The organism is Streptomyces sp. NPDC001339 (genome assembly GCF_042895955.1).
Taxonomy (GTDB): domain Bacteria; phylum Actinomycetota; class Actinomycetes; order Streptomycetales; family Streptomycetaceae; genus Streptomyces.
Map to the genome: position 1 here is coordinate 226,675 of NZ_JBIAWT010000005.1, position 57,671 is coordinate 284,345.

Below are 57,671 nucleotides of genomic sequence, written 5' to 3' on the forward strand. Positions count from 1 at the left end.
CGAGATCGAAGCGGTGCGCCTGTTAGGGCGGTTGTCGCACCGGCAGGCCGGCATGGTGATCCTCGTCGACCTCGACGGCTACACCATCGACCAGGCCGCCAAGATCATGAAGGTGCACCGGGGCACCGCCGCCCGGCATCGCGCCCGCGCGCTGGACAGGTTGCGCGCGTACCTCATTGAATCGGAGTACGGGCAGGCCGGGAGGTGAGCGGCACGGTGGGTGTGGGTTCACGGTACGGCGGCGGGGCCGCGGGCAGCGGTGGCCGGGGCTTCGGTGGTGGCCGGGATTTCGGTGGTGGCCGGGATTTCGGTGGTGGCCGGGGCGGTGGCGGCGAAGACGATGCCGAGGCGCTGCTGCGCGCCCGGCTGCGGCTCGCGGACGAACAGATCGAGACACCGCCGGGCCTCTGGGAACGCATCAAGGAGACCGGCGGTGAGGCTGCGCCGGCGAGGGCGGCGGTCGCACCGGCGCGCAGACGGCCGTTCGCGGTCGCGCTCGTGGTCGCCGCCGCGGTCGTCGCGGTGGGGCTGGGGGGGTGGTGGCTGGTGCGCCCCGGATCGGTCGGTCTGGAGCCCGCCGGACCGACGCCGACGGTGAAGATCACGGTCTACAACAGCGAGCAGGCCTGCCGTAGCGGCCGCTCCCTGGAGTGCGCGCTACGACTGGCGAAGGACCCGCACGCCGAGTACGCCGCGGACAGTAACTCCGCCGGACGGGTCTGGCACGGCGACGAGCTGGCCGCGCGCTGCGTCGTCACCGACGGGCAGATGGTCCGCGACGAGGCGGGGATCACCTCCACCCGCTGGTATCTGGTCACCAGCGGGCAGGGTGTGCAGGGGTGGCTGCCCGGGGTGCGGACCCGCAATACGCGTGAGGTGCCGGTGTGCCCCGGTGACGTGCAGTAGGTGCGCACGGATGCGCTGGATGCGCTGGATGCGGTGAATGCGCTGGATGTGGTGAATGTGGTGGATGCGGTGGAGGTGGCGGAGGTGGCGTGGCTCTGTCAGTGGTGATGTGGCGTCATCGGCCCCGGTACGTCGGTCTGCGTCGTTCCACGAAGGAGGCGATGCCTTCCCTCGCGTCCTCGGTCGTCATGATGATCTCCTGAGCCGTGGCCTCGGCGGCGAAGGCCGTACCGCGGTCGGACTCCAGCGAGACGTTGACCAGCTGCTTCGTCAAGGCCAGGGCGCGGGTTGGGGCAGTCGCCAGCCGGTTGGCCCACTCCTGGGCCGTACGCCCCAACTCGCCATCTGGAACGACCCTGTTGACCAGTCCTAGCCGCTCGGCCTCGGTGGCCGGTACGGCGTCGCCGAAGAACATCAGCTCCTTCGCGCGTTGCGGGCCGATCAGCCGGGGCAGGAGGTAGGCGCCGCCGCCGTCGGGAACCAGTCCACGACGGACGAACACCTCGATGAAACGGGCCGATTCGGCGGCCAGCACCAGATCGCAGGCGAAGGCGAGATGGGCGCCGAGCCCGGCCGCGGTGCCGTTGACGGCGGCGATGACCGGTTTCTCGCAGTCCAGCACCGCGGCTATGAACCGCTGGGCGCCGCGCCGGATCATCCGCGCGACATCGCCGGCGACCCGTTCGCCCGCCTTTGGCGCATCACGTAGATCGGCACCGGAACAGAAGGCTTTGCCGGTCGCGGTGATGACAACCACCCGTACGTCCGGGTCGGCGGAGGCGTCCGCGAGCCGGGCGATGAGGCGTTCTCGCTGGTCCCAGGTGAGGGCGTTGAGGGCTTCGGGGCGGTTGAGGGTGATCCACGCGACGCCGTTGTCAGTGGTGTGCAGTATCAATGAATCGGCGTGACCGGCCGTGCCGTTGGGCCCGGCGGGGGACGTGGAACGAGGAGTGTCAGGAGTATCAGGGGACGGGGAGGGCGTCGTCATGGCGGAGCAACTCCAGGAAGTGGGAGTGCGGCCGAAGGCGCGGTACGTGCCCGGGCGGCTGCTTGGGCGGCGGCTCGTACTGTGGCTCGGGCGGCTGTTCCGGGGGCCGCGCGGGAGGCTGCCCGGGCACCGCTCGCGCCCAACGGCGGACGGCGAGTGCCACTCAATGGGCGAGTGCCGCTCAATGGCAGACGGCGAGTGCGTCGAGGGCCACCGCGCCCTGTCCGCGCGGCAGCACAACGAGCGGATTGATGTCCAACTCGGCGAGTTCACCGCCCATTTCGAGGGCCATCCGCTGCACGCGCAGGACGACCTCGACGAGCGCGTCCACATCCGCGGGCGGCGCGCCGCGTACGCCGTCCAGCAGGGCGCGGCCGCGCAGCTCGTCCAGCATCGCGCGCGCCTGGTCCTCCCCGAACGGCGGTACGCCCACGACGACGTCCCTGAGGACCTCCACGAGGATTCCGCCGAGGCCGACGGTCACGGTCGGTCCGAAGAGGCTGTCGTGGGTGACGCCGACGACCGTCTCGACGCCCCGCTCGATCATCTGGCAGACCAGGATGCCGTCCAGCGGGATGTCCTCGTAGCGGGCGATGTCGGTGAGCTCGCGGTAGGCGTCCCGGACCTGGCTGGCCGAGGTCAGACCGACCTTGACCAGGCCGAGTTCCGTCTTGTGCGCCAGCTGCGGCCCGGAAGCCTTCATGACGACGGGGTAGCCGACCAGGCTCGCCGCCCGTACGGCGGCCGCCGCGCTGGCCACCAGCTGTTCGCGCGGGACGCGGATGCCGTAGGCGCGCAACAGCTGCTTCGCCGCGTGTTCGCTGAGCTGCTGGCCGGGGCGCATCAGGGCCTGTGCCTTGCGGGCGGAGGGGGACGTGATGCGTGGGGCGTCGTCGAAGGGGGAGCGGTAGCCGTCGGTGAAGCGGTGGTGGTCGAGGTAGGCCCGGACCGCGGTGATGCAGTTGGCAAAGGTACGGAAGGTCGCCACCCGCGTGGAGCCGAGCAGGGTGCTGCGGTAGGCGTCCTCGGTGCCGACCGGCGAGCCCCAGACCACGCACACCAGCTTGTCGGTCCGCTCCGCCGCCGCCACGAGATCCTCGGCGAGCCGGTCGCTCATCGGCGGGAAGGGGCCGGTGATCGGGCAGATCAGCACGCCGATGGCCGGGTCGGCCAGGATCGCGTCGATGATCTTGCGGCCGCGCCAGTCGCCGACCGGATGCCCGCCGTTGTCGACCGGATTGGCGACGCTGAGATAGTCCGGTATCCACTGGTGCAGTTCGGCCTGTTTGGCGTCGTCGAGGGTGGGCAGCCGCAGCCCGGCCGCCGCCGCGAGGTCGGCGAAGTGGGCGCCCGTGCCGCCGGAGATCGAATACACGGCGATGCCCTCGGCGGTGGGCCGCTTGGCGCGGGCCAGCAGGGCGGCGGTGTCCTGCAGCTCGTCGAGCCCGTCCACCCGGATCACGCCGAACTGCCGCATCGCGGCGTCCACGACCTCGTCCGCGCCGGTCAGCTTGCCGGTGTGCGAGGCGGCCATCCGGGCACCGGTCGCGGTACGGCCGACCTTGACGGCGACGACGGGCACCTTGTTGCGGGCCGCGCGGTCGGCGGCGAGCAGAAAGGCGCGGCCGTCCTTGAGGCCTTCCACATATGCGGCGATCGCGCCGACCTCGGGGCGCGTGGCGAAGTAGGAGACGAAGTCGGCGGTCTCCAGATCGGCTTCGTTGCCGGTGGGAGCCCAGTGGGAGAGGCGGATGCCCAGCTGCTGAAGGGTGAAGACGGGGCGGCCCTGGTGGCCTGACTGCGTGATCAGGGCGATGGCCGGTCCTTCGAGATCCTCACGGAACTCCTCGAAGGCGTTGAGATTGGTGTTCGGACCGAGCAGCCGCAGCCCGGAGCGCCCGACCGCCTCGGCCAGCCGGGCCTGGGCGGCTGCGCCCCGCTCACCGGTCTCGGCGAAGCCGGAGGCGAAGACCACCGCGAACTTCACCTTGGTAGCGGCGAGTTGCTCGATGACCGGCAGTGGATCGCCGACCAGCAGGACGGCAAGGTCGACCGGTTCGGGCAGATCGGCGACGGTGGCGTGACAGGGCAGGCCGAAGACCTCGCCACGGCCAGGATTGACGGGGTGGAGCCGGGCACCGACCCGTTCCGCCCAGGCGATGAGCCGACGGGTGATACCGGTGTTGGGGCGGCCTTCGGCATCCGAGGCACCGATCACCGCCACCGACTCGGGCTGGAAGAACCGGTCCAGATCGGGCACCGGGGCATGCAGCGGCCGACCGCTGACATCCAGATCGGCCACTGCGCCGGCGTTCTGCTCGCGGTCGCCGTCGTGCCGCTGATGCTGCTGCTGTGCACTCATGCCGTGAACGGTGTGTGGTGGCCGCTCCCCACAGGCCACGATGCGGGCCGGCCGGGAGTGCGTGGTGAGGGTGCCGTACGTCGATCCGAGCATCGCAGACGCCACTCCTGTGTGAGAGCTCTCGTTACCTGCCGTGCGTACCTGCCCTGACGCTAGGGTGTTCTGACGCTGTGTCAGGTTACCGAAGAGGTATCACCTCAGGAATGGGCCTGCAGGGGAAAGCGCGGGGCGGGGGATCGTCCCGGAGAAGGGAGGCGGGCGAGATGCGGAACGCGCGATTCGATCTGCCGGAGGTGGATGCCTTCACGCGGCCGTACTGGGAGGCGGCGGCCGAGGGGAAGTTGCTCCTGCGCCGCTGCCGGGCCGCGGGGTGCGGCGCGGCCCATCACTACCCGCGTGAATTCTGCCCGTACTGCTGGAGCGAGGATGTCGTCTGGGAGCCGGCCAGCGGCCGCGCCACCCTCTATACGTGGTCGGTCGTGCACCGTAACGACCTGTCCCCGTTCGGCGACCGGGTGCCCTATGTCGCGGCCGTGGTCGATCTCGCCGAGGGGCCGCGGATGATGACCGAGATCACGGATTGCGCGCCGGCGGAGTTACGGATCGGGATGCCGCTCATGGTGCGGTTCCGCGTCGTGGCGCTCGGCGCGGAGAAGGCGGAGAAGCTGGAGAAGCCGGGGAAGGCGGGGAAGGCGGGGAAGGCGGAGAAGGCGGAGAAGGCGGAGAAGGCTGACACCGCCGCCGCCGCCGCCGCCGATGCCGATGCCGATGCCGATGCCGACGTCGACGTCGACCACTTCGCCATCCCCGTCTTCGGCCCCGGAGCCGCATAGCAGCGGGCCGACCGGTGCATATTCAGTGGTGGCCCGCTCTCGGCGACGCCATCCTGTGGACATGCTGATCCGTGAGGCAACCGCGTCCGACTGGCCCGCCATCTGGCCCTTCTTCCATGCAGTCGTCGCAGCCGGTGAAACGTATGCCTACCCTCGCGACCTCGACGAGGCGGGAGGCCGGGAGATCTGGATGCAGGATCCGCCCGGCCGTACGTTCGTCGCCGTCGACGAGTCCGGGACGGTGCTGGGCACGGCCAAGATGAATCCGAACCACATGGGCGGTGCCGCGCATATCGCCAATGCCAGCTTCATGGTCGACCCGCGGCATCATGGGCGCGGTGTCGGGCGGGCCCTGGGCGAGTACGTGCTGGACCGGGCCCGCGCCGAGGGCTATCGGGCGATGCAGTTCAACGCCGTGGTGGAGACCAACACGGGTGCCGTCGCCCTCTGGGAGTCCCTGGGGTTCGCGATCATGACGACCCTCCCCGAGGGCTTCCATCACCCCACCAAGGGCTACGTGGGCCTGCACATCATGTACCGGCGACTGTGAACTGATCTTCCCCCTCCCGCCACCCCCTGCTCCTCAGCCCTCACCTCCCCCACCGCACTGCACCCCACCCCACCGCACTGCACCCCACCCCTCACCCGCCCCAGAGGCCCTCTTCCGTCAGGCCCAGCAGGTCGATCGCGTTGCCGCGGACGATGCGTTCGACCACGTCCGGGGCGAGGTGGCCCATCTGGGACTCGGCGACCGCTCTCGACCGCGGCCAGGTGGAGTCGGAGTGCGGGTAGTCGGTCTCGTAGAGGACGTTGCCGACACCGATCGCGTCGAGGCTCCTCAGGCCGAAGGCGTCGTCGAAGAAGCAGCCGTGGACATGCTCGGCGAAGAGTTCGGACGGAGGGCGGAGGACCTTCTCCGCGACGCCGCCCCAGGCGCGGTTCTCCTCCCAGACCACGTCGGCACGTTCGAGGATGTACGGGATCCAGCCGATCTGGCCCTCCGCGTACATGATCTTCAGGTGGGGGAAGCGCTCGAAGACGCCGCTCAGCAGCCAGTCCGTCATCGAGAAGCAGCAGTTGGCGAAGGTGAGCGTGGAGCCGACGGCGGGCGGGGCGTCGGGCGAGGTGGACGGCATCGTCGACGAGGAGCCGATGTGCATGGCGATGACCGTGCCGGTCTCGTCGCAGGCGCGCAGGAAGGGGTCCCAGCGGTCGGTGTGGATGCTGGGAAGGCCCAGGCGGGGCGGTATTTCGCTGAAGCAGACCGCCCGTACGCCACGGGCCGCGTTACGGCGCACCTCCGCCGCCGCCAGCTCCGCGTCCCACAGGGGGATGAGGGTGAGGGGGATCAGCCGGCCCCGCGCCTCGGGACCGCACCACTCCTCCACCATCCAGTCGTTGTACGCACGCACTCCCAGCAGGCCCAGTGCGCGGTCCTTGGCCTCGGTGAACGTCTGGCCGCAGAAGCGGGGGAAGGTGGGGAAGCAGAGGGCGGACCGGACGTGGTTGAGGTCCATGTCGGCCAGGCGGTCGGGGACCGAGTACGAGCCGGGGCGCATCTGTTCGTAGGTGATGCCCTCCAGCCTGATGTCGTCACGGGGGCAGCCGACGGCGGTGTCGAGGCGGGTGAGCGGGCGGCGCAGATCCTCGTAGACCCACCAGTCGGCCATCGGCCCGTCATCTTCGGTGGTGCCCATCTTTGGGGTGAATGTGCCGCCCACGAAGGTGATTTCTTTGACCGGGGCGCGGACGATCCGCGGGCCGGTGTCCCGGTACTGCGACGGGAGCCGGTCCTGCCAGACGCCGGGGGGCTCCACCGTGTGGTCGTCCACCGAGATGATCTCGGGGAAGGGGCGCATGGCTTCTCGGGCGTGCGGGACTTCCGTGGTTGCCATGGCCTCCGCGGCCTCCGCGGTCTCCATGGTCTCCGTGGTCTCCATGGCAAGTAAGGTAGCGAGAATCTGACGGTGCGTCAGTAGCCGGTGCGCGGATGGCCGTCTGACCAGGGGCGTACGGAGGCGGACACTCCGCGCCCCCTCTGTGAGCCGCTCCGTCTCCGTCCCCAAAGGCCGAGGAGGCTTTGTGCACGGTCCCGACCCCTACTGACGGAAGGGCCCGCAACAAGGCAGACTGGCCGTTGCACACAGCGAGAAGATGTGTACCGCGCGGTTATCTGGCACAGGCATCTGGCACAGGCAGGGGGACACCATGGACGACGGTCCGGGGCGGGAGCGGCTCCGCTTCACCGTGCTCGGTCCCGTACGGGCCTGGCGCGGCGCAACGCCGTTGGCGGCGGGCTCCCCGCAGCAGCGGGCGCTGCTCGCGGCACTGCTGCTGCGCGGCGGGCGTACCGCCACCGCGTCCGAGCTGGTGGACGCCCTGTGGGGCGACACCCCGCCGCATGCCGCACTCGCCGCGCTGCGCACCTACGCCTCCCGGCTCCGTAAAGCGCTCGGCCCGGATGCCGATGTGCTGGTCAGCGAGGCCGGAGGCTATGCGATCCGGTCGGCGGACGGCCCCCTGGCCCTGGACCACGACCACGCCGAGCAGTACGCCGCCGAGGCGGAGAAGGCCAAGGCCGCCGGCGACCGCGGCCGGGCCCGCGGACTCCTCGACAAGGCGCTGGCGCTGTGGGACGGCGAGCCGCTCGCCGGCCTCCCCGGCCCGTACGCCGAGACCCAGCGGACGCGCCTGGAGGAGTGGTGGCTGTCCCTCACGGAGAGCCGCCTCGAGCTCGACCTGGAGGCGGGCTGCCACGCCGACGCGGTGTCCGAGCTGACCGCGCTCACCGCCGCCCATCCGCTGGCCGAGCGACTACGCGAACTGCTCATGCTGGCGCTGTACCGCAGCGGCCGGCAGGCCGAGGCGCTGGCCGTCTACACCGACACCCGCCGGCTGCTCGCCGATGAGCTCGGTGTCGATCCCTGCGCCTCGCTCTCCGAGCTGCAGCAGCGCATCCTGCGGGCCGACCCGGAGCTGGACGCACCGACGGTCACCAGCCTGGACGCCGACCCCGCCGACCCCGTCGTCCCGCGCCCGCAGCAACTTCCGGCGACCGTCGCCGACTTCACTGGCCGTGCCGCCTTCGTCGCCGAACTCGGTGATCAGCTCGCCACCGCCGAGGGCAGCGTGATGGCCGTCTCGGCCCTCACCGGTATCGGCGGCGTCGGCAAGACCACCCTCGCCGTCCACGTCGCGCACGCCGCCCGCGACCACTTCCCCGACGGGCAGCTCTACGTCGACCTCCAGGGCGCCGGTCACAACCCCTCCGAGCCGGTGGCCGTCCTCGGTGCCTTCCTGCGCGCCCTGGGCACCCCGGACGCCTCCATCCCCGAGGGCCTGGCCGAGCGTTCGGCCCTCTTCCGCTCCACCCTCGCCGGCCGACGGGTGCTGGCGCTCCTGGACAACGCCCGGGACGCGGCACAGGTCCGGCCGCTTCTCCCCGGTACGGAAGGCTGCGCCGCGCTGATCACCAGCCGCGCGCGGATGATCGACCTGGCCGGTGCGCACCTCATCGACCTCGACGTGATGAGTCCGGAGGAGGCCCTGGCGCTCTTCACCCGCATCGTGGGCGAGGAGCGCGTCACCTCGGAGCGGCAGGCCGCCATGGCCGTCGTCGGTGCCTGCGGCTTCCTGCCGCTCGCCATCCGCATCGCCGCCTCCCGGCTCGCCGCGCGCCGTACGTGGACGGTCTCCACCCTGGCGCGCAAGCTCGCCGACGAACGCCGCAGGCTGGACGAGCTCCGGGCCGGCGACCTCGCCGTCAAGGCCACCTTCGAGCTGGGCTACAAGCAGCTGGAGCCCGCCCAGGCCCGCGCCTTCCGACTGCTGGGCCTGGCGGACGGCCCGGACATCTCGCTCGCGGCCGCAGCGGCCGTACTTGACATGGACATAGAGGAAACCGAGGAGCTCCTCGAATCCCTCGTGGACACCTCACTCCTGGAGTCCGCCGCCCCGGGCCGCTACCGCTACCACGACCTGGTACGCCTCTACGCGCGCGCCTGCGCCGAGCGCGACGAACACCCCCCGTCGGAACGGGACGCGGCGTTCTTCCGGCTACTGGACTTCTACCTGGCGACCGCGGCGTGCATGTACGCGCTGGAGCGTCCCGGTGACCGGCTCGTCGACCACATGGAGAGCACCAGCTACCCCGGCCTCGTCTTCGCCGACCGCGCCACGGCGCTGGAGTGGCTGTTCAGCGAGGCCGGGTGCCTGCTCGCCTGCGCACGGCAGTCCGGCGGCCCGGCGACCCTGCGACGCGCCGCCGACCTGCTGCTGCTCACCAAGGACCTGTCCGAGTCCGGCGCCGACGCGTTGCAGTACGAGCAGGCGAACATCGAGCTGCTTGCGGCGGCCCGGGAGGCCGGGGACCAGTACGCGGAGGCCCGGTTCCACCTCGCCCTCACCTACGCCCGTACGCTGTGGGGACGGCTCGACGAGGCCGATGAGAACGCCAAGTCCGCCATGCTGCTCGGACTCGTCTGCGAGGATCCGTTCGTCACGTCCTTCGCGCCCAACGACCGCGGGATCATCGCCAACGCCCAGCGCCGGCACGCCGACGCCGAGGGCTATCTCCGCCAGGCCCTCACCGCCTTCCGCGAGGATCGGAACCGCCAGTCCGAGGCGAGCGCGCTGTGCAACCTCTCCCGCGTCCACCTGGACACCGGGCGGGTGGACAGCGCCATCGAGCTGGCGGAGGAGGGCATCGCGATCTACCGCCGGCTGGGCGCCAGGCGGCGGCTCGCCAACGGCATGTACGCTCTCGCGCTCGCGTACACCCAGGCCATGCGCCTGGAGGAGGCCACCGAGCAACTGATGGCGGCGCTGGCCATCTTCAGGGACAGCCGGCAGCGCTTCTGGGAAGGGATGACCCACTTCCGGCTCGCCGAGGTCGAACTCGCCGCCCGCCGCCCCGCCACCGCCGCGAACCGTGCCGAGCAGGCGCTGACCGCGCTGCGCGGTATCGGCGGCGACTCCTGGCGCGCGACGATTCTCACCACCCTGGGGCAGGCCCTGCACCAGATCGGCCACACCGGGCGTGCCCGGGTGTGCTGGCAGGAGGCGCTGGCGACGTTTGAACGCCTGGGGTCCTCGGAAAGTATCGCTGTCCAGGCGCTTCTCTCGCCCACCGCGGTGGCGTAGGTGGCATAAGCGCGTTCGCCCGACAGGGCGACTCCGACGTTTATCGATCGTTCATCGCGTCGGGCCACTCTTATCAGCATCGAACCGCCGCCTCGGGGGGCAAGCGGCTCGGTGCCCAGGCCGCACATTATGGTGAGCGGCCGTTGCTACGCCCGTCCGGCGGCCCACGGGGGAGTCGCCGGCCGGGCCACCAAGCAGTAAGCGCCCACACAGGAGTTGATCCGAGTGAACGCCGACAACAAGGCCCCAGCTACAGGGGACCGAGACGTTCTCCTGCCCATGGACAGCCATCAGCCCATCCTCGGAGCCGGTACCACCACGCAGGTGAAGCCGGCGGTCGAGCGGGATGTCGTGCTGCCCATGGACAGCCACCAGCCCATCCTCGCCACCGGCGCCACCACGCAGGCGAAGAAGGGGAAGAAGGCGGGCGAGCAGGACGACACCCTGCGCCCCATGGACAGCCACCAGCCCATCGCCACCCCTCTGGGCGAAGACAGCCACCAGCCCGGACCGGGCAACGGCGTTTCCCAGAAGGACTGACACCCGTCAGTTCGCCCACGGGCCCGGGCAAGGGGACCAGGGGGGACGGGGCCCATCGAAGCAACGGGGGAATCGGGGGATTCGGGGGAAAACGGGGGGTAACCGGGGGAACGGGGGTGTTTTCGGGGGATCGCAGGGGCCGGCTTCGACGGCACGGAGGGGATGCTGTCGAGAGCCGGTCCCTGCGGCGCGTTTCGCTTCCCGTCACGCCCCGCTCGGCGGTGCAACTGGCGATATTTATTTCTTTTTCGCGATGTTTCGAATATCTGCCTTCGCTCGCCGCTACGTTGTCTCAGGAACAGCAGATGTCTCGGGAACGGCAGTTGTCACGGGAGTGCCGGTTGTCACGAGAGTGGCAGTTGCCTCGGGAACAGCAACCGTCCCGCTCACCTAGGAGTTGGAATGACCCGCATACGCAAGAGCCTTGTGGCCACCGGTATCGCGCTGCTCGCGCTCGGTGCCGTCGCGCTGCCCGCCGCGGCCTCCGGCCACACGCCCGACCAGTCCGCCCAGTCTCACTCGGCGGCGATATGGGACAACCACGCACCGGTGATACCGGCGGACAACCATGCTCCGCTGACAGCCTTTGACAACCACGCTCCGCTGACGCCTGTGGACAACCACATGCCCTGACGGCCCCTCTTCAACGCTCCTGACAGTCCGACGACCTGACGTTCCATCAGGTTCGGTGCTAGAGTCGCGCGGCACTCCCGCCCCCGCTCCGCCCGCAGTCAGGAGGCGCGCCGTGTTCGAACCCGCTCGTATCCGCACACTCTGGGAGCTGGTCGAGTATCGGGCACGGGCCTCGCGCGGAGCGCCCATGTTCTTCGACGGGGACGGGCGGAGTGTCACCTTCGACGGGGTGCGCGACGAGGCCCTGCGGGTGGCGGCCGGGTTGGGCGGGCTGGGCATCGGGGCCGGAACGCGGGTGGCCTGGCAGCTGCCGACCCGGATCGGGACGGTGGTCGCCTCGCTGGCACTGGCCCGGCTCGGAGCCGTACAGATACCCGTCATCCCGCAGCAGCGGGAGCGCGAAGTCGGCTTCATCCTGGCCGAGTCGGCGGCGGAGTACGTCCTCGTGCCGGGCGTATGGCGAGGGTTCGACCACGCCGCGATGGTGCGGGAGGTGGCCGGGGGCGGGGTGCGGGTGGTCTCGGTCGCGGGCGGACTGCCGACGGGAGATCCGGCCGGACTGCCTGACGCGCCGCGCGGCGAGGGGAGGCGTGCGTCCGACGGCGACGAGGCGACGACCTGGATCTACCACACCTCCGGGACGACCGCGTCGCCCAAGGGCGTGGAGCACACCGACGCCACGTTGATCGCCGGCGGGGTCGGACTGGCCACGGCGCTGGGGATGTCCGCGCAGGACGTCGGCTCGATCGCCTTCCCGTACGCGCATATCGCCGGCCCGGACTACCTCATCGCCATGCTGGTCAGCGGCTTTCCCGCGGTCATCCTGGACAGCTTCGAGCCCGGCCGGGCGGCGGATGTCTACCGGCGGCGGGGCGTCACCATGGCCGGTGGCAGTACCGCCTTCTACCAGGCGTTCCACGACGAGTCGCGGCGCCGCCGGGGGCAGCGGCCGGGGGCGGCCGGGCCGCTGATTCCCTCGCTGAGGCTGCTGTCGGGCGGCGGGGCGCCGTTGCCGCCGGAGCTGTATGCGGCGGCCGGGCGGGAGCTGGAGTGCGCGATCGTGCACGGATACGGGATGACCGAGTGCCCGATGATCGCGATGGGGACGCCGTACGACAGCGATGAGCAGCTGGCACACACGGTGGGCCGCCCGGTCGTGGGTGCGGAGATACGGATCGCCCGGCCGGACGGGCGGGAGGCCGCGACGGGGGAGACCGGGGAGGTGACCCTCAAGGGCCGGATGCTCTTCCGGCGGTACACCGATCCGGCGCTGACCGCCGCGGCGTTCGACGCCGACGGGTACTTCCACACCGGTGACCTGGGGAGGCTCCGCCCGGACGGGCATCTGGTACTCACCGGCCGGCTCAAGGACATCATCATCCGCAAGGGCGAGAACATCTCGGCGCAGGAGATCGAGGACCTGCTTCACACCCACCCGGCCGTCGCCGAGGCGGCGGTGATCGGCCTACCGGACCGCGAGCGTGGGGAGCGGGTGTGTGCGGTGGTCAGGCCCGTCGACCCGGCTGCCCCGCCACCCACCCTGGACGCGCTGACCGCGCATCTGCGGGCTGCCGGGCTGATGGCCCAGAAGCTGCCGGAGCAGCTGGAGACCGTCGACGAACTGCCGCGCGGGGGACCGCTGAACAAGGTGCTGAAGGGGACGTTGCGGAGCCGCTACGCGCCGTAGCCTCCCGATGTTTTTGGCTGTCCCGCCGTGGGGGTTGTTCGCCTTTTGGCCTGGCAGCCGGCTGTTCTTTCGGCTTTCTCGCCGTTGCGCCTGGCGGCGGGCTGTTGCCGCTGCGCGGGGCTGTACGTCACGGGTGCGCCCCTCCGAACTTCGTTCTGCGGTGCGCCCCCTCCCGTGGGTGGGTGGAAAGAGACCGGTGGGGGTGTACGTGATCCCTTGTGTGCGTGCAGTGGACCACTTGCGTACAGCCCCACTCACCGTTTTTCCTCCCCCTCACGGGAGGGGCCGCTCCGCAGGACGAAGTCCGGAGGAGCGGACCCGCGCCCGACAAACCCACGCCCGCCGCAGGCGCAACGGCGAAACCGGAAGGCACGGCGGGAAAGCCAACAACGTGGGAAGGCAGCCAAGCGCAGCGATTAGCTAAGCGCAGCGGAACGTCGACTTGAGGACCTTTCCGCCCGCATTACGCGGCAGTTCGGGGACGAAGACGACCTCTCGGGGGACCTTGTAGTTGGCCATTTCGCGGCGGGCCCAGGCGATCAGGTCGTCGGCGGTGAGGGAGGAGCCGGGGCGGCGTACCGCGTAGGCTCTGCCGACCTCGCCGAGGCGACGGTCGGGTATGCCGATGACGGCGACCTCGGCGAGGTCCGGGTGGCCGCAAAGGAGTTGCTCTATCTCGGCGGGGTAGGCGTTGAAGCCGCCGACGATGAACATGTCCTTGACGCGGTCGGTGATCCGGAGGTTCCCGGCCGCGTCGAGCACGCCGATGTCCCCGGTGTGCAGCCAACCCTGGGCGTCGAGGACCTTTGCGGTCTCCTCCGGGTCCTCGAAGTAGCCGCGCATCACGTGGTGGCCGCGCACCAGTACCTCGCCAGGCTCGTCCGGTGCGGCGAGGACTCGCACCTCGGTGTCCGGGATCGCGCGTCCTGATGTCATGGCCACGGTCTCCGGAGCGTCGCCGCGGCGGCACATCGTGACGAGGCCACTCGCTTCGGAGAGGCCGTACGCCGTCAGGACCGTTCCCACGCCCAGCTCCGTACGCAGCCGTTCCACGAGTTCGAGCGGTACCGTTGCGGCGCCGGTGACCATCAGCCGCAGCGCGCTCATGTCCTGGGCGGAGCACGCCGGATGGTCGAGGAGGGACTGGAGCAGCGCGGGCGGGCCCGGCAGCACCGAGATCCGTTCGGCGGTGAGGTTCGCCAGCACCGTGTCCACACTGGACACGGGCTGTGGCACCATCGCCGTGCCCCGCAGCAGGCACGCGACGATGCCCGCCTTGTAGCCGAACGTGTGGAAGAACGGGTTCACGATGAGGTAGCGGTCGTCTTCGCGCAGCCCTGCCAGTGCGCTCCATACGCCGTAGCAGCGCAGGGTCTGCGCGTGGGTGATGACTGCGCCCTTGGGGTGGCCCGTCGTGCCCGAGGTGAAGATGATGTCGGACGGGGCGGTGGAGGGCACTGATGCGGCGCGCCGCCACACCTCCTCCGCCGTGACCCGGTCGCCGTCGGCCAGGAACTCCTTCCAGGTCCGGTACCCCTCGGGTGCGCTGTCCGACAGCACCACCACCTGCTCCAGGCAGGGCAGTTGGCTGCGGACGCGACGGAGCGCGGCGACGTACGAGGTGCCGAGGAAGGTGCCGGTGATGAAGAGCAGGCGGGTGCGGGTGAGGTGGAGGACGTGGGCGGCTTCGGTGCCCTTGAAGCGGGTGTTGACGGGGACCAGGACGGCGCCCGCGGTCACCGCGCCGAGGGCGGAGACGATCCAGTCGAGGGTGTTGGGAGCCCAGACGGCGACCCGGTCGCCGGGCGTGATGCCGGAGGCGATGCAGGCGGCTGCCGCCCGCTCCACCCGCTCGCCCAGCTCGGCGTACGAGACCCGGGTACGGCCCTCGGCCACGGCCTCCCGGGGGCCGTACCGCCGGGCGGCCGCGCGCACCAGCCCGGGGAGGGTGCCGTACCGCAGATCCGCCCGCGCATCCACGTCTTCGCGCATCGCATGCCTCCCGCCGAAGGCCCGGCAGCAGTAGCTGACTAGTCGTCAGATTAGCGGTAGCCTCCTCCGCTGTCAGTACGGGCGGACGACCACGGAGGCGGCGATGGGGGCGACCCTCAAGGACGCTACGGCGATAGCCGGCATCGGGCAGACTCCGTTCGCCAGACACCTCCCCGAGTCCGAGAAGGCCCTGGCCTGCCGGGCCATCGTCGCGGCGCTGGACGACGCCGGGATCGCCCCCTCGGAGGTGGACGCCTTCGCCTCCTACACCATGGAGGAGACCGACGAGGTCGAGATAGCCAAGGCCATCGGTGCCGGGGACGTCACCCACTTCTCCAAGGTCGGCTACGGCGGCGGGGGTTCCTGCGCGACGGTCGCCCACCTTGCCGCGGCCATCGCCACCGGCCAGGCCGGCGTCGGCGTCGCCTGGCGGTCCCGTAAACGCGGCTCGGGACCGCGGCCCTGGAAGAACACCCGGGTCCAGCTGCCGACACCGGCGCAGTGGACCCGCCCCTTCGGGCTGCTGCGCCCCGCCGACGAGATCGGCATGCTGGCCCGCCGCTATATGCACGAGTACGGCGCCACCCGCGACCACTTCTTCAATGTCGCGCTGGCCTGCCGTAACCGCGCCAACCAGAACCCGGCCGCGATCATGTACGAGCGCCCGCTGACCCGCGAGATGTATATGACCGCGCGCTGGATCAGCGAACCACTCTGCCTCTTCGACAACTGCCTGGAAACGGATGGCGCGCTGGCCTGTGTCGTGGTCCCGGCGGAGCGCGCCCGGGACTGTCGCCGGCGGCCCGTCTATATCCACTCCGCCGCCCAGGGGCTGCCGGCCCAGCACCACGGCATGGTCAACTACTGGAACGACGACCCGCTCACCGGCCCCGCCTGGACCGCCGCCCGGCACCTGTGGAAAGGCGCCGACCTCGGACCGCGGGACGTCGACGTGGCACAGATCTATGACGCGTTCACCCCCCTGATCCCCCTCTCGCTGGAGGGGTATGGATTCTGCGGGCGCGGTGAGGGCGCGGCCTTCACCGAGGGGGGCGCGCTGGAGATCGGCGGCCGGCTTCCCCTCAACACCGGCGGCGGAGGCCTCTCCGAGGCGTACGTACACGGTTTCAACCTGATCACCGAAGGCGTCAGACAGCTGCGCGGCACCAGCACCGCACAGGTTCCCGGCGCCACCACCTGCCTGGTCACCGCGGGCGAGGGCGTCCCCACCTCGGCCCTGCTGCTGAGGAGTTGAGGTGCGTCGATGAGTACACGTGAGTCCATGTCCTCCAGGGTGACACCGGCCACTGACAATCGGCCCGCCACTGACGATCCGTCCGCTGGCGGCCCGCCCGACGACGGCAATCCCTCCGCCGCCGACTCCGGCCTGCTGCTGCCCGTCCCCGATGACGACGGTGAGCCCTTCTGGGCGTACGCCGCGCACGGCGAACTGCGCATCCAGGCCTGCGCCGACTGCGGAGAGCTCCGCTTCCCGCCCCGGCCCTGCTGTCCGCACTGCCAGTCCTTCACCGCCCACTGGCGGCGGATGAGCGGCCGCGGCCGCATCTGGTCCTACGTCCTCCCGCACCCGCCGCTGCTGCCCGCGTACGGTGCCCGGCCCGGCTACAACGTGATCGTCGTGGAGCTGGCCGACGCCCCCCGGGTCCGGCTCGTCGGCAACCTCGTCGCAGCCGCCGACGCCCCCCTCAACTCCGTCGACCCGGCCCGGCTGCGCATCGGCGCCCCGGTGAAAGCCGTCTTCCACACCATGCCCGGAGGCATGACCGTGCCCCGCTGGCTCCTGGAGCGGCCATGACGGTCCGTACGGAGATCACGGACGGGGTCGCGCTGGTCACCCTCGACCGGCCCGAGCGGCACAATGCCATCGATCTCGACACCGCCGCGGAACTCGCCGCCACCTGGCGCGCGTTCCGCTTCGACGACTCCGTACGGGCCGCGGTGATCACCGGCGCCGGCGGCCGCGCCTTCTGCACCGGCATCGACCGCTCCGCCGACGTCCCCCAGCCGCCCTCGCCCTACTCCCTCGACGACCCCCTGCTCACCATCGGCCCGAAGGCCAACGACCTGTGGAAGCCGGTCATCGCCGCCGTCGACGGCATGGCCTGCGGCGGCGCCTGCTACCTCCTGGGCGAGGCCGAATTCCTCATCGCCTCCGAGAACTCCACCTTCTTCGACCCGCATACCGTCTACGGGATGGTCAGCGCGTACGAATCCATCCTCATGGCGCAGCGGATGCCCCTGGGGGAGATCGCCCGGCTCGCCCTGATGGGCACGGCGGAGCGGCTGAGCGCGCCCCGCGCGTACGAGATCGGGCTGGTCTCCGAGCTGACCGCACCGGGCGCCGCGGCCGAGGTCGCGCTGCACCGCGCCGCGGTGGTCGCCGCCCAGCCGACCGAGGCGGTCCAGGGCACCGTACGCGCTCTCTGGGCGGCCAAGGAGGCCACCAGAGCACAAGCCCTGGCGCACGCCCCCCACCTCATCGCCCTGGGCAACCTGCCCCCGGAGCGGCAGGCGGAACTGTTCGCCTCCCGGAGACGGCACCGGGGCCGCTGATCCGGTGCCGTTCTTCCGCTCCCTCTCCTCGGCCCTCTGGATTACCTCTCCGGGCTACATCCGGGATTTGCGGGCCCGGGTGACCTGGCAGGTGAACCAGAACTGCCCGATGGAGGACTGGTTGACCGTGTACTTGGCGGTGTAGGTCTCGGATTCCCCGGGGCGCACGACGATCGACCGCTCGTGCAGCCCGTACGCGTTGCCGTCGGCCGGCCGGGCCTTCATCCAGTTGACGGCCATGTCGTAGGAGTAGGTGTCGGTCGAGGACGGGTTGCGGATCGTGACCGTGTACGTGAACTGCCGCAGCGAGGTGGAGAAGTCGCAGCCGCGGCCGGAGACGTCCGACCGTCCGTCCGGGTCGTACGTCTCCTGGGCCGGCGACGGCGAGTAGGTGGGCTCGTACGACGGGTCGGGGTTGTAGCCGCCGGTGGAGGAGGACGTGGACGTGGAGGTGGGGGTGGAGGTGGGCGTCGGGTAGTAGGTCGGGATCACGACCCGGGGGCGGGCGAAGGCGCAGCCGCTGACCGTTGCGAGCGTGGCCACCGCCAGTCCCGCCGCGACCGCCGCCTTCGTACCCCTGCGGGTGCCGCCGAGGACGCCCGTACCTGTACCCGTGCCCGCGCGTGTGCCCGTAGGCATGGCTGTGCGCTGCTTCGTCTTCATTCGCCTGCTGTCCCCCGTGGAAATATCCGAGCCGCGCCACCCTGTGGGTTGACGTGACTTGACGCGTGCACGGCACCCTAGCAAGCCCCGGGTGGGTGTCCCCGCGGGCATCTCATGGGGCCGCATGTGGGCGTATCTGTCTAGCGAGCGCAGACGGGCAGGCGTAGCGTCGGTCACGGAGGACGGCAGAACGATCCGAAGCGAGGCGACGCCCGTGGTGCGCAACGTTCTCGGGTCCCTGATCGCCCTCGTCGGAGCGACGGCCGCCGTCCTGAGCCCCTTCCGTCCCTGGTACGACGGCCGTCACGGCAGCGATGTACGGATCGAGGACCTGTTCAACGGCATCACCGACAACGCCGCCGCGCTCTTCGGCTCGCTCCTCCTCCCGATGGCCTTCGCCGCGCTGCTCACGCTGGTCGGCGTCGCGCTGCGCTCCCGGCCGACGGTCGCCCTCGCCGGGCTGGTCGTACTGGGCTTCACGATCCTGTGGATGGTCCGCCAGGGGCAGGCCGCGGGCGAGCTCACGGTGGGCACCCGTGGCGTGGGCATCGGCGTGGCCAACGCCCTGGGCGGTGGTGCGCTGTTGTTGCTCGGCGCTCTGATCATGCGGGGCCGCAACCGCCGGGCGTACGGCCGCGGAGACGATCGCGACTACGACCGCCCGCACCACCCGGGACCCTACGACCAGGGCTACGACTACCAGGGCTACGACTACCGGGGCTATGACGAGCGGGGTTATGGCCGGCGGGGCTATGAGGAGCGGCCGTACGACGACGGCCGTTACGGCCACCCCTACGTATACGGCGACGAGGACGACACCCCGACCGCCCCTTTGCCGGTCGTCGAGCCGCCGCCGACCGAGGAGCTGCCGCGGACCCCCGCACCGGAGTCCCGGCAGCAACAACCTCAGCAGTCACGGCATCAGCCTCAGCAGCCGCGGCGGCCGGAGCCTCAGGGGCCACCGCAGACCCTGCCGTCCCACCGGTTTCCCCCTACGCCCCCGGTGGAGTGGGGCAGGGAACACCGTCGGCCGCAGTCGCCACAGCCCGAGGAACCGCAGGAGAGCCAAGAGACCCAGCAGATCCAACAGGTCCAACCGGCCCAGCAGGTCCAACAGACTCAACAGATCCAACAGACTCAACAGATCCAGAAAACTCAGAAGTCCCAGAAGCTCCAGCAGCCTCCGCGGCCCGGAGAATCGAAGCCAGAACCGAAGCCTGAACCGAAGCCCGACGAACCCCAAGAGCCTCAGGGGCCTCAACGGCCTCCGGAGCGGCAGGAGTAGTAGTCCTCCGCGTCGCTACGGCCTCCGTGCCTGCCCCGTCCCCATGGCGGCGTCCAAGGCGTAGACGCAGCGGTCCTTGCTGCAGGCGTAGACGACTCCGGCGACCGCCACCGGTGAGCCGGTGATCTCTCCGCCGGTGGCCAGTTTCCAGCGCAGCTGGCCACCCATCGCGTCGAGCGTGTACAGGCAGTGGTCGGCCGAGCCGAAGTGCACCCTGCCCTCCGCGACGACCGGTGCGCCGATGATCTCCGCGCCGGCCTGGAAGCGCCAGCGCGGGGTGCCGGTCACCGCGTCCAGGGTGTAGAGCGCCTTGCCGCTGCCCAGGTGGACCGCGCCATGGGCGACCAGCACCGGTTCGGCGGACTGCCGGGCCTCGGTGGCGATCCGCCAGCGGTCGCGGCCGTCCGCCGGGTCCAGGGCGTAGACCGTGCCGAGATAGTCGGCCAGGTAGATGCCGCCGCCGGTGACGGCCGGTCCGGGGGCGAACGCGGGCGGGCTCAGGAACACCGCGGGTGCCTCGAAGTGCCAGCGCACCTCGCCGCGTGCGATGTCGATCGCCAGCACCCGGCTCCCCGCCACCACATAGACCACCCCGTCCGGCGCGGGCAGCAGCCGCATCGGCACTCCGCCGCAGGCCGCCGCGTCACCGACCGGATACGACCAGCGCTCGGCGCCGGTACGCGCCTCCAGCGCCTTCAGCCGCGTATCGGCCCATACGAACACCGTGCCGTTGTGCACCACGGGCCCGGCCTCGGCGGTCTCGAATTCGGTCTGCACACCGGAGGTCTCCCACAGCAGCTCGCCGGTGGCGGCCTCCCACGCCTGGACTCCGCCACCGCGGGTGCTGGTGACGACGGTGCCGCGGTCGGCCTTGAGGGCGTAGACCCAGCCCTCGGCGTTCAGCCGCCAGCGCTCGGTGCCGTCGACGGCGTCCAGCGCGTACAGGCTGGGACCGTCGGAGGCGTGGATCCGACCGTCCGCGACCGCCATCGACCAGGCGACGTCACGGGTCTTGAACCGGCGGCGTCCACTGGCCACGTCGAGTGCGTGGACCTCGAAGGACGTGATGTAGAGCAGACCGTCGGCGACGACCGGGGTTCCCCAGACGTCGTTCGACATCCGGAACCGCCAGGGGCGCCAGCGGCCCGGCTCGGCGGCGGGCGGGCCTGGCGGTTCCGGCGGGGCGGCGGGCTGCGCGCCGACGCCGGTGCCGGCGCCGTCGGCCACCGGGGTGCCGGGGGCGGCCGCGCCCTGCCGCGGTACACCGGCCGCGGGGCCGGTGGCGGGCGGCCGCACCCAGTTCGTCGCGGCGGCGGCCTGCCCGCGCGGCTGCGGGTCCCGGACCTCGGCGCGCGGCCCCGGCCCTATCGGGGCGGGTGAGCCGCCGAGACGTACCGGACCGGCGCCGCCGGGGCCGGCAGAGGCGCCGGGGGCACCGGGGTGCTCGCCGGGGTTTCCGCGCGGGTCGGCGGCGCGGTGCGCGGCGGGGCCGGCGCCGACCTTCCCGGGCCAGCCGGGGCCGGCGGAGGCCGATGCCTGGGCGGGGGCCGGGGCCGCCGGGGCGCTCTCCGGCCGTGGTGGCGCCGCTACGGGCTGGGGTACCGGCATCGGGGGCGGGGGCGCTGCGGGCGGGGCCATGGGCGGGGGCGGAGGGGAGGCCGGCGGGGCGGAGTGCGCCGGACGGCCGGCGGAGCCGCGCTGCGCGCTCGCCCGCGGAGCCTCCTGCGGTGTCACGGAGCGGCCGCCGCGGCGGCTCTCGATGAGCCCCACGGCGCCCGGCGGCAGCCAGGCGGAGGCGGTACCGCTGTCGTCGCCGCCGGAGCTGAAGAGGTGCGGTGCGAGCTGGGACTGCAGATCCGCGGGGGACGGCCGGTGGCCGGCGTCCATCTGCATACAGGACTCGATGAGCGGACGCAGTTCGTCCGGCAGCCCGGTCAGGTCCGGTCCCTCGCGCAGCAGCATGAACACCGTCTCGACGGGGTTGGCGCCATGGAACGGCGCATGCCCGGTGGCGGCGAACACCAGCGTCGAGCCGAGCGAGAACACATCGCTGGCGCCCGTGACACTGCGGGAGTCACGGGCCTGCTCGGGCGACATGTACGCGGGCGTGCCGACGGCCACGTTCGTCATGGTCAGCCGGGTGTTGGACACCCCGGAGGCGATACCGAAGTCGATCACCCGGGGGCCGTCCTCGACGACCAGCACATTGGACGGCTTCAGGTCGCGGTGGACCAGACCGGCGCCGTGGATGGACTGCAGCGCCTCGGCGATGCCGGCCGCCAGCCAGCGCACCGCCTGGGCCGGCAGCGGCCCGCACTCATTGACTATTTCCTCCAGGGAGGGTGCGGGGACGTACGCCGTCGCGAGCCAGGGGACCGCCGCCCGCGGGTCGGCGTCGACCACCGCCGCGGTGTAGAAGCCGCTGACCGCGCGGGCCGCCTCGACCTCGCGCGTGAAGCGGACCCGGAACAGCTGGTCCTCGGCCAGCTCGGTGCGCACCGTCTTGATCGCCACGCGCCGGCCGGACGCCGAGCGGGCCAGATAGACCAGGCCCATGCCGCCGGCCCCGAGACGGCCGAGCACCTCGAACGGCCCGATCCGCCGGGGATCGTGCTGCGTCAGCGCCTTCAGCTGCTGCTCCACCACTTGCCTGCCACCTCCCCGTGGGGCGTAAAAAAGAGACTCTCACCAGCCGCGAGCCGCCGAGAGCCACTGCCCCGTGCAGCGTCTCACCGCCTGGCCGAACCGGCCGTACGCGTGCTGATTCTTCCTGGCCGAGCCGACGGTTGCGAACCCGGGGCCCGTCCGTCGTGTCATGGCATGCCCGTCGTTCCCCGTACCGGGCCCGTTACCCGACGTAACCCCACCCTGTCTGACGTGCTCCGATCCGTCCGCCGTTGCGCAGTTGTCAGGGGTTACCGGCCGGTTATGACTCCTGCGGCGCCGACCTTGCCCGTCCCTGGCCCACCTCTGCCCGGCTCTCTTCCCCCTTCCCCCTTCCCCCTTCCCCCTTCCCCCGTCGCCTCCGCCCGCGCCCTTCCCGTGCCCCTTGGTTCCTGCCCTGGTCCGTGCCCCGCCCGTTCACCGCCGTGCGGGGCGGTTCAGTGCCGTCCAGTGGTTCGGTACCGTCCAGTACGGATCAATTCTGCGCTGTCGAGCGCCACTTCGGCGGGATGGGGCGTGGCGTGGCGCCGTGATAGTCGGGCTGATGGTGTCCGGGCAGCGTTCACTGACGGCTGCCGCGGCGGCCATATGTCCACGCTAGCGCCGGTTTGTGTGATCTGCCCGGCGGGGGTCGCGGATTCGCGTGTGGGGCGCGGGGGCGGGGGCGGGAGCCCTGAGTGATTCCGCGCTCCGGGCGGGAGCGAGCGATTCCGCGCTCCCGGGATTCGGACTCCGGGTTTCCGGCTCCCGACGTCCAACTGATGGCCCCGTTCAAGTATTTACCGTGCGGGAAATTACGGTGCGCACCGCACGGATAGCGATCGCTTATCCACCGAAGTTGTCCACAGCCTGTTGATAAAGGCATTCACCGGTTCGGACCAAGCCGGGGCGGCCGGTTTGCCGCCGTGAGCAGGGGCGCCACCAGCGCACTCGTGGGGCTTCCGGGCCCCTAACTCCCGCATCCCCATTTGCAGGCAGCCAGATCGCGCTCCGATCACCCCTCGGTAAGCTGACGGCATGACAGGACAAGTGCGAACCGTTGACGGCAGAGTTGCCGGCCGCCGTGGACAGGCGACGCGGCAGAAGCTTCTCGACTGCCTCAGTGAAATGCTCAGTTCGTCCCCCTACCGGGACGTCAAGGTCATCGATGTGGCCCGAAAAGCGGGGACTTCACCCGCTACGTTCTATCAGTACTTCCCCGACGTCGAAGGAGCCGTCCTCGAAATCGCGGAGGAGATGGCCAAAGAGGGTGCCTCTCTGACCGATCTTGTCGCCGGCCGCTCCTGGGCGGGTAAATCCGGCTGGCAGACGGCAGAGGACCTGGTTGACGGCTTCCTCTCCTTCTGGCGCAGGAACGACGCCATTCTGCGCGTCGTCGACCTGGGTGCGGCCGAGGGTGACAAGCGGTTCTACAAGATCCGCATGAAGATCCTCAATGCCGTCACCAACTCGCTCACGGAGTCCATTCAGGAGCTCCAGAGCAAGGGCAGGATCGACAAGGACGTGAGCGCGGCAGCCATGGCCGGCTCGATCGTCGCCATGCTGGCGGCGGTCGCCGGGCACCAGAAGGGCTTCCAGAGCTGGGGCGTCAAGCAGGCCGAGCTCAAGCCCAACCTGGCGCTGCTGGTGCACTACGGCGTCACCGGCAAGAAGCCGACCAAGTAACCGGCTCAACCAGTGTTGCTGCCGCCGCCGGCATCCGTGCGGGTGTCTGTGCCGGGTAACCGGTGCGGCCGGTGTCACCGGCAAGTAGCCGGCCGAGCGGCCGATCACGTATCGGAGCGGCCGGTGCACAACCAGCGAGTAACCGAGTAACCGAAAAACCGAGCACGCAGCCGAGGAAGCGGCCGAGCGGTAGCCGCGCCTCCAAGTCCCGGTGCATCCGGGCCGGTTCGCCATCGGTCCGGTGTCTGTCCTGCCATACAGCATGCATCACATGTAACGGGTGCCTCTCGTCCGGGGGCGCCCGTTGCGCATGTCAGGGCCGGTCAGGGCCGGTCAGCGCCGTTCCAGCCGCTCCAGTCGGAACAGCCGGATCTCCCGCTCCACCCGTGCCTGATACGCGGCATACGGAGGCCAGAACTCCAGCGCCGTCCGCCACGCCCGCGCTCGCTCCTCACCGGTCAGCAGCCGGGCCCGTACGGGAATGTCCTGGCTCCGCCAATTGATCTCCGCTTCGGGGTTCTTGAGCAGATTGCCGGTCCAGGCCGGATGTCCGGGCCGCCCGAAGTTGCTGCCGACCAGCAGCCAGCTGCCGCCCTCCTCCGGCACGCAGGCCAGCGGGGTGCGCCGCGGCCGCCCGCTCCGGGCACCGGTCGCGGTCAGTATCACCCCTGGCAGCATCCGGGCGCTGAGCAGCACCTTTCCGTGGGTCAGCCGGTGCACCGCGCGGTCCAGCGCGGGGATGACGTGCGGGGCGATCCGGGCGAACGTACGGGTTGCGGAGATCTTCTGCACCAGCCGCCGAGTCGGTGACATCACGCGGCGCCCCGTCCCACGCCGGCGCCCGGTCCCTGTCCTGCGCCCGTACCCGCGCCTGCGCCCGGTCCCGAACCCTGTCTCGCGCCCGTACCCGCGCCTGCGCCCGGTCCCGAACCCTGTCCCGCGCCTGCGCCCGCGAACAGCCCCGCCTCCTCGGCGGCCCGCGCCCGCAGCCGGTGGACCGGGCCCAGCAGCAGCTCGTCGCAGGCCGCACGCTTGAAGTACAGATGCGCCGCATGCTCCCAGGTGAAGCCGAGGCCGCCGTGCAGCTGCACCGCCTCCCCCGCCACCGCGCGCAGCGCCTCCAGCGTCTGTGCGAGCGCCAGCGCACCCACGCCGGGCTCTGCGCGTCCCGCCGACCACGCCGCGTAGTACGCCGCCGAGCGCGCCGCCTGCAGCGCCACGTAGAGATCCGCGAGCCGGTGCTGGACCGCCTGGAAGGAGCCGATGGGCCGGCCGAACTGCTCGCGCTCCTTGACGTAGGCGACGGTGCGGGTGAGTGCCGCATCGGCCGCCCCGACGGCTTCGGCGGCCAGCGCCGCGGCGGCGACCGCACCGGTCGCGGCCAGTGCCGCGGCCACGGCCGTCGCGCCACCGTCCCGCGGCTCGTTCCCCAGGCTGTTCCCCGGGACGTTGCCCGGGATGTTGCCCGGACCGTTCCGCCGTCTCTTCTCCTCGCCCAGCAACTCGGCCCGTACCTCCCGAAGTTGGATCCGCGCCTGAGGGCGGGTCTCGTCCAGCGGGGTCTGCCGGACCCGTAGCAGTCCCGGGGCTTCGTCCGCGCGTACCACGAAGAGCAGGGTGCGGCCGCGTACGAAGCCGCCGGTGTGCGCGGCCACCAGCAGGATGTCCGCGGTGTGCCCGTTCAGCACCTGCCCGGCCTCCCCGTACAGCCGCCAGCCGTCTTCCGTCATCCGGGCCTGGATCCCACCCGCTCGTCCGCCGCCCGCCCAGTCGCCGTCGTTCGCCCCGGTGAGGGCGAGCGCGGTGGCCAGCCGGCCACCCGGTACGGCGAGTGTGCCGGTCAGCTCGCCGGAGGCGAGAGCCGGCAGCAGCGTGCCGCGCTGGCGTTCGCTGCCCAGTGCGAGGATCAGCGGGGCGGCCAGCGCGGCGGTGGCGATCAGGGGCGAGGGGAGCAGGGCGCGGCCGGTCTCCTCGCAGGCCAGGGCGAGTTCGGTGGGGCCGCAGCCCACCCCTCCGTAAGCGGTGGGCAGGGCGAGGCCGGGCAGTCCGAGGTGCCCGGCGAGCCGATGCCACAACTGCTCGTCGTAGCCCGGTGGGGTGCGTACCGCCGCTTTCACCTCGTCCGGGCCGCAGTGTCCGCGCAGCAGATCGCGCAGGGTGCGGCGGATTCCGTGCTGCTCCTCGGTGAACGCGGCATCCATCGGCGGGCTCCTCCCGGCCGTACGACCACGCCCGTCCGTTCCTTCCGAATCCGGACGGACCGTCTCGGGGCATCTGAACTAACTGACGGGCCGTCATGTTAGGCGGGAAAATGGCACTTTCCTAGTTCCACACGCCCACCTGAAGCCCGCGCATCCGATGTACCGTCAGATCCATGCCCATGCCCATGTCTGTGCCCATGCCCATGTCTTCAGTGACGTCCGGGGCGCGCAGGGTCGCCGTCGCCGGAGTGGCCCTGTCCGACTGCGGCCGCGTGGACGAGGCCACCCCGTACGCCCTGCATGCCCAGGCCGCCCGCCGGGCCCTCGGCGAGAGCGGTCTGGACCGGTCCGTGATCGACGGCTTCGCCTCGGCCGGCCTGGGCACCCTCGCCCCCATCGAGGTCGCCGAGTACCTGGGCCTCCGCCCCACCTGGGTCGATTCGACCTCGGTCGGCGGTTCCACCTGGGAGGTGCTGGCCGCACACGCCGCCGACGCGATCGCGGCCGGCCACGCCAACGCCGTACTCCTCGCCTACGGCTCCACCGCCCGCGCCGACCTCAAGGCCCGGCGGCGCACTGCCAACCTCTCCTTCGGCGCCCGTGGGCCGCTCCAGTTCGAGGTCCCCTACGGGCACACGCTGATCGCCAAGTACGCCATGGCCGCCCGTCGCCATATGCACCAATACGGCACCACGCTGGAGCAGTTGGCCCAGATCGCTGTCCAGGCGCGAGCCAACGCGGCCGCCAACCCGGATGCCCTGTACCGCGCCCCGATCACCGTCGACGAGGTCCTCTCCGGGCCGGTGATCGCCGACCCGTTCACCAAACTGCACTGCTGCGTTCGCTCCGACGGCGGCTGCGCGGTCCTGCTGGTCGCCGAGGAGTACGTCCCCGACCTGGCCAAGTCGCCGGTCTGGGTGCTTGGTTCCGGTACCGCGATCTCCCACGCGGCGATGTCCGAGTGGGACGACTTCACCGTCTCGCCGGCGGCGGTCTCCGGGCGCCTCGCCTTCGCCCGCGCGGGTGTCCGCCCCGCCGAGATCGATGTCGCCGAGCTGTATGACGCCTTCACGTATATGACTCTGGTGACGCTGGAGGACCTGGGATTCTGCGACAAGGGCGAGGGCGGTGCGTTTGTCGAGAACGGTCGGCTGCTGCGGGGCGGCGAGCTGCCGGTCAACACCGACGGTGGCGGGCTGGCCGCCTGCCACCCTGGAATGCGGGGGCTTTTCCTGCTGGTTGAGGCGGTGCGCCAGCTCCGTGGCGAGGCGGGCCCGGACCGCCAGGTCCGGAGGGCGGACGGCACGCTGCCGCAGCTCGCGGTCGCCTCGGGCACCGGCGGCTGGTTCTGCTCGTCGGGGACGGTGGTGCTGGGGCGGGGCTAGGGCCCTGCTGACGCCGCGGAGATCCATCAGAAGGGCCCCAGGGAAGGCGGAGGCGAGGTTCCGCGGACTGGGAGTGCCCCACGGACGGATCCGTGGGGCACTCCCCGCATCAGCGCATCAGCCCAGTCGCTCCTCGAGCAGATCCGCGGCCCGCTGAGCCCCGCCCTCGGCGCGTGCCTCGGCCCGCAGTTGTGCCGAGCGCGCGGCGACCCGCGGATCGCCGGTGAGCTCCAGCAGCGCCGTTCGCAGGGCCTCCGCCGTCGCGTCAGCGGTGTCGATCCGGCGAGCGACGCCCAGCTCGACCAGCCGGTCGGCGTTCATGGGCTGCTCGGCGCCCTGCGGAACCGCGATCATCGGCACTCCGGTGTACAGGCCCTCGCTGGAGCTCCCCATTCCGGCATGCGTCACAAAGGCATCGGCCTGCTCGAGTATCGCCAGCTGCGGTGCCCACGACCGTACTTCGATGTTGGCCGGAACCGCGTCCCCCAGTTCCGCCGGGTCGAGGTACTTGCCGATCTGCAGCACCACATGCCACCCCGGCAGATCCCCGAAGGCCCGCACGCACTGCCGGTAGAACTCCGGCTGCCGGGTGTACGCCGAACCCAGCGACACCAGCAGCACCTTCTCGGCACCGGCGGGCCGGGTCCAGTCGCCCTGCTCCGCACGGGAGCCGAGGCACGGGCCGACGAACGTCACCGCGTCGGTGTCGACCCGGTCGGCGTTCGGCTGCATGGCCCGGGGGATCATCGCCAGCGCCCGCGGCGGGCGGCCGGAGAACGCGTCCACGTCGGTGGTGACGGCACCGCACCGTTCCAGCCACGCGGCGAACCGCGCCCGGTAGTCATCGACCCCCGGCAGCCCGGCCATCATCGCGGCGAACTCCTCCGCGGCGCCCTCCCAGCCCACGAACGTCGGGGACAGCTGAACGAGGTCGCGCCCCTGCGACTCGGCCAGCGCGCGGGCGGCGTACGCCGCGATGTCGTACAGGTAGAGGTCGGCGGGGTCGTCGTCGTACACGGCGCGCAGCTGCGGCAGGACGTCGATCGCGTCGTCGAGGAAGAGTGCGGAGGCGGCGATGGGGTCCTCTGGCCAGTCGTTGGTGGCGACCGGCAGGGAGGAGGTGAAGCGGACCAGTTCGGCGCCGGTGGGGGCGATCACCTCGGCGACGTGGTCGGTGTTGGCGTACGTCACGCGATGGCCACGGGCCACCAGCTCGCGGATGATCTCCAGGCTGGGCAGCACATGGCTGATCATGGGTGCGCCGATCATGGCGATATGGGCACGGCGCGTCTTACGGGACATCACTGGACTTCCTTTGATGTGGAGCTACGGCTGACAAGGGGAGGGAGTGCGGCAACCCGACCACCCGGGCGGCGCCGCGCGACACGGCAGCAGAGCCGGTCGCGCTCAGGGCGTGCCTGGGTGCGTGCGGGACGGCGGGGGCGTCGGGCGCCCTCGGCGGCGGCGTGTCAGCCGTAGATCTGAAGGAAGTGCATGCCGGACAACGTAAGGGTGGCCGTCTGCTCCTGTCGAATGGTTTTTCGGTGCCCGCGGGCGGCGCTCGGGTCGGGGCGGTGCCCTTGCCGGATGGCTCGTCGGCCGCGACCATGTATCGCCAAGGGTTGTGTGACGGCCCGTCAGTTACGTGGGTCGTGACGGCGAGGGCGGGCGACTGGAGGGCACATGACCGGCACGGGCGACCGCGGCGACGACATAGGCCCTGGCCGCGTATGGCGGCCCGATGGCGGGCGGCTGATGTACGGGATGCAGCTTCCGGTGCAGTCGCAGAGCACCCTTTACGCCGAGAGCTGGGAGGTCGCCGCCGGGCCCGCCGACCTGGTGGAGATCGCACGGACCGCCGATCGCCACGGGTTCGGGTATATCGCCTGCTGCGAGCACATCGCGATCCCCCGGCGGCTGGCCGAGGCGATGAGCACGGTGTGGTACGACCCGGTCGCCACGCTGGCACACCTGGCGGCCGTGACGGAGCGGGTGCGGCTGCTGAGCCATGTGGCGGTGGTCGGGCTGAAGCATCCGCTGATCACGGCCAAGCAGTACGCCACGCTCGACCACCTCTCCGGCGGGCGGCTGATCCTCGGGGTCGGCGCGGGGCATGTGCGGGAGGAATTCGAGGCGCTGGGGGTGGATTTCGCCCGGCGGGGGGCCGTACTGGACGAGGCCGTCGACGCGCTGAAAACGGCGCTGGGCGGTGCGGAGTTCCCGGAGTTCGCGGGGGAGCGGTTCTCGTTCGAGGGGCTGGGGCAGGCCCCGCGGCCCGCGCAGGCGCCGCGGCCGCCGATCTGGGTGGGCGGCTCCTCGCCGGCCGCCCTGCGCCGTGCCGCGGAGCGCGGGGACGGCTGGCTGCCGCAGGGCGACCGGCGTGAGCAGCTGCCCGGACAGATCACCCGGCTCCGGCGGCTGCGGGAGGCCGCCGGGATCGCGGAGCCGGCGGTGATCGGCGCCCTCGTCGAGCCGTTGTACGTCGGCGAGCCGGCGTGGGAGGTCGGGCGGCGAACCCTGGCCGGGCGGCCGGAACGCATCGCGGACTCGCTTCGGGAGTACGCGGCGATGGGGGTGACGCAGATCCAGGTGCGGTTCCGCAGCCGCAGTCGCGGCGAACTGACGGACCAGATGGCGGCGTTCGCCACCGACATCGCTCCACAGCTCCACAACTGACCGGTTGACCGGCCGGCTGACCGGCTGACCGGCTGGCCGACTGACCGGCGGACCGGTTGACCAGCCGGCTGACCGGCTGACCGACACCGATGGGCAGGCGGACCGATGGGCAGGCGGCCAGTCGACGAGGAGGCGTTCGTGGGCAAGCTGGACGGGCGGGTCGTGCTCATCACCGGTGCGGCACGCGGACAGGGGGAGCACGAGGCGCGGCTCTTCGCGGCCGAGGGGGCGAAGGTGGTGCTCGCCGATGTCCTCGACGAGCAGGGGGAGGCCGTCGCGAAGGACATCGGGCCCGGCGCGCGCTACGTCCCGCTCGACGTCGGTCGCGAGGACGCGTGGGCGGCCGCCGTCGCCGCGGCCAAGGAGGCGTTCGGGAAGGTCGACGGGCTCGTCAACAACGCGGGCATCCTGCGGTTCAACGAGTTGGTCGGCACCCCCCTCGACGAGTTCCAGCGGATCATCCAGGTCAACCAGGTCGGCACGTTCCTCGGTATCAAGGCCGTCGCGCCCGAGATCGCCGCCGCCGGGGGAGGCTCCATCGTCAACACCGCCTCGTACGCGGGTGTCACGGGCATGGCGTACGTGGGTGCGTACGCCGCCACCAAGCACGCCATCGTGGGTCTGACGAGGGTCGCGGCCCTGGAGCTGGCCCGCCGGAGGATACGGGTCAACGCCATGTGTCCCGGCGCGATCGACACCGCGATGTCGAACCCGGCGCGACTGGACCCGGAGGCGGACGCCGAGGAGAGCTCCCGGGCCCTCGACGAGCTGTACCGCAAGCTCGTGCCGCTGGGGAGGGCCGGGAAGCCGGAGGAGGTGGCGCGGCTCGCGCTCTTCCTGACCTCCGACGATTCGTCCTACATCACCGGGCAGCCGTTCGTCATCGATGGCGGCTGGCTGGCCGGGGTGAATGCCATCTGACGGAAGTCGGCTATTGACGGTCCACGTGGGCGATGCCACAGTCGGCGGCTAGTGAATCTGACGCAGCGTCAGCTATGGCTTTGGGGACGGTGAACCTCCTTGGAATTCGGGCTCTTTGTACAGGGATACGTGGGCAAGCGGGCCGAGACCGACCCGCTCGCGGAGCACAAGGCGCTGATGGAGGAGACCGAGTACGTCATCCAGGCGGACGCCTCCGGCTTCAAATACGCCTGGGCGTCCGAGCACCACTTCCTGGAGGAGTACTCGCACCTCTCCGCCAACGACGTCTTCCTCGGCTACCTCGCCCACGCCACCGAGCGCATCCACCTCGGCTCCGGGATCTTCAACCCGCTCGCGCAGGTCAACCACCCCGTCAAGGTCGCCGAGAAGGTCGCCATGCTCGACCACCTCAGCGAGGGGCGCTTCGAGTTCGGCAGCGGGCGCGGGGCCGGTTCGCACGAGATCCTCGGCTTCCTCCCCGGCATCACCGATATGAACCACACCAAGGAGATCTGGGAAGAGACCATCGCCGAGTTCCCGAAGATGTGGCTCCAGGAGCAGTACGCCGGGTTCCAGGGCAAGCACTGGTCGCTGCCGCCGCGCAAGGTCTTCCCGAAGCCGTACGGGTCCTCGCACCCCGCGATGTGGTACGCGGCCGGTTCCCCGTCCTCGTACGCCATGGCGGCGAAGAAGGGGCTGGGGGTACTGGGCTTCAGCGTGCAGAAGGTCTCCGACATGGAGTGGGTGCTGGAGCAGTACAAGACGGCCATCCGGGACGCCGAACCGGTCGGGGACTTCGTCAACGACAACGTGATGGTGACGTCGACGGCGATCTGCGCCGAGACGCACGACCGAGCGGTGGAGCTCGCCGTCAACGGGGGGCTCAACTACCTCCAGTCGCTGGTGTTCCGGTACCACGACACCTTCCCGCGGCCCGAGGGCATCCCCGAGTGGCCCGAGCTGCTGCCCGACTACACCGCGGAGGTCATCGAGCTGCTGATCGCCGAGGAGCTGATGATCTGCGGCGATCCGGACGAGGTGCTCCGGCAGTGCGAGCGCTGGGAGCAGGCCGGTGCCGACCAGCTGAGCTTCGGGCTGCCGATCGGGATCCCGTACGAGGACACCATGAACACGATCAGGCTCATCGGCGAGCACGTCATCCCGAAGATCGACACGGACCCGGTGCACCGGACGACGCGATTCCGGCAAGCCGCCTGAAGGGGGCCGCGGCCATGCTCGACCACCTGATCCGGGGCGCGACCGTCGTCGACGGCACGGGCGCGCCCTCGTACGTCGCCGATGTCGGGATACGGGACGGGCGGATCGCCGTCATCGCACCGTCCGGAGCCCGAAACGGAACCGGCACGGCCGCCGGCAACGGCACCGGCAGCCTGGCGGCGCGGACGAGCGAGGATGCCACCGGACGCGTCCTCGCCCCCGGCTTCGTCGATCCGCACACCCACTACGACGCGCAGCTGTTCTGGGACCCGTACGCGACCCCCTCCCTCCACCACGGAGTGACGACCGTGGCCGGCGGCAACTGCGGTTTCACGCTCGCTCCGCTGAACCCCGCCCGCCCGGAGGACGCCGACTACACGCGGCGGATGATGTCCAAGGTGGAGGGCATGTCCCTGGTGGCGCTGGAGGAAGGCGCGCCCTGGTCGTGGCACTCGTTCGGGGACTACCTCGACGCGCTCGAAGGGCGGATCGCCGTCAACGCGGGCTTCATGGTCGGGCACTGCGCGCTGCGCCGGTATGTGATGGGCGCCGACGCGGTGAGCGGGAGGCCGCCGAGTCACTCGCAGATGGCGGAGATGCTCGCCCTCTTCCATGCCGCGATGGACGCCGGGGCCTGGGGGTTCTCCACCACCCAGTCGTCCACCCACACCGATGGCGACGGACGGCCGGTCGCCTCCCGGTACGCCGGGCCCGATGAGCTGCTCGCGCTCGGCCGGGCCGTCGCCGCACACGAGGGCACCCAGATCGAGGCGATCGTCGCGGGCTGCCTCGACCGGTTCAGCGATGCCGAGATCGAGCTGTTCGTGGAGCTCAGCGCGGCCGCCGGACGTCCGCTGAACTGGAATGTCCTGACCATCGACGCGGCGGTCCCCGGACGCGTCCCGCGGCAGCTGGGGGCGAGCGAACGGGCCCGGAAGGCGGGCGGCCGGGTCGTCGCCCTCACCATGCCGATCCTCACGCCGATGAACATGTCCCTGGGCACCTTCTGCGCGCTGAACCTGATCCCCGGGTGGGGCGAGATCCTCGGACTGCCGGTGGAGCAGCGGATCGCACGGCTCCGCGAGCCCGCCGTACAGGCCGGGATGCTGCGGCACGCGGGCAGTGAGGAGGCCGGTGTCTTCCGGCGGCTCACCGACTTCGGCCGGTACGTCATCGGCGACACCTACTCCGCGGCGAACGAGGGCCTGACCGGGCGGGTCGTCCAGGACATCGCGGCCGAGCGCGGCCAGGACCCCTTCGCCTGCCTGGTCGGCATCTGCGCCGACGACCGGCTGCGGACCGTCCTGTGGCCCATGCCCACCGACAACGACCCGGCCTCCTGGGCCCTGCGCGCCGAGACCTGGCAGCACGAGGATGTGCTGCTCGGCGGCTCGGACGCGGGCGCGCACCTGGACCGGATGTGCGGCGCCCCGTACACCACCCGCTTCCTCGGCGACTGTCTGCGCGGCCGGCGACTGGCCGGTCTGGAGCAGGCGGTGAAGATGCTCACGAACGACCCGGCTCACCTCTTCGGCCTGCGAGAACGCGGGCGCGTCCAGGAGGGCTACCACGCCGACCTGGTCCTCTTCGACCCGGAGCGGATCGACGCCGGGCCGGCCACGCTGGTGCACGACCTGCCGGGCGACAGCCCGCGCCTGGACTCCCGGGCGATCGGCGTCAACGCCGTTTGGGTCAACGGGGTCGAGGCGATCCGCGACGACGTGGTCACCGGGGCCGTACCGGGCCGGGTGCTGCGCTCGGGCCGCGACACCGCGACGGTGAGTACGAGGTGAGTGCGAGGGGAGCACGAGGTGAGTCCGAGGCGAGTGTGACGGGAGTACGAGGGGAGTACGAACGCGTACGAGATGAGTACGAACGCGTACGAGATGAGTACGAGGGCGTACGAGATGAGTACCAGGGGAGGACGAAGTGACGGCGCCGGCCGGGCGGTTGCTGATCGGCGGGGAATGGGTTGAGCCCGCGGGCGGGCACTACGAGGTGACCGACCCGGCGACGGAGGCGGTCGTCGGGCTCGCCCCCGAGGCCTCGCGGGCGCAGGTGTACGAGGCGGCCGCCGCGGCCCGCCGGGCCTTCGGGCCGTGGTCGCGGACGGCGCCCGAGGAGCGCGCCGCGATCCTCGACCGGGCCGCGGACGTCATCCAGCGGGACTTCGCGGCGAACGCCGAACTGGCGCGGGCCGAGAGCGGTGCGACGACCGGGACGGCGCGCGCGATGCAGGTGGCGGTGGCGGTGGCCCGCTTCCGGCGGTACGCGAAGGGCGCCCTGGAGCCCGTGGAGCAGGGACTGCCGCCACAGATCAACGAGGCCGGGCCAGGAGGTGGGCCGTTGGGGAAGGCCGGGGTGGTGGGCGCGCTCGTCGTCCGCCGGCCGGTCGGCGTGGTCAGCTGCATCACCTCGTACAACAATCCGTGGGCGAACCCCGCGGGCAAGGTCGCCCCGGCCCTGGCCATGGGCAACACCGTCGTGGTGAAGCCGGCCCCGCAGGATCCCCTGTCGGTGTACCGGATGGCGGCGGCACTGGAGGAGGCGGGGGCGCCGGCCGGGGTGGTGAACGTGGTGAGCGGCGCGTCCGCCGAGGCCGGCGTGGCGGCCGTCGACTCACCGGATGTGGACATGGTGAGCTTCACCGGCTCGACGGCCGTCGGGCAGCGCATCGGGGAGGTCTGCGGGCGCGCTGTGAAACGCCAGTTGATGGAGTTGGGCGGCAAGGGCGCGGCGCTGGTCTTCGACGACGCCGACCTGGACTCGGCGGTGGCGGGGATCGGCACCACGTTCTCCTTCTACAGCGGGCAGATCTGCACGGCACCGACCAGGGTGATCGCTCAACGGGGTGTGTACGACGCGCTGGTGGAGCGGCTCGCGCGGTACGCCCGCCGGCTGAGGGTCGGTGACCCGAGGGAGCCCACCACGGTCGTCGGCCCGGTCATCTCGGCCGCCCACCGGGACCGCGTCGAGTCGTACATCGAACTCGGGCGGAAGGAGGGCGCCCGCGTCGTCACGGGCGGCGAACGGCCCGCCGGCCTGACGCGGGGCTGCTACGTCACACCGACACTGCTGGCCGACTGCACCAACGACATGCGCGTCGTACGGGAGGAGATCTTCGGTCCGGTCGTCGTGGTCGTTCCTTTCGAGGAGGAGGACGAGGGCGTGGCGCTGGCCAATGACAGCGACTACGGCCTCATCGACTACGTGTGGTCCGGGGATGTGGCCCGCGCCTTCCGGGTGGCCGGGCGGCTGCGGGCCGGCGGGGTCGGGGTGAACACGGTCGGCCGCAACATGGAGGCCCCCTTCGGCGGCTTCAAGAAGAGCGGCGTAGGCCGGGACGTGGGCTCGTACGCGCTCCATGCCTACAGCGAACTCCAGGCGATCGTGTGGCCCGGGTGAGACCCGGGCCTGCCCCGGATGGGGCCGGCTGCCTCAGGCCGGTTGGCGGCGGCCCAGGAAGACCGGGTTGGTCATCGCCGCCATCGGGCCTGGCAGGCCAGGGGTGGCCGGGGCGTGGCGGACCTCCGCCCGTATGTAGGCGGCGTTGTCGGGAGTGGTCTGCCAGGTGACGGTGCCCGCGCCGGACGGGGGCAGCGCCGATGTGTGCAGCCGTCCCTGGTCGGTGACGAAGGAGACCGCGCACCCGGGTACGCCGGAGACCTCCAGCCGGGCCGTGACCTTCGTCGTGCCGGGCGCCTCCAGGCGTTCGCCGATCCCGGCGTACTCGCCGCGCTCACCGGTGACCGAGAAGGACAGGCCGACCTTCGAGGACTCCGCGATCCACACCCGGCCCGCGCGTATACCGTCCTGCAGCGCGCGGCGGGAGAGATCGTCGGCGAGTACCACGGTCTGCGGCAGGCCGACGACGTCCGGGTCACGATGAGCGTCGCTGTGCCCGACGGCCGGCAGCCAGTCCGCGCGGTCGTGGTCGTGGTCGCGTGAGTGACGGTCCCGGTCCCGGTCCAGGTCCCGGGAGCGACGGTCTCGGTCCCGGGAGTGCGCGACCAAGGTGTTGTCCCACTCGGCGAGGGCGACCTCGTCGTCGGGGGTGTACGGACCGTTCCATACCTCCACCGCGTCCGCCTCGTTCAGACCGAACTTCCAGTTGCAGCCGATGCAGGTGGCGTGCGGATGCGCCGGGACGACCAGACCGCCGGCCCGCCGGATGGCCCGGGCGAACGTGCCGAAGGCGTTGTCCCGGGCCCGGTAGCGCCAGTCGATGAAGACGCCCGGATCGGTGCCCATCGCCAGCACATGTCCATTGCGGGTGGTGACTTCCTCGCCGGTGAGGATCAGCAGGTCGTCACCCCACAAGCCCTCCCAGGCGCGGTGCGAGGAGGTGGTGTTGTGCTCGGAGGTGGTGATGAAGTCCAGCCCGGCGGCCCGGGCCAGCGCCGCGATCCGGGCCGGTGTGCGCTTGCCGTCGGAGTGCACCGAGTGGAGATGATTGTCGCCGCGGTACCAGGCCCGGCCGCGGCCCCGTGCCCGGTCGGGGGGATACCCGGCCGACGGGGTCCGCCCCGGCGGTCCGTACCGAAGGGTGATGGTGACCTCGTAGGAGAGCCCCTGCGGTGCGACCGTGTACGGGCCGAGGGCGATATGCCAGGTGCCGGCGTTGACGGGGCCCGGGAGGTAGCCGGGGGTGGCGTCGTCGGCCCGCAGGAAGAATTCCGTGCGCGCACCGCCCGACCAGCCGCGGAAGCCTTCCCCGCCGAGCTCCGTGCCCCGTTCGTCGAAGATGCCGATGTCGCAGGCGTTACCGGCCGTGCCGTCCGGGACGGCGGGTCTGTCGTAGGCGTAGGAGACGGCGATCTCGCTTACTCCGCGCGGCACTTCGACCGGTACGTAGACGAAATCCGGCGCGCCCGTGGGCAGATGGCCGGTCACCCGGCGGGTCTGCTCGACCGGCTCGCCTCCGGGCCGCCCGGCCGCCGGCGCCGCGTCGGCGAAGCTCACACCTCCGAGCGTAAGCGCGCCCGCCGTACCCGCAACCGCCGAGAGTTTCAGCACCTCGCGTCGTTCCATCTCTGCCCCCGTAATGTCTCGATGTCTCGCGATGTCTCGCGTCGTCCGTCCGATGCCGCTGCGCAGTCGGTTCGTCGCGCCGCGTGAAGACAGTTGTACGCGGCTGTGACAGCGAGGAAAAGGCCTGTGGACAAAGGCCTGTGGATAACTGTCGGTCGGTGCGGCAAACCGTTCCTCGCACCCTGTTCCGCCTGTTCCCGCCCGTCCAGGTCTGTCGTTCCCGCCCCCGCCCAGGTCTGTCGCCGCGCCCTAGGACCATCGGCGTACGGCGCTCCCGTTCGCGGTCGGTACCGCAGACCGATCCGCGTCCGGCCCCCGCGTCGTAGCGTCGAGGGAGAAGGACCGCAGGATCAGGTGAAGGGCCTGTGTATCGCGGACCCGGTGGCGGCTGGGGAAGCCGACCGGCCGCCGGGAGCGCTGATCACGGGCCCACGGAGATCAAGGAGATCCCATGCCCAGCCTCGACCACACGATCGTGCACAGCTCCGACCGCTTCGCCTCCGCCCGCTTCCTCGCCGGGCTTCTCGACGCGCCCGAACCCAAGGCCTACGGCCCGTTCGCCGCCCTCAGGCTCGACAACGGAGTGACGCTCGACTACGCCGACCGGATCGCCGACGGCCGGGAGTTCGTCCCCACGCACTACGCGATTCTGGTGTCCGAGGAGGAGTTCGACGGGATCTTCGCCCGGATCAAGGAGCGCGGTCTGCCGTACTGGGCGGACCCCCACCACACCAAGCCGCAGCAGTACAACACCCACGACGGCGGCCGCGGTCTCTACGTCGACGACCCGGACGGCCACAGCATGGAGTTCCTGACCCGTACGTACTCCGACGAGCTGCTCGCCGGTCTCTGAGCAGTGCCGGTCTCAGCGCCGGTCTCCGGGGCGCGGAACCGCGGGTGGCCGTGATCAGTGGCACATCGGCCACCCGCATTCCGGCGGTGGCGCTGTCGGCGGGCGCTCGTATGCTCGAGTAATGACATCCAGTGCGCAGGGATCTGACCAGGCGTCCGACCGAGGGGCGGACGGGGCAGCCGGCCGGGAGACCGGCCAGGGAGCCGGCCGAGAGGCTGCCCAGGCCCGTCCCGCCTCCCCGGCCCGGCCCACCGCCAACGCGATGCGCCGCGCGCTCCGGCGGGCCCGCGACGGCGTGGCGCTGGATGCCGGCGAGGCCGCGGTGCTGCTCCAGGCCCGCGGTGCGGACCTGGAGGATCTGTGCGCCTCCGCGGGGCGGGTACGGGACGCCGGCCTGGAGGCGGTCGGCCGCCCCGGTGTCATCACGTACTCGAAGGGTGTCTTCATCCCCCTGACGCGCCTGTGCCGGGACAAGTGCCACTACTGCACCTTCGCCACCGTCCCCGGCAAGCTGCGCCGGGCCGGTCACGGGATGTTCATGTCGCCCGACGAGGTCCTGGACATCGCCCGGCGGGGCGCTGAAATGGGCTGCAAGGAAGCCCTGTTCACCCTGGGGGACAAGCCCGAGGAGCGCTGGCCCGAGGCCCGCGAATGGCTGGCGGCGCAGGGCTACGACGACACCATCTCGTACGTCCGCGCCATGGCCATCCGCGTCCTGGAGGAGACGGGGCTGCTGCCGCACCTCAACCCCGGGGTGATGTCCTGGACGGACGTCCAGCGCCTCAAGCCGGTGTCCGCCTCCTTGGGCATGATGCTGGAGACGACCGCCGAGCGCCTGTGGAGCGAGCCCGGCGGCCCGCATCACGGCTCGCCCGACAAGGAGCCGGCCGTACGGCTGCGCGTCCTGGAGGACGCCGGGCGCTCCAACGTCCCGTTCACCAGCGGGCTGCTGATAGGTATCGGGGAGACCTACGAGGAGCGCGCCGAGTCGCTGTTCGCGCTGCGCCGGATACAGCGGGCCTACCACGGCATCCAAGAGCTGATCATGCAGAACTTCCGCGCCAAGCCGGACACCGCGATGCGCGGTATGCCGGATGCCGAACTGGAGGAGCTGGCCGCGACGATCGCGGTGGCCCGGCACATCATGGGCCCGTCGACGCGCCTCCAGGCGCCGCCCAACCTGGTGGACGGGGAGTACGCGCTCCTGATCGCCGCGGGGATCGACGACTGGGGCGGGGTGTCGCCGCTGACCCTCGACCATGTCAACCCCGAGCGTCCCTGGCCGCAGATCGACGAGCTGACCGAGCGCTGCGCGGCCGCCGGTTTCGAGCTGCGCGAACGGCTCCCCGTCTACCCGGAGTTCATCCAGCGCGGCGAACCATGGCTGGACCCCCGCATGCTGCCGCACGTCCGCGCGCTCGCCGACCCGGAGACGGGGCTGGCCGTCGAGGACGCCCCGGTGGTGGGCCGCCCCTGGCAGGAGCCCGACGAGGGCTTCACGCTGAACTCCTCGGGCCGTACGGACCTGCACCACACCATCGACACCGAAGGCCGCAGCGGCGACCGCCGGGACGACTTCGACGAGGTCTACGGCGACTGGGAGGCATTGCGCGAGGCGGCAGCGCCCGTGATGGCGGCCGGTCCCGTCCCCGCCGGCGGCGGCCGGGGCGAGCGGACGGACGCCGACGTACGGCAGGCCCTGTCGCAGGCCGCCGACGACCCGACCAAGCTCACCGACGCCCAGGCGCTGACGTTGCTGCACGCCGACGGGCCCGCGCTGGACGCCCTGTGCACCATCGCGGACGCACTGCGCCGCGACACCGTGGGCGACGACATCACCTACATCGTCACCAGGAACATCAACTTCACCAACGTCTGCTACACCGGCTGCCGTTTCTGCGCCTTCGCCCAGCGTCGTACGGACGCCGACGCCTTCACCCTCTCCCTCTCCCAGGTCGCCGACCGTGCCCAACAGGCGTGGGACGTGGGCGCGGTGGAGGTCTGTATGCAGGGGGGTATTCACCCCGACCTGCCCGGCACGGCGTACTTCGACATCGCGCGCGCGGTGAAGGAGCGCGTCCCCGGAATACATGTGCACGCCTTCTCGCCCATGGAGGTCGTCAACGGCGCGACGCGTACCGGTATGTCGATCCGCGAGTGGCTCACGGAGGCGAAGGCGGCCGGGCTGGACAGCATCCCCGGGACCGCCGCCGAGATCCTCGACGACGAGGTCCGCTGGATCCTCACCAAGGGCAAACTCCCCACCGCCACCTGGGTCGAGGTCATCAAGACCGCTCATGAGCTGGGGATCCGCTCGTCCTCGACGATGATGTACGGCCATGTCGACCAGCCGCACCACTGGCTCGGCCACCTCCGCCTGCTGGCCGACATCCAGCGCGAGGCACGGTCCAAGAACGTCGACGGCTTCACCGAGTTCGTCACGCTGCCGTTCATCCACACCAACGCCCCCGTCTACCTCGCCGGTATCGCCCGCCCCGGCCCCACCACCCGGGACAACCGCGCGGTGACGGCCATGGCCCGGCTGCTGCTCCACCCGTACATCACCAATATCCAGACCAGCTGGGTCAAACTGGGGACGGAGGGTGCGGCCGAGATGCTCCGCTCGGGAGCCAACGACCTGGGCGGCACGCTGATGGAGGAGACCATCTCCAGGATGGCGGGGTCGAGTTACGGTTCGTACCGTTCCATCCAGGACCTGGTCGCCATAGCCGACCGGGCGGGCCGCCCCGCCCGCCCCCGCACGACGACCTACGGCCCGGTCCGCGAGGAACGCCAGGCCGTCGCCCGCGCATCGGACGGGCATCTGCCGGAGCTGCTGCCGGTGGTGGAGTAACGGCATCGTGGCCGGGGGCTAGGGGGCTAGGGGGCTAGGGGGCTGCGCGCCTTGGCCCGGGCTCAGGCGCTTTGGCCTGGGCCTGCGCGCTGTGGCTTGGGTCTGCGCGCCTTGGTTTGGGCGTACGCGTCTTGGCTTGGATGTACGCGCCTTGGCTTGGACGTACGCACCTTCGCCCTGCTCGTCCCGGCCTACTCGCCGCCCTCGTACTCGGACTCGTGCTGGAGGATGCACTGCTGCCACTGCGACAGCGCCTCCTCGCGGTCGCCCCCGCTGTCCTGGGCGGCGACGATCAGAGCATCGGCGGCCATGGCGGCGAGCCGTACCGCGATATGGCAGACGTCGCGCTGGGGAAGCGGCCGGAGGAGTTCCACCGCACCGTCGCTGTCCCCGGAGAGCGCGGAGGCGACAACGGCCATGGTGGTGCGATCCCACTCGTACTCGGACATGGGGAGAGCATGCCCAGCGGGCGCCCTCGCCATTGTCGAACGGATGCCCGGCCGGGAGGATGGCTCAAGTCCGGGCGCTCCGGGGTTATATCCGCCCAAAAGCCGCTATGCCCGCGACTGTTCATCATCCCGCCCCGACTTACCTCGCCAAAAATTGATCAATTCTGGTCGATTACAGTGCTGCGGGAGGAGCCCGAGGGGGGCACGGCTCCGGAACCGGGTGAGCTTCGGGAGGGCGCAGTGAGCAAGCACAGCGCGCGAGCCATGCAGAGGTACGCGCCGTGCGAATGCGAAGCCGAGCGGAGCGAGGTTTCGGCATGAGCACAGTCGGCGGCGGCGCCATCTGGGGGCGCGCGGAACAGCAGGACTTCCGCAGCCGGGTACGCGGCTGCCTGCTCGGCGGTGCCATCGGCGACGCGCTCGGAGCCGGGATCGAGCACGACTCGCTCGACGCGATCCGTTCGGCACACGGCCAGGAAGGCGTCACGGATCTCGTGACCGCCTACGGGCGGCGCGGTGCGGTCACCGACGACACCCAGATGAGCCTGTTCACCGTGGACGGACTGATCCGCGCCCAGGTCCGCCGCGATACCGGCGCCTGGCACCCGCCCACCGACGTCCACCGCGCCTATCTGCGCTGGGCCGCCACCCAGCGCGACTGGGGCCCGGACGAGCGCAGGAAGGAGGACGGCTGGCTGGCCCGTGAGGAGTGGCTCTACTCCCGCCGCACCCCCGGGCGGGACTGCCTGACCGGCCTCGGAGACGAGGTGATGGGCACCCTCGACAAGCCCAAGAACCCCGACGCGAAAGGCTGCGGCGCGGTCATGCGCTCCGCGCCGTTCGGCCTGCTGGTCGGCTGGGAGCCGCAGCTGGTCTTCCAGCTCGCCGTCGAATGCGCGGCGCAGACGCACGGCCACCCCACCGGCTATCTGGCGGCGGGCGCCCTCGCGGTGATCAGCCATGCGCTGGCCCGCGGCGACGACCTCGACAGCGCCGTTCAGGCGGCACTGGCCCACCTGGCCCCCCGTCCCGGTCACGAGGAGACGACCGACGCCCTCCAGCGCGCGCTGGGCGCCGTACGGCAGGGCATGCCGACGCCTGCCCGGGTGGAGTCGCTGGGCGAAGGCTGGGCGGCCGAGGAGGTTCTGGCGATCGGCGTGTACTGCGCCCTGGTCGCCGAGGACCTCCGGCACGGTCTGCTGCTCGCCGTCAACCACGGCGGTGACAGCGACTCCACCGGCTCCGTCTGCGGCAACCTGCTGGGCACCCTGCACGGCGAAACGGCGCTGCCGCCGGAGTGGCTGGTCGAGCTGGAGGGCCGGGCCACGATCCTGCAGTTGGCCGACGACTTCTCGATGGAGATGACCCAGGGCGCCGCGCTGCACGGCCCTGCCGGGTCGTCGCCGGGGTGGCTCGCGCGGTATCCGCGGTCCGCTGCGCTTGGCTGACTTCCCACGTTTTTGGCTGCGGCGCCGTAGCTCCGCCTCGCCGTTGCGCCCGTCCGCTGCGCTTGGCTTGCCTCCCACGTTTTTGGCTTTCCCGCCGTGTCGCCTGGCGGCGGGCCGTTGCCGCTGCGCGGGGCTGTACGTCACGGGTGCGCCCCTCCGAACTTCGTTCTGCGGTGCGCCCCCTCCCGTGGGTGGGTGGGAAAAGACCGGTGGGGGTGTACGTAAGCGATCACCTGCGCGCAGTGGACCACTTGCGTACACCCCACTCACCGTTTTTTCTCCCACTCCCGGGAGGGGCCGCTCCGCAGGACGCCAGTCCGGAGGAGCGGACCCGCGCCCGACACACCCACGCCCGCCGCAGGCGTCACGGCGAGAAACACCCACGGCGGGACGGCCGACAACGTGGGAAGCCGGCCAAGTGCAACGGACAGCAACGGACCCGCTCGGCCAGGACGGCGATCCAGTCGAGAGGGCCCGTATCTGCGGATTGCGGATTCTGACGTGTCAGGTCACGCCACGTCGAACGCGCCGTCGGCGAGGTTCGACACAAAGTGGTTCCAGCAGGGGTTGTCGAACGTGAGGCGTGCCCCTTCGGGGTCCTTGGAGTCGCGCACGGCGATTGCTGCGGTGGTGGGAACGGCGATTTCCACACAGGCGCCGTTACCACCGGAGTATGAGGACTTGGTCCAGGAGAATGCGGAATTGGGCTGGACGGCCATGTTCACTCCTGATCACTCTGAGTTACCGCGGATTCGGTAGTGATGACGCTACGCGCCGACATCGCCGGCCGCCGAGGCCGTTCACCCGTCCGAATGGTGTGTTCCGTGATCTCCTTTCATGGAAGCGGGGGGCGGGTGTACGGTGCGATCCGGATTTCCGGAATGCCGCATTCCGTCCAATTTCCCCTGGTCCGAGGCCTCACCCCATCGCATCCGCATGGGATTTCGCCGCGTCCGCGATGAACTCCCGGCTGGCTTCCGCGCTCAGTGCCTGTGCACGCAGATGCTCGTACATGATTGTGTATTTGTGCACATCGTTGGTTTTCTCCAGATAGAGATCGCTGGTGACGCCCTCGATGTACACCACGCTGGAATCCGAGGCATCGTCGAATTCCAGGATGGAGAACGTTCCCGACATTCCGGCGTGCGCACCGGCGTCATAGGGAAGTACTTGCACCGTCACATGCGGCAATTTGCTCATCTCGACGAGATGGTCGAGCTGCTCGCGCATGATCAGATGGCTTCCGACCACCCGCCGCAACGCGCTCTCGTCCAGTACCACCCAGAGCCGCAGCGGCTTCTCGGGGTCGTTGACGCGCTCCTGGCGGCGCATCCGCACCTGGATCCGCTTCTCCAAGTGGTCCGTCGCCAGCTCGGGGACCGTGCCGGGGATGACCGCCTCGGCGTAGCCGGGCGTCTGCAGCAGACCGGGTACGAGGAGCGACTCATAGATCCGGAGCGAGGCCGCCTCGGTCTCCAGACCGATGTAGACGCTGTACGGGATGTCGCCGAAGGCGTGCCACCAGCCCTGCTGGCGCGAGTCCTTCGCCATCTGCATCAGCGATTCGACTATCCGGTGGTCATCGACCTCGTACACCGCGCACAGGTCGCGGACGTCGCGCTGGCTGATGCTGCGGCGGCCGTTCTCGAGCCTGCTGATCTTCGATTGGGAGACCAGCAGCTCCTCGGCCACCTGCTCCGCCGTCATGCCCTTGTCCTCGCGGAGCCTGCGCAGCTCCTGGCCCAAGCGGCGTCGCCTGACGGTGGGGTTGATATTGGACGCCACGGGTAGTGCACCTCCGGCTCCGTACTGCTGTCGTTTCCTCAGCAGACTGCCACTCCGAGGTGACACCGCGCAGTGAAATGCGCACAGAAGGCGAGCACCGTGCATATGTGCGCGGGTGTATATGGGTGAAGTGTGTGCGCACTGAGCGGGTGCGCGCGGGGCGGCGGATCGGCCGTCGCCGAGGACGGACCGGTGCGCCCACCCCGCGCGTCCTGCTGCGTGATGGTGCGTGAAGATGCGTATGGCCCGGACGTGGCGCCATACGGGCGGTGCGGGGCCCTGCGGCGCCCTACGGCGTCAGCGGGCGCCTGCCCGGGCCATCCTGCCGTGGCCGTGCCGCGACTGGTCCGGTGCGCCGGACGGATCCGCCGTGCCCCGGGACGCGGACGCCCGTTGCCGTACGGTCCGCCCGCCGTTGCCGGCGGCCTGTGCGCGCCGGGGCTGGGCCGCTACGCCGTTCTGCACGTCCATGACGGCGTGTGCGACCAGCCCGCCCATCGGGTCGTGCCGGATCAGATCCCGGAGACGGGAGCGCGATGACCGCCCCTCGTTCCCTGGATAGAGATGCTTGCCGAGACCGACCGCGTGGGCCAGCGCGGCGAGTGCCGCGGTCCGCGGGTCCGGCGGTACGCCGGTGCGGATCGCGCTGTCCAGCCGGGCCCTGATTTCCCGGCTGATCGCCGTCTCCGTCGCTTGGTAGCGCGTCGTCGGCAGTACCCCGCACATCTGCCCCGCCACGGCGTGCACCATGCCGCACCGTTCGAGGTGTGTGAGGTACGTCTGGCGCAGCCCCAGGCGGGGCCCGCCGATCCAGTGGACCGCGCGCACCGGGCTGCCGCGTCGGCGCAGCAGTTCGAGCGCGGAGTCCAGAGTCGGATCTCCTGTCGGCCGTGCCATCACCACGGCGATACGATCCCCGTCTGGGGCTATCCGTCCCGCCAGAGCCAGCTCTACTAGCTGGGCCCCGGCCAGGCCGAGGTCGAGCGACTGCGGCTGCGCTGTGGTGCCCGTCGCCGGGTCCAAAGCGAGCAGCAGAAGCTCCTCCGGAATTGTTCTGCGGCTCCTGCCCATCCATGCCTCCCCGCGTGGATGAATGACAGGGTGACCCCTCTCACATTCATCTGTCGAGAGTGCGTGGGGGGTTCGATAGGGAACCGGTAGGTATGTCGTTCTCGTCTTGTACGTCGGCGGCAGCTATCCGTGCGGTGTGGCGGGCTTCGGTTCGCGTGGCGGCGAGGCGGCCTCATGCGGACAACAGGACACTCGGGAACACTGGGTCAGACAGCAGTGCGACGTACGAAGGAGACATCGGTGGCGGGCGAGTCCCCCGACAAGTCGGACAAGAAGCAGTCGTCGGGGGAGACGGCACGGAGCGAACGTGATCCGCGCCTGTCCGCCTTCCGAGGGGAGCCGGCCGGACCGGCGAAGGAATCGGAGAAGGAACCGGCGGAGAAGGCCGCGGGGAAGGCGGCGGAGTCCGAGGGGAAGCCCGAGGGGAAGCCCGACGGGGCCAAGACCTCTGAGGCGCCTCAGGAGGCCGTTGTGGACGGTCCGGGGGCCGAGGGGGGCGAGCGTCGTGCGGGAGCCGAGGGCGAGCGTTCGGAGGCGTCTGCGGGTGCCCCCGCGAAGGCGGACGCAAAGGCCGACGCGAAAGCCGACGTAAAGGCTGAAGCGACGGCAGCGGTGTCGGCGGAGGCGAAGGGCGAGGGGAAGTCCGAGCCCAAGCGGGAGCCTGCGCCTGAGCCGGAGGGCAAGGAGCAGGCCGAGGCCGCCTCCGATGCCAAGGCCGAGGCCAAGACCGAGGCCAAGACCGAAGCCAAGGTCGAAGCCGATGCCGCGTCCGGCGCCGGGAATGACGCCGAGCCGGAGGCCGTCGACAAGGCGACCGCGGTGTTCAAGACCGTCGGGCGGCAGAAGGGCAAGCCCGCCGAGGCGTCCGATGCCAAGGGCGGTGCCAAGGACGGCGGGGAGCGCGAGGCCGAGGACGACGGGGTGGCGGTCGACGACGCGACCCGTGTGTTTGCCATCGCCAAGACCAAGGGGAAGGGCGCCTCGGCCGAGGCTGTCGACCAGGCGACCACCACGTTCAAGATCGCCCCGCCGGCCAAGGGCAAGGACGGGGGGAAGGACGGGGACAAGGCAGGGGCCGACGCCCAGGCCAAGACCGACGCCCAGGCCAAGACCGGCTCCAAGAGCAAGGCCGACTCGGAGAGCAAGGTCGACTCCAAGGGCGAGGACTCCAAGGGCAAGGAAGAGCCCGAGTCCGGCGCCTCCAAGGGTTCGGGTGCCAAGGACGCTCCCGAGAGCGACTCCGAGCGGACCAGCCAGTTCGTGGCGCTGAAGTCGGCGGATGACGGCAGCGCGGACAGGTCGCTGGGCAAGACGGCGCCCCGGACTCCGACCCGTACGACCGCCAAGGCCACCGACAAGGCCACAGACAAGGTCGCAGACGAAGCCACCGGCAAGAGCGCGGGCGCGGCCCCCGGCTCCGGCAAGGCTGCGGAGAAGGCCACCGCGGAGAAGGCCACCGAGGAGAAGGCCACCGAGGAGAAGGCCACCGATCCGGCCGGGCAGAAGCCCGCGGACCGGGCCTCCGTCAAGGAGCCCGGCAAGGGGTCCGGCAAGGCCGCGGGCGCGGCCACCGGGATCACTCCCCCCGCCACCGGTTCCGCTTCCGCTCCCGCCAAGCCGGCCACCAGCGCCAAGCCGGCGACCGGTGCCAAGCCGCCCGCCACCGGAGCCCCCTCGGCGACCGGTGCCGCGGGTGCCGCCCCGCAGCCCGCCGCGCTGCCCGAGTCGGAGCGGACCAAGCAGGAGCCGCTGCCGCCGCTCGACCTCCTGGCGAAGCTCACCAACACCCCGCCGCCGGCCGAGACGCCGATGCGTACCGTCGTCCGCCGGGTCAAGATCTGGACCCCGCTGGTGGTGCTGTTGGCGATCATCTTCGTGGTCGTCCAGTCGGTGCGCCCGCTCCCCGACCCGGCTTTCGCCTTCGGCGACGCCAAGTCCTCGTTCACCTTCGACGGCGGCAAGTTCACCGTGCCGTTCCCCGAGCAGGGGCAGTCCGCCGCGATGGTGCGGGGCTCCGGCAGCCTGGGCACGCACGGCCCGCAGAAGCCGGTGCCGACGGCGAGCGTCGCCAAGGTGATGACGGCGTACGTGATGCTCAAGGACCACCCGCTCAAGCTGAACGAACCGGGCCCCAAGATCCGGATCGACGAGGGAGCGGTCAAGGACCAGGACCTCGGGGACGAGTCCCGGGTCGAGGGTCTCCAGGTGGGCCAGGAGTACACCCAGCAGCAGATGCTGCAGATGCTCATGATCCCCTCGGGTAACAACATCGCCCGTCTGATCGCCCGTTGGGACACCAATTCCACGTCCGAGGCGGAGTTCGTCAAGAAGATGAACGCCGCCGCCAAGGACCTGGGCATGACGAACACCACCTACACCGACCCCAGCGGCCTGGACCCGAAGACCGTCAGCACCGCCGTGGACCAGCTCAAGCTGGCCGACGCCGTGATGAAGTTCGACGCCTTCCGGTCGGTGGTGCGGCTGCCCGACGCCGAGAAGGGCCTCCCGAAGCGGATCTTCAACAACAACAAGCTGGTGGCCGACCGCAGCCTGACCGTCGTCGGCATCAAGACCGGTTCGAGCACGGCGGCCGGCGGCGCGCTGATGTGGGCGTCGTACAAGACCGTCGGTGACAAGACCGGCGGTGAGCAGACCCCGCTGATCCTCGGCGTCACGATGGACCAGCACGTCAGCGGCCCGGACAAGGACGGCGCCGCCAGCCTCCAGCTCGTCCTGGACCGCTCCGGACCGCTGATCAAGGCGATCCGGGAGGCCCTCGTGTCCGCCCCGGTGGTCAAGAAGGGCCAGGTCGTCGGCTACGTGGACGACGGTCTGGGCGGCCGGACGCCGGTCGTGGCCACCAAGGACGTCAGCGCGGTCGGAGTCGGCGGACAGAAGCTGGAGCTCAAGATCGACGGCGGCGGCAAGACCGTCCCGCACGAGGCGAAGGCCGGTACCACGGTCGGTCAGCTGACGGTCGGCAGCGGCGAGAACGCCCAGAAGACGCCGGTGGCGCTGCAGAAGGACCTTGTCGCGCCGACGTTCGGGGCGAAGCTGACCCGCCTGGGGTGAGCGGCTCCAGAGCTCCAGAGCTCCGTGCCCTCGCCGCCCGTGCCGCTCATACCGTTCGTACCGCCCGATCGGTACGAACGGCCCGGGCGGTACCGGCGGCCCGGAGTGCCGCCGTGTGGCTGCTGCCTTCCGGGCTGATGCTGCTCCTGGGGGCGTGGGGTATCCGGCGGCAGGGGGCCGTATGGCGTGACGAGGCGGTCACGTACGACATGGCGCACCGCGGCCTGGCCGACCTGTGGGCCACGTTGCAGCACGTCGATGTCGTACACGGCGTGTACTACGCGCTGATGCACGTCTGGTTCCGCCTCTACGACGCCACCCTCGGCGGGGCCTTCGGCGGGGCCCTCGACGGGGTCTTCGGGGCGGCGGTCGGCCTGCGGCTGCCGTCCGTGGCCGCGATGACCGCCGCCGCGGCGGGCGTCGCCCTGCTGGGCCGGCGACTCGTCGGACCGCGGGCCGGCCTGCTCGCGGGCCTGGTCTTCGCGCTGATCCCGCTCGTGCAGCAGTACGCGCAGGAAGGGCGCTCCTACGCGGCCGTCTGCGCCCTGGTGATCTGGGCCGGCTATGTGCTGGTGCGGGCCGCCGCCCGCCCGCGCCGGAGGCTGTGGGCGGCCTATACGGCGCTGATGCTGTGTGCCTGCCTGCTGCACGAGTTCGCGTGTCTGGCGCTGCCCGCGCACGGCGCCGCGGTGGTACTCGCCCGGCTGCCCCGCCGCGTACTGCGCGCCTGGGCGCTCTGCGCGGCCGCCGTCTTCGCCGGACTGGCCCCGCTCGCGGTCTACAGCACCCGGCAGTCCGCGCAGCTCAGCTGGCTGCTGTGGCCGGACCCCGGCCAGCTGCTGACCTTCGCCGCGCTCGCGGCCCTCGGCCTCGCCTGCGCCCACGTCTGTGTCCGCGCCCGGGTGTCCTCCCGCGGCCCGATCGGCCTGCGGGCTCTGGCCGTCCCCCTGCTCCTGCTCCCCACCTTGCTGCTGTTCCTGCTCTCGCACCTCGAACCGGCCTACGTCGACCGCTATGTCCTGTACTACGTCGCCGGATTCGCGCTGCTCGCCGGCGCGGCCCTGGCCCGGCTGCTCCGCCCGGCCGGTGAGCACGGCCAGACCCGCGCCCGACGGCTGCGTCGCACGCTTGCCGTGGCGCTGGCCCTGGCCGCGTTGCTCCCCGTCACCGTCCGTCTCCGCAGCCCGGACAGCCGGGTCGACGACGTCACCGCGGTCGCCCGGGCCGTCCGGGAGACCGCCGAGCCGGGAGACGGCCTGCTCTTCATGCCGTCGCGGCGCCGGATCTGGATGGCGACCCGGCCGGATGACTTCCGCGGCCTGGACGACCTCGCCCTGGCGCAGAGCCCGGTGGCCTCACACACCCTCTACGGCACCGAAGTCTCCGGCGACGCCATCCGGGACCGGATGCTCGCCGCCCGCCGCATCATCGTGGCCGGCGACCCCGCCGACCAGCCCACCGACGACACCGACCAGGAAATCGCCAAACGCGCCACCCTGCGCGACGCCTTCGAGGCCTGCGGCAGCAGGGAGGTACGCGGCGCCCGGGTCACGGTGTACGCGCGCCCGGGGGCGTGCGGCGTGGCGCGGACGGGCGACCGGGCCGGCTGACGTCATGACGCCGCAGCGGACGGAAGGTGCGGACGGAAGGTGCGGACGAAGGTGTGGATCAGCTCGATGGGGCCGACGATGTGCCGGTTGAACTCCGGCAAGTCCTCGGCGGGAACCCAGAGTTCGAGGATCGTCCGTCCGCCCGCCTGCCGTACCGGGTAGCGCGCGACGAAGTCCGCCTCGACCTCGAAGCGGGTGACATGGCCGATGCCGGAGGCCGGTACGTTCCAGTCGCGGGCTATCCGTATCGCGTAGTCCTCGTTGAGGACGGGATAGAAGATCGGCTGGTCGGGTAGCCGCGGCGGCCAGGCGCGCCGGCCCGAGGCCTCGACCAGCGCGAGCTCCTCGGGCCCGGTGGGGCGCCAGAGGGTGCGGGTGGCGGGGCCCGGTCGGCCGGGGCGCGGCGTGTCGATCATGTCCGTACGGTACGGGGGCGGGGTGCGCGGAGCCATGGGTTATCGCCGGTATCCGGTATCCGGTATCCGGTATGAGGGCGGGGCGTGCGGATCGACACGGGGGCGCGCGGACCACACGGGCATGCCGTGCGAGTTCGGAGCTGTACGCCGGAGTGGTCATGACTCCCTGGTCCGCCGCGAGTCCTGGGTGGCTACCGAAGGGAGACATGCCTACGGTGCTCGTATGAGCACCTCCTCGGAGTACGCCACCTTCCATTTCCACGCGCTGCACCACGCCGACCGGCCCCTGCTGCTGCCCAACGCCTGGGATGTCGCCTCGGCCGCCGCACTGGCCGGTGCCGGGTATGCGGCGGTCGGTACGACGAGCCTGGGCGTCGCCTCGGCCCAGGGCTGGCCGGACGGGCGCGGGCTCGCCGAAGTCCGCGAGGCGACCCTGGCCCTGGCGCGGCGGCTCAACGGTCGGCTGCCGTGCCCGTACACCGTCGACATCGAGAGCGGATTCGGCGGAGAGCCGACCCAAGTCGCCGCCATCGCGGGCGAGTTGGCGGAGTCCGGGGCGGCGGGCCTCAACCTGGAGGACGGCTTGCCCGGCGGTGCGGGGCTGCAGGACCCGGTGCGCCAGGCCGAGTTGATCAGTGCGGCGAAGGAACGCGCACCGGGACTCTTCCTCAATGCCCGGATCGACACCCACTGGCTGGTGGACGCCCCGCCGCCGCTCTCGGTGACGCTCTCGCGCGCCGAGAGCTATCTGGCCGCGGGCGCGGACGGCATCTTCGTCCCGGGGGTCGTCGCCGACGAGGACGTAGCGGTACTGGTCGCCGAGATCCCGGCGCCGCTGAACATCCTCTTCGCACCAGGGCGGCACACCGTCAGCCGGCTGGCGGAGCTCGGCGTTCGCCGTATCAGCACCGGCTCACTGCTCTTCCGTACCGCCTTGCAAGCCATGCTCGGGGCGGCGGAGGCCATCCGTTCGGAGCGGCAGCTGCCGGATGTCACGGGGACGGGCGGCGAGGTGCTGGGGTACGAGGACGTGCAGCGGCTGGCGGGGGAGGAGTAGGGGCCGGCAGGGGAGGAGTAGGCCGGCGGTCCCGGCCGGCTCCAGACCGGGCTCAGGCCTGCTGGCCGCCGCTGTGGCCGCTCTGCCGCCGGCGCTGCACGGCGACGACCGCACCTGCCACGCCCAGCGCACCCGCGCCACCGATCAGTCCGGCCTTGGGCAGGTGGCCCGCCTTCTCGGCCAGCCCGGCCAGCCCGTTGTCGGGCAGCACGATCGACGTCCGGCTCTCCGCGTGCGCGGCGGTGTCGGCGGCGGAGGCGGCGCCTGCGGGAAGCAGCAGGACGGCCAGCGCACCGGTCGCGACGGTGGCGGTACGGATCATGTGGCGGCGCTGGGCCCGCATGGGTACTCCTCGTCGGGGGCGGCGCTCGGCCGCCATAGGGGTGAGTTACGGCACACCACGGTACGGAGCGTCCTTCACGGCCACCCGTATGTTGTGTAACAGTCAGCACGAACTCTGCGATCGGCCCTGTCACGAAGCCCTCCGAGGGCGGAGCACCGAGCCGAATCACCGTACGGATGTGCGGATATGCGGCCGTACGGGCGTATGGGTGCGCGGCATATGGGTGCGCGGCGGATGGGCGTACGGACGCCGTCGGATGGCCGCACCGAGGAATCCATCGAAGAATCCAACGAGGAATCCAACGAGGAATCCAACGAGGAATCCGACGAAGAGCCCGGCGAAGAGCCCGGCGAAGAACCCATCCCCCGGACACCGGCGCGACGACTGCGGAGGCGGTGGCAACGAGATGCGACGGTCCCCGGCCATCCCTCTTCCGTTCCTCCCTCTTCTTCCGTTCCTCACCCTGCTCCCGCTTCTTGCCGCCTGCGGCGGCCCGGAGGGCCTGGAGAGCGACGGGCGCGCCAGGGACGTCACAGCCCCGCTCGCGCTGTGGCCGGGCTCGTCGCCCGCCCCGCCCGGCCGGGAGGACAGTCCGGTCGCCCGCAAGCCGGTACCGAATGTGCCGCGCGTCCCCAGCGGCAGCATGGCGGACGTGGACCCGCTCGCCGTCCTCGACGCGGATATCACCGCGGAGGGGCGGCGGCCTCCTGCCCCGAAGGCCGTACGCCGCCCCGTCCTGCACGACCTCACGGATGACGGCAAGCCGGAACTGATCACCGCCGTCGACCTCGACCCCCGCAACAGCGAGCTGCGCGTCTACAGCGTCCAGGACACGGTGGTGACCCGGGTGCTGCTGCTGCGCGCGGTGCTGGCCGGGGTCGAGCTGGCGGCCGGGCACCTCTCCGTCCGGGAGCCCACCAAGGACCCGCGCTATGTCGCCGTCACCGACTACGTCTGGGACGGCGACTCGATGGCCCTGTGGGACCTGACCCTCGATGATCCCCGCAAGCACCCGACCAGGCAGGAGCGCGGGGCCGGGCAGGCCGGTGGCGGCGGCCCGTCCGGTGGCAGCAGCCCGTCCGGTGGCGGCAGCCCGTCCGGCGGCAGTCCATGAGGTTCCCCGCGGTCTCCGTCCGCTGGAAGATCGCGCTGACCGTGATGGCGGTGAGCTGCGCGGTCGCCGCCGTGTTCGGTGTCCTCGTGCACAACGAGGTGGCCCGCCACGTCGTCGCCGACGTCCGCAAGGAGACCCGCGAGAACCTCGATACCGCGCTGGACGCCTTCGAGTACGGCACCTCGGCCGAGGACGTCAACTCCCTCCTCGATCCGGCCGAACTGCCCGATCCGCTGCGCCAGTTGGTGCACTCCGGGCGGCACGGCACGATGGTCGGTACGTATCGGGGCCGCCTCGTCATGTGGGCGGCGGCGCCGGCCGATGGCCGGGTGCTGGCCGTCTGGCATTCGTACGCCAACACCCGCCGCTCCCTGGAGGAGCTCGACACCGTCATCCTGGGCTCGGCGGTGCTCGCCGCCACGACCGTCACCCTCGCCGGGCTGCTCCTCGCCCATCGCATGAGCCGCCGGCTGGCCACCACGGCGGCGGTGGCGCGCCGGATCACGGCCGGGGATCTGGACGCCCGGGTCGGCGACGGGGGAGACCTGTGGCGCCCGGGCCGCGGCCCGGCGGGGCGGGACGAGGTGGCGGCGGTGGCCGCGGCCCTCGACTCCGTGGCCGGCTCGCTGCAGAGCCGCTTGCAGGCCGAGCAGCGCTTCACCGCCGATGTCGCCCATGAGCTCCGTACGCCCCTCACCGGCACCCTCGCCGCGGCCGAACTGCTCCCGGAGGGCCGGCCCAAGGAGATGATCCTCGACCGGCTACAGGCGCTGCGCCGCCTCACCGAGGACCTGCTGGAGATCTCCCGGCTGGACTCCGGCACCGAGCGCGCCGAGTTCGCCGCGTACGAACTGGGTGTGCTGGTCGAGCGCGCGGTGCGCGCCACCGGCCTGGACACCGAGGTACGTATCGTGTCCGAAACGGTCGTCGAAACGGACCGGCGGCGCCTCGACCGGATCGTCGGCAACCTCGTCCTCAACGCCCACCGGCACGGCCGGCCCCCGGTCGTCGTCACCGTCGACGCCCCGCCCGGCGGCCCCCCTACCGTCGAGGTACGTGACCACGGCCTCGGCTACCCCGCCGATCTGCTGCACCACGGCCCACGGCGCTTCCGCACCGACGCACCCGGCCGCGGCAAGGGGCACGGCCTGGGCCTGACCATCGCCGTCGGCCAGGCCGCCGTCCTCGGCATCGAGCTGGACTTCTCCAATGCCCCGGACGGCGGCGCCCGCGCCACCCTGTACCTGCCGTACGGCGCCTCCGCCGTCCAGTGACCCGCTGTCCCTCGCCGTCCAGTGACCCGAGGGCACTACCCCGGCTCACGGCAGCCGGCGCAGGCACTGGCCGGGCACTCACCAGTCGATGTCGTCCATGTCCTCCGGAGCCATGTCGTCCGGCGGCTCCGGCAGCGCCTCGTCCTCGTCCCGTTCCCGGGCCGGCACCGCCCCTGACACCGACTCCGACTCCGCACGACCGCCCCCGGCCACCTGGGCCACCCCGGTCACCTGAGCCACCCCGGTCACCTCCGGGCCGACGGCACCCGTCACGGCACCCGCAGCAGCTCCGTCCCCGCTTCCTTCCCCTTGCTCCCTTCCCGCTCCTTGCTCCCTTCCCGCCAGCACATCCAGAATCGGCTCCCCGTACTTCGCGAGCTTGTTCTCGCCGACGCCGTTGACCGAGCCCAGCTCGGCCGTCGTGGTCGGCCGGAGCATGGCAATCTCCCGCAGCGTCGCATCGTGGAAGATCACATACGCGGGCACGCCCTGCTCCTTGGCGGTACGCCCCCGCCAGCCGCGCAGCGCCTCGAAGACCGGCAGCGCCTCCTCGGGCAGATCCACCGGCGCCCGCTTGCCCTTCGTCTTCGCCTGCGCCTTCGCCGCGCGCGCCGCCTTCTCCGGCTCCCGGCGCATCGGCACCTCGCGCGCCCCCTGCAGCACCTCGCCGCTGGTCTCCGTGAGCACCAGCGTGCCGTACTCCCCCTCGACGGCGAGCAGGCCCTGCGCCAGCAACTGCCGTACCACGCCCCGCCATTCGGCTTCCCGGAGGTCGGCGCCCACTCCGAAAACGCTCAACGCGTCGTGATCGAACTGGATGACCTTCGCGGTCTTCTTCCCCAGGAGGATGTCGATGATCTGCCCGGCCCCGAACTTCTGCCCCCGCTCGCGCTGCAGCCGTACGACCGTCGACAGCAGCTTCTGCGCGGGGACCGTGCCGTCCCAGGTCTGCGGCGGGGTCAGACACGTATCGCAGTTGCCGCACGCACTGCTCTCCTGGCCGAAGTACGCCAGCAGCCGGACCCGCCTGCACTGCACCGTCTCGCACAGCGCCAGCATCGCGTCGAGATGGGCCGACAGCCGTCGCCGGTGGGCCTCGTCCCCCTCCGACCCGTCGATCAGCTTCCGCTGCTGCACCACGTCCTGGAGCCCGTACGCCAGCCAGGCCGTCGACGGCAGGCCGTCCCGCCCCGCACGCCCGGTCTCCTGGTAGTAGCCCTCCACGGACTTCGGCAGATCCAGATGCGCCACGAACCGCACATCCGGCTTGTCGATCCCCATCCCGAACGCGATCGTGGCGACCACGACCAGGCCGTCCTCGCGCAGGAAGCGCGCCTGGTTCTGCGCACGCGTACGGGCGTCGAGCCCCGCGTGGTACGGCACCGCGGGGATCCCGTTGTCCACGAGGAACTGAGCGGTCTTCTCCACCGACGCCCGCGACAGGCAGTAGACGATCCCCGCGTCGCCGGCGTGCTCCCCGCGCAGCAACTCCAGCAACTGCTTCTTCGGCTCGCTCTTCGCCGCGATCCGGTACTGGATGTTCGGCCGGTCGAAGCTCGCCACGAAGTGCCGGGCGTCCGTCAGCCTCAGCCGGTTGCTGATCTCGGCGTGGGTTGCCTCGGTCGCGGTGGCGGTCAGCGCGATCCGCGGCACGTCGGGCCAGCGCTCGTGCAGCATCGACAGTGCCAGGTAGTCGGGCCGGAAGTCGTGCCCCCACTGTGCGACACAGTGTGCCTCGTCGATCGCGAAGAGCGAGACCTTGCCCCGGTCCAGCAGGCTCAGCGTCTGCTCGACCCGCAGCCGCTCCGGTGCCAGGTACAGCAGATCCAGCTCCCCGGCGAGGAACTCGGCCTCGACGAGCCGCCGCTCCTCCAGATCCTGCGTGGAATTCAGGAATCCGGCCCGCACGCCCAGTGCCCGCAACGCGTCGACCTGGTCCTGCATCAATGCGATCAGCGGCGAGATCACCACCCCGACACCGCTCCTGACCAGCGCGGGAATCTGGTAACAGAGCGACTTTCCGCCACCGGTCGGCATCAGGACGACCGTGTCCCCGCCCCCTATGACGTGCTCGATGATCTCCTGCTGACTGCCGCGGAACGCGTCGTACCCGAACACCCGGCGCAGCACCTGCACCGCCTCGCTCGTCCCCGGAGCGTCTTCCTCATCCATGTCCACGACCACTTCCACGTCCGCCAGAGCCATTCCTGAAGCCTACGAGCTCCGCCGCTTCCCCCGCGGCCCCTGTGGATAACTCCCCTTGACCCCCTGGCGCCCCCGGCGGACACCCATGAGGGCATCACGGACATTTCGGCGCGTCGCTGACTGATTGTGAGATATGTCGTATTAGCCTTCAGTAACCACATGAAGTCGATCGACTACCGATCGCATCCGTTCAACCTCCGGAGATGGGAAATGAGCAAGCTTCGTACGGCTGCCGTTGTGGTCACCGCTCTCGGCAGTGTCACCTTCCTTGGCGCCGGCACCGCCTATGCCGACGGCCATGGCTCGTCTATCAAGTCCGGCAGCTCGTGCCGGTCGCACGACATCAACGTCGACGTCCTCGGCGAAGTCGGCATCCTCAACGGTCTGTTGGGCAACGCGCTCAACGGTGAGGGTGCTCCGGGTGCGCAGCACACCGCGATGGGCTCGAGCATGGGCTGCAACAACGCCGTCGGCATGGGCAAGTAACGGAAACAGCGAAACAGCAAACGACTAGCGAAACAAACGAAACAAACGAAACAAACGAAACAAACGAAACAACGGAAACACGAAAGAGGAAGTGGGTCCGGTGCCCAAGGCGGCGCCCCGGCACCGGGCCCACTCCGCGGAACTCGAAGGTGCCGCCCGGCGCAGCTCTCCATCCGCCCGGGCGGCACGCGGCTGCCGCAGCAGCGCAAACGGACGCGAGGAAACCGCCGGCCGGGTCAGCGGCTTGATGTCGGGCGCCCTCGGGAGG

At 71.1% G+C, this 57,671-nt stretch carries 45 protein-coding genes (1 of these 45 running past the window's edge); 28 read left to right on the forward strand and 17 right to left on the reverse strand.

Annotated elements, in window-relative coordinates:
• Positions 1-208: the 3' end of an RNA polymerase sigma factor gene (locus ACFY12_RS16430; RefSeq protein ID WP_390716450.1), read on the forward strand. 383 nt of this gene lie to the left of the window's left edge; only the last 208 of its 591 coding nucleotides appear in the window; its start codon lies beyond the left edge, outside the window; it ends in the stop codon at positions 206-208.
• A gap of 8 nt (positions 209-216) precedes the next feature.
• Positions 217-906 (forward strand): hypothetical protein, encoded by a 690-nt coding sequence (locus ACFY12_RS16435; RefSeq protein ID WP_390716451.1) that lies wholly within the window; start codon positions 217-219, stop codon positions 904-906.
• A gap of 115 nt (positions 907-1,021) precedes the next feature.
• Here ACFY12_RS16435 and ACFY12_RS16440 read toward each other — a convergent pair whose 3' ends face one another.
• Together ACFY12_RS16440 and ACFY12_RS16445 are read right to left on the reverse strand one after the other, a co-directional pair.
• The gene (locus ACFY12_RS16440; RefSeq protein ID WP_390716452.1) at positions 1,022-1,894 is read right to left on the reverse strand and encodes an enoyl-CoA hydratase/isomerase family protein; all 873 of its coding nucleotides are present in this window, start codon (positions 1,892-1,894) and stop codon (positions 1,022-1,024) included.
• Positions 1,895-2,075: 181 nt separating this feature from the next.
• A complete protein-coding gene (locus ACFY12_RS16445; RefSeq protein WP_390716453.1) occupies positions 2,076-4,349 on the reverse strand; it encodes an acetate--CoA ligase family protein in 2,274 nt (757 codons plus the stop codon).
• Between the two features lie 170 nt (positions 4,350-4,519).
• Here ACFY12_RS16445 and ACFY12_RS16450 point away from each other — a divergent pair, with 170 nt between their 5' ends.
• A complete protein-coding gene (locus ACFY12_RS16450) occupies positions 4,520-5,089 on the forward strand; it encodes a Zn-ribbon domain-containing OB-fold protein (RefSeq protein WP_390716454.1) in 570 nt (189 codons plus the stop codon).
• Between the two features lie 61 nt (positions 5,090-5,150).
• Positions 5,151-5,639: a GNAT family N-acetyltransferase gene (locus tag ACFY12_RS16455; protein ID WP_390716455.1), complete on the forward strand. Its 489-nt coding sequence runs from the start codon at positions 5,151-5,153 to the stop codon at positions 5,637-5,639.
• A 91-nt stretch (positions 5,640-5,730) separates the two neighbouring features.
• Here the strand turns inward: ACFY12_RS16455 and ACFY12_RS16460 are convergent, their stop codons facing one another.
• A complete protein-coding gene (locus ACFY12_RS16460; RefSeq protein WP_390716808.1) occupies positions 5,731-6,948 on the reverse strand; it encodes an amidohydrolase family protein in 1,218 nt (405 codons plus the stop codon).
• 349 nt (positions 6,949-7,297) lie between these two features.
• Here ACFY12_RS16460 and ACFY12_RS16465 point away from each other — a divergent pair, with 349 nt between their 5' ends.
• The 4 genes from ACFY12_RS16465 (at position 7,298) to ACFY12_RS16480 (ending at position 13,091) form a co-directional block, all read left to right on the forward strand.
• Complete coding sequence (locus tag ACFY12_RS16465; RefSeq protein WP_390716456.1) at positions 7,298-10,231, forward strand: BTAD domain-containing putative transcriptional regulator; 2,934 nt, start codon at positions 7,298-7,300, stop codon at positions 10,229-10,231.
• A gap of 279 nt (positions 10,232-10,510) precedes the next feature.
• The gene (locus ACFY12_RS16470) at positions 10,511-10,771 is read left to right on the forward strand and encodes a hypothetical protein (protein ID WP_390716457.1); all 261 of its coding nucleotides are present in this window, start codon (positions 10,511-10,513) and stop codon (positions 10,769-10,771) included.
• A 402-nt stretch (positions 10,772-11,173) separates the two neighbouring features.
• Positions 11,174-11,404, forward strand: coding sequence for a hypothetical protein (locus ACFY12_RS16475; RefSeq protein WP_390716458.1), 231 nt, complete (start codon positions 11,174-11,176; stop codon positions 11,402-11,404).
• A gap of 112 nt (positions 11,405-11,516) precedes the next feature.
• Entirely contained in the window at positions 11,517-13,091 is a 1,575-nt protein-coding gene (locus tag ACFY12_RS16480) for a class I adenylate-forming enzyme family protein (RefSeq protein WP_390716459.1), read from the forward strand.
• A gap of 420 nt (positions 13,092-13,511) precedes the next feature.
• On the opposite strand, the gene ACFY12_RS16485 is transcribed toward ACFY12_RS16480, so the two are convergent.
• The gene (locus ACFY12_RS16485; protein ID WP_390716460.1) at positions 13,512-15,083 is read right to left on the reverse strand and encodes a FadD3 family acyl-CoA ligase; all 1,572 of its coding nucleotides are present in this window, start codon (positions 15,081-15,083) and stop codon (positions 13,512-13,514) included.
• 103 nt (positions 15,084-15,186) lie between these two features.
• Between ACFY12_RS16485 and ACFY12_RS16490 the strand changes: the two genes are divergently transcribed.
• Genes ACFY12_RS16490 through ACFY12_RS16500 form a run of 3 tightly spaced genes read left to right on the forward strand, consistent with a single transcriptional unit; the run spans position 15,187 to position 17,657 of the window.
• Complete coding sequence (locus ACFY12_RS16490) at positions 15,187-16,338, forward strand: lipid-transfer protein (protein WP_390716461.1); 1,152 nt, start codon at positions 15,187-15,189, stop codon at positions 16,336-16,338.
• Positions 16,339-16,347: 9 nt separating this feature from the next.
• Positions 16,348-16,899, forward strand: coding sequence for a Zn-ribbon domain-containing OB-fold protein (locus ACFY12_RS16495; RefSeq protein ID WP_390716462.1), 552 nt, complete (start codon positions 16,348-16,350; stop codon positions 16,897-16,899).
• On the forward strand, positions 16,896-17,657 hold the full coding sequence (locus ACFY12_RS16500; RefSeq protein ID WP_390716463.1) for an enoyl-CoA hydratase/isomerase family protein: 762 nt from the start codon (positions 16,896-16,898) through the stop codon (positions 17,655-17,657). The genes ACFY12_RS16495 and ACFY12_RS16500 overlap by 4 nt, the downstream gene beginning before the upstream one ends.
• A 54-nt stretch (positions 17,658-17,711) precedes the next feature.
• On the opposite strand, the gene ACFY12_RS16505 is transcribed toward ACFY12_RS16500, so the two are convergent.
• Positions 17,712-18,296 carry a hypothetical protein gene (locus tag ACFY12_RS16505; RefSeq protein WP_390716464.1) on the reverse strand — a complete coding sequence of 195 codons (585 nt, stop codon included), beginning with the start codon at positions 18,294-18,296 and terminating at the stop codon, positions 17,712-17,714.
• A 238-nt stretch (positions 18,297-18,534) separates the two neighbouring features.
• Here ACFY12_RS16505 and ACFY12_RS16510 point away from each other — a divergent pair, with 238 nt between their 5' ends.
• On the forward strand, positions 18,535-19,605 hold the full coding sequence (locus tag ACFY12_RS16510) for a hypothetical protein (protein WP_390716465.1): 1,071 nt from the start codon (positions 18,535-18,537) through the stop codon (positions 19,603-19,605).
• A gap of 15 nt (positions 19,606-19,620) precedes the next feature.
• Here ACFY12_RS16510 and ACFY12_RS16515 read toward each other — a convergent pair whose 3' ends face one another.
• The gene (locus ACFY12_RS16515; RefSeq protein WP_390716466.1) at positions 19,621-22,251 is read right to left on the reverse strand and encodes a PQQ-binding-like beta-propeller repeat protein; all 2,631 of its coding nucleotides are present in this window, start codon (positions 22,249-22,251) and stop codon (positions 19,621-19,623) included.
• A 1,035-nt stretch (positions 22,252-23,286) separates the two neighbouring features.
• Here ACFY12_RS16515 and ACFY12_RS16520 point away from each other — a divergent pair.
• Positions 23,287-23,934 carry a TetR family transcriptional regulator gene (locus tag ACFY12_RS16520; protein WP_390716467.1) on the forward strand — a complete coding sequence of 216 codons (648 nt, stop codon included), beginning with the start codon at positions 23,287-23,289 and terminating at the stop codon, positions 23,932-23,934.
• A gap of 333 nt (positions 23,935-24,267) precedes the next feature.
• On the opposite strand, the gene ACFY12_RS16525 is transcribed toward ACFY12_RS16520, so the two are convergent.
• Both ACFY12_RS16525 and ACFY12_RS16530 read right to left on the reverse strand, forming a co-directional pair.
• Entirely contained in the window at positions 24,268-24,747 is a 480-nt protein-coding gene (locus ACFY12_RS16525; protein ID WP_390716809.1) for a nitroreductase/quinone reductase family protein, read from the reverse strand.
• Positions 24,747-26,135 carry an acyl-CoA dehydrogenase family protein gene (locus tag ACFY12_RS16530; protein WP_390716468.1) on the reverse strand — a complete coding sequence of 463 codons (1,389 nt, stop codon included), beginning with the start codon at positions 26,133-26,135 and terminating at the stop codon, positions 24,747-24,749. The genes ACFY12_RS16525 and ACFY12_RS16530 overlap by 1 nt, the downstream gene beginning before the upstream one ends.
• A 197-nt stretch (positions 26,136-26,332) precedes the next feature.
• Between ACFY12_RS16530 and ACFY12_RS16535 the strand changes: the two genes are divergently transcribed.
• Positions 26,333-27,520, forward strand: coding sequence for an acetyl-CoA acetyltransferase (locus ACFY12_RS16535; RefSeq protein ID WP_390716469.1), 1,188 nt, complete (start codon positions 26,333-26,335; stop codon positions 27,518-27,520).
• Positions 27,521-27,637: 117 nt separating this feature from the next.
• Here the strand turns inward: ACFY12_RS16535 and ACFY12_RS16540 are convergent, their stop codons facing one another.
• The gene (locus ACFY12_RS16540) at positions 27,638-28,822 is read right to left on the reverse strand and encodes a macrolide family glycosyltransferase (RefSeq protein ID WP_390716470.1); all 1,185 of its coding nucleotides are present in this window, start codon (positions 28,820-28,822) and stop codon (positions 27,638-27,640) included.
• A 381-nt stretch (positions 28,823-29,203) separates the two neighbouring features.
• On the opposite strand from ACFY12_RS16540, the gene ACFY12_RS16545 reads away from it, so the two are divergent.
• The 5 genes from ACFY12_RS16545 to ACFY12_RS16565 all read left to right on the forward strand — a co-directional run bounded on the left by ACFY12_RS16545 (position 29,204) and on the right by ACFY12_RS16565 (position 35,740).
• Positions 29,204-30,196, forward strand: a complete 993-nt coding sequence (locus ACFY12_RS16545; RefSeq protein ID WP_390716471.1) for a TIGR03619 family F420-dependent LLM class oxidoreductase — start codon at positions 29,204-29,206, stop codon at positions 30,194-30,196.
• A gap of 138 nt (positions 30,197-30,334) precedes the next feature.
• Positions 30,335-31,117, forward strand: a complete 783-nt coding sequence (locus tag ACFY12_RS16550) for an SDR family NAD(P)-dependent oxidoreductase (protein WP_390716810.1) — start codon at positions 30,335-30,337, stop codon at positions 31,115-31,117.
• A gap of 99 nt (positions 31,118-31,216) precedes the next feature.
• Positions 31,217-32,335, forward strand: coding sequence for an LLM class flavin-dependent oxidoreductase (locus tag ACFY12_RS16555; RefSeq protein ID WP_390716472.1), 1,119 nt, complete (start codon positions 31,217-31,219; stop codon positions 32,333-32,335).
• Positions 32,336-32,349: 14 nt separating this feature from the next.
• Positions 32,350-34,128, forward strand: a complete 1,779-nt coding sequence (locus ACFY12_RS16560) for an amidohydrolase family protein (RefSeq protein ID WP_390716473.1) — start codon at positions 32,350-32,352, stop codon at positions 34,126-34,128.
• Between the two features lie 136 nt (positions 34,129-34,264).
• Positions 34,265-35,740, forward strand: a complete 1,476-nt coding sequence (locus ACFY12_RS16565) for an aldehyde dehydrogenase family protein (protein WP_390716474.1) — start codon at positions 34,265-34,267, stop codon at positions 35,738-35,740.
• Between the two features lie 33 nt (positions 35,741-35,773).
• On the opposite strand, the gene ACFY12_RS16570 is transcribed toward ACFY12_RS16565, so the two are convergent.
• Entirely contained in the window at positions 35,774-37,366 is a 1,593-nt protein-coding gene (locus ACFY12_RS16570) for a CehA/McbA family metallohydrolase (protein ID WP_390716475.1), read from the reverse strand.
• Positions 37,367-37,817: 451 nt separating this feature from the next.
• Here ACFY12_RS16570 and ACFY12_RS16575 point away from each other — a divergent pair, with 451 nt between their 5' ends.
• Together ACFY12_RS16575 and ACFY12_RS16580 are read left to right on the forward strand one after the other, a co-directional pair.
• Positions 37,818-38,219: a VOC family protein gene (locus ACFY12_RS16575; RefSeq protein WP_390716476.1), complete on the forward strand. Its 402-nt coding sequence runs from the start codon at positions 37,818-37,820 to the stop codon at positions 38,217-38,219.
• Positions 38,220-38,340: 121 nt separating this feature from the next.
• Positions 38,341-41,073 carry a bifunctional FO biosynthesis protein CofGH gene (locus tag ACFY12_RS16580; RefSeq protein WP_390716477.1) on the forward strand — a complete coding sequence of 911 codons (2,733 nt, stop codon included), beginning with the start codon at positions 38,341-38,343 and terminating at the stop codon, positions 41,071-41,073.
• Between the two features lie 191 nt (positions 41,074-41,264).
• Here the strand turns inward: ACFY12_RS16580 and ACFY12_RS16585 are convergent, their stop codons facing one another.
• Positions 41,265-41,522: a hypothetical protein gene (locus ACFY12_RS16585; protein WP_390716478.1), complete on the reverse strand. Its 258-nt coding sequence runs from the start codon at positions 41,520-41,522 to the stop codon at positions 41,265-41,267.
• A gap of 317 nt (positions 41,523-41,839) precedes the next feature.
• On the opposite strand from ACFY12_RS16585, the gene ACFY12_RS16590 reads away from it, so the two are divergent.
• Positions 41,840-42,970, forward strand: coding sequence for an ADP-ribosylglycohydrolase family protein (locus tag ACFY12_RS16590; protein WP_390716479.1), 1,131 nt, complete (start codon positions 41,840-41,842; stop codon positions 42,968-42,970).
• A 509-nt stretch (positions 42,971-43,479) separates the two neighbouring features.
• Here ACFY12_RS16590 and ACFY12_RS16595 read toward each other — a convergent pair.
• From ACFY12_RS16595 to ACFY12_RS16605, 3 genes are all read right to left on the reverse strand, one after another.
• Positions 43,480-43,689, reverse strand: coding sequence for a DUF397 domain-containing protein (locus ACFY12_RS16595; protein ID WP_390716480.1), 210 nt, complete (start codon positions 43,687-43,689; stop codon positions 43,480-43,482).
• A gap of 199 nt (positions 43,690-43,888) precedes the next feature.
• On the reverse strand, positions 43,889-44,755 hold the full coding sequence (locus tag ACFY12_RS16600) for a helix-turn-helix domain-containing protein (protein WP_390716481.1): 867 nt from the start codon (positions 44,753-44,755) through the stop codon (positions 43,889-43,891).
• 297 nt (positions 44,756-45,052) lie between these two features.
• Positions 45,053-45,826 carry a GPP34 family phosphoprotein gene (locus ACFY12_RS16605; RefSeq protein WP_390716482.1) on the reverse strand — a complete coding sequence of 258 codons (774 nt, stop codon included), beginning with the start codon at positions 45,824-45,826 and terminating at the stop codon, positions 45,053-45,055.
• 240 nt (positions 45,827-46,066) lie between these two features.
• Here ACFY12_RS16605 and ACFY12_RS16610 point away from each other — a divergent pair, with 240 nt between their 5' ends.
• Positions 46,067-48,898 carry a D-alanyl-D-alanine carboxypeptidase gene (locus ACFY12_RS16610; RefSeq protein WP_390716483.1) on the forward strand — a complete coding sequence of 944 codons (2,832 nt, stop codon included), beginning with the start codon at positions 46,067-46,069 and terminating at the stop codon, positions 48,896-48,898.
• A 113-nt stretch (positions 48,899-49,011) separates the two neighbouring features.
• Entirely contained in the window at positions 49,012-50,508 is a 1,497-nt protein-coding gene (locus tag ACFY12_RS16615; protein WP_390716484.1) for a glycosyltransferase family 39 protein, read from the forward strand.
• 2 nt (positions 50,509-50,510) lie between these two features.
• Here the strand turns inward: ACFY12_RS16615 and ACFY12_RS16620 are convergent, their stop codons facing one another.
• Positions 50,511-50,924: an ADP-ribosylation/crystallin J1 gene (locus tag ACFY12_RS16620; RefSeq protein ID WP_390716485.1), complete on the reverse strand. Its 414-nt coding sequence runs from the start codon at positions 50,922-50,924 to the stop codon at positions 50,511-50,513.
• A gap of 223 nt (positions 50,925-51,147) precedes the next feature.
• Between ACFY12_RS16620 and ACFY12_RS16625 the strand changes: the two genes are divergently transcribed.
• Positions 51,148-51,981: an isocitrate lyase/phosphoenolpyruvate mutase family protein gene (locus ACFY12_RS16625; RefSeq protein ID WP_390716486.1), complete on the forward strand. Its 834-nt coding sequence runs from the start codon at positions 51,148-51,150 to the stop codon at positions 51,979-51,981.
• Between the two features lie 52 nt (positions 51,982-52,033).
• Here ACFY12_RS16625 and ACFY12_RS16630 read toward each other — a convergent pair whose 3' ends face one another.
• Positions 52,034-52,324 (reverse strand): hypothetical protein, encoded by a 291-nt coding sequence (locus ACFY12_RS16630; RefSeq protein WP_390716487.1) that lies wholly within the window; start codon positions 52,322-52,324, stop codon positions 52,034-52,036.
• Positions 52,325-52,730: 406 nt separating this feature from the next.
• Between ACFY12_RS16630 and ACFY12_RS16635 the strand changes: the two genes are divergently transcribed.
• On the forward strand, positions 52,731-53,438 hold the full coding sequence (locus ACFY12_RS16635) for a hypothetical protein (protein WP_390716488.1): 708 nt from the start codon (positions 52,731-52,733) through the stop codon (positions 53,436-53,438).
• Positions 53,435-54,712, forward strand: coding sequence for a sensor histidine kinase (locus ACFY12_RS16640; RefSeq protein ID WP_390716489.1), 1,278 nt, complete (start codon positions 53,435-53,437; stop codon positions 54,710-54,712). Before ACFY12_RS16635 ends, ACFY12_RS16640 begins: the two co-directional genes overlap by 4 nt.
• Positions 54,713-54,790: 78 nt before the next feature.
• On the opposite strand, the gene recQ is transcribed toward ACFY12_RS16640, so the two are convergent.
• Positions 54,791-56,917: a DNA helicase RecQ gene (gene recQ / locus ACFY12_RS16645; RefSeq protein WP_390716490.1), complete on the reverse strand. Its 2,127-nt coding sequence runs from the start codon at positions 56,915-56,917 to the stop codon at positions 54,791-54,793.
• Between the two features lie 210 nt (positions 56,918-57,127).
• Between recQ and ACFY12_RS16650 the strand changes: the two genes are divergently transcribed.
• Positions 57,128-57,403 (forward strand): hypothetical protein, encoded by a 276-nt coding sequence (locus tag ACFY12_RS16650; RefSeq protein ID WP_390716491.1) that lies wholly within the window; start codon positions 57,128-57,130, stop codon positions 57,401-57,403.
• The last annotated feature ends 268 nt before the right edge of the window (positions 57,404-57,671 follow it).

Excerpts from the sequence above, each read along its gene's own strand:
- ACFY12_RS16505 (WP_390716464.1), bottom strand. The coding sequence starts at position 18,296 with ATGCCTACGGGCACACGCGCGGGCACGGGTACAGGTACGGGCGTCCTC.
- ACFY12_RS16560 (WP_390716473.1), top strand. The coding sequence starts at position 32,350 with ATGCTCGACCACCTGATCCGGGGCGCGACCGTCGTCGACGGCACGGGC.
- ACFY12_RS16630 (WP_390716487.1), bottom strand. The coding sequence starts at position 52,324 with ATGCGGGCCCAGCGCCGCCACATGATCCGTACCGCCACCGTCGCGACC.
- recQ (WP_390716490.1), bottom strand. The coding sequence starts at position 56,917 with ATGGCTCTGGCGGACGTGGAAGTGGTCGTGGACATGGATGAGGAAGAC.
- ACFY12_RS16535 (WP_390716469.1), top strand. The coding sequence starts at position 26,333 with ATGCCCATGTCTTCAGTGACGTCCGGGGCGCGCAGGGTCGCCGTCGCC.
- ACFY12_RS16530 (WP_390716468.1), bottom strand. The coding sequence starts at position 26,135 with ATGGATGCCGCGTTCACCGAGGAGCAGCACGGAATCCGCCGCACCCTG.
- ACFY12_RS16575 (WP_390716476.1), top strand. The coding sequence starts at position 37,818 with ATGCCCAGCCTCGACCACACGATCGTGCACAGCTCCGACCGCTTCGCC.
- ACFY12_RS16625 (WP_390716486.1), top strand. The coding sequence starts at position 51,148 with ATGAGCACCTCCTCGGAGTACGCCACCTTCCATTTCCACGCGCTGCAC.
- ACFY12_RS16500 (WP_390716463.1), top strand. The coding sequence starts at position 16,896 with ATGACGGTCCGTACGGAGATCACGGACGGGGTCGCGCTGGTCACCCTC.
- ACFY12_RS16495 (WP_390716462.1), top strand. The coding sequence starts at position 16,348 with ATGAGTACACGTGAGTCCATGTCCTCCAGGGTGACACCGGCCACTGAC.
- ACFY12_RS16595 (WP_390716480.1), bottom strand. The coding sequence starts at position 43,689 with ATGGCCGTCCAGCCCAATTCCGCATTCTCCTGGACCAAGTCCTCATAC.
- ACFY12_RS16445 (WP_390716453.1), bottom strand. The coding sequence starts at position 4,349 with ATGCTCGGATCGACGTACGGCACCCTCACCACGCACTCCCGGCCGGCC.
- ACFY12_RS16545 (WP_390716471.1), top strand. The coding sequence starts at position 29,204 with ATGACCGGCACGGGCGACCGCGGCGACGACATAGGCCCTGGCCGCGTA.
- ACFY12_RS16635 (WP_390716488.1), top strand. The coding sequence starts at position 52,731 with ATGCGACGGTCCCCGGCCATCCCTCTTCCGTTCCTCCCTCTTCTTCCG.
- ACFY12_RS16465 (WP_390716456.1), top strand. The coding sequence starts at position 7,298 with ATGGACGACGGTCCGGGGCGGGAGCGGCTCCGCTTCACCGTGCTCGGT.
- ACFY12_RS16440 (WP_390716452.1), bottom strand. The coding sequence starts at position 1,894 with ATGACGACGCCCTCCCCGTCCCCTGATACTCCTGACACTCCTCGTTCC.
- ACFY12_RS16590 (WP_390716479.1), top strand. The coding sequence starts at position 41,840 with ATGAGCACAGTCGGCGGCGGCGCCATCTGGGGGCGCGCGGAACAGCAG.
- ACFY12_RS16490 (WP_390716461.1), top strand. The coding sequence starts at position 15,187 with ATGGGGGCGACCCTCAAGGACGCTACGGCGATAGCCGGCATCGGGCAG.
- ACFY12_RS16460 (WP_390716808.1), bottom strand. The coding sequence starts at position 6,948 with ATGCGCCCCTTCCCCGAGATCATCTCGGTGGACGACCACACGGTGGAG.
- ACFY12_RS16455 (WP_390716455.1), top strand. The coding sequence starts at position 5,151 with ATGCTGATCCGTGAGGCAACCGCGTCCGACTGGCCCGCCATCTGGCCC.
- ACFY12_RS16525 (WP_390716809.1), bottom strand. The coding sequence starts at position 24,747 with ATGTCACCGACTCGGCGGCTGGTGCAGAAGATCTCCGCAACCCGTACG.
- ACFY12_RS16540 (WP_390716470.1), bottom strand. The coding sequence starts at position 28,822 with ATGTCCCGTAAGACGCGCCGTGCCCATATCGCCATGATCGGCGCACCC.
- ACFY12_RS16520 (WP_390716467.1), top strand. The coding sequence starts at position 23,287 with ATGACAGGACAAGTGCGAACCGTTGACGGCAGAGTTGCCGGCCGCCGT.
- ACFY12_RS16620 (WP_390716485.1), bottom strand. The coding sequence starts at position 50,924 with ATGATCGACACGCCGCGCCCCGGCCGACCGGGCCCCGCCACCCGCACC.
- ACFY12_RS16475 (WP_390716458.1), top strand. The coding sequence starts at position 11,174 with ATGACCCGCATACGCAAGAGCCTTGTGGCCACCGGTATCGCGCTGCTC.
- ACFY12_RS16585 (WP_390716478.1), bottom strand. The coding sequence starts at position 41,522 with ATGTCCGAGTACGAGTGGGATCGCACCACCATGGCCGTTGTCGCCTCC.
- ACFY12_RS16640 (WP_390716489.1), top strand. The coding sequence starts at position 53,435 with ATGAGGTTCCCCGCGGTCTCCGTCCGCTGGAAGATCGCGCTGACCGTG.
- ACFY12_RS16570 (WP_390716475.1), bottom strand. The coding sequence starts at position 37,366 with ATGGAACGACGCGAGGTGCTGAAACTCTCGGCGGTTGCGGGTACGGCG.
- ACFY12_RS16485 (WP_390716460.1), bottom strand. The coding sequence starts at position 15,083 with ATGCGCGAAGACGTGGATGCGCGGGCGGATCTGCGGTACGGCACCCTC.
- ACFY12_RS16650 (WP_390716491.1), top strand. The coding sequence starts at position 57,128 with ATGAGCAAGCTTCGTACGGCTGCCGTTGTGGTCACCGCTCTCGGCAGT.
- ACFY12_RS16580 (WP_390716477.1), top strand. The coding sequence starts at position 38,341 with ATGACATCCAGTGCGCAGGGATCTGACCAGGCGTCCGACCGAGGGGCG.
- ACFY12_RS16470 (WP_390716457.1), top strand. The coding sequence starts at position 10,511 with ATGGACAGCCATCAGCCCATCCTCGGAGCCGGTACCACCACGCAGGTG.
- ACFY12_RS16605 (WP_390716482.1), bottom strand. The coding sequence starts at position 45,826 with ATGGGCAGGAGCCGCAGAACAATTCCGGAGGAGCTTCTGCTGCTCGCT.
- ACFY12_RS16450 (WP_390716454.1), top strand. The coding sequence starts at position 4,520 with ATGCGGAACGCGCGATTCGATCTGCCGGAGGTGGATGCCTTCACGCGG.